The organism is Pseudomonas sp. PD9R (assembly GCF_019200975.1).
Lineage (GTDB): Bacteria > Pseudomonadota > Gammaproteobacteria > Pseudomonadales > Pseudomonadaceae > Aquipseudomonas.
This window is the reverse complement of record NZ_JAHTMR010000006.1, coordinates 113,327-169,941: the sequence shown is the minus strand read 5'-3', so window position 1 is coordinate 169,941 and position 56,615 is coordinate 113,327. Positions and strand designations below refer to the sequence as shown.

Here is a 56,615-nt window from a genome sequence, read left to right as displayed (position 1 = left end):
CTCGCCGGTATCCACCCACTTGCCAAGGTTGCGCTTGCCGCCACCACCGGAGGTCTTTGGCTTTTTCGGTTTTTTCGGTTTCTTGATTACCTGACCGCTGGCATCCGTGTCCGGCACGCGGTGCTCAGGTTCGAAGTCAGGCTCGTTCTGACGCTTGAGCGTCTGACGGGTCAATGTCTCGATGGCCGACAGAAGATTCACTTCATCAGCACAAACCAGGGAAATTGCCTCGCCGGTAGAGCCCGCGCGCCCGGTACGACCGATGCGATGGATGTAATCCTCTGCCACGATCGGCAAATCGAAATTGACCACCAACGGCAGGTCTTCGATGTCCAGCCCACGGGCGGCAACATCAGTGGCCACCAGGATCTGCACTTCACTGAGTTTGAAACGGTCCAGCGCACGCTGACGGGTCGCCTGCGGTTTGTCGCCATGGATGCCGTCGGCATTGATGCCCAGACCCTGGAGTTTTTCCACCAGTGCGTCCACGCCGTTGCGGGTTTTGGCGAACACCAGCACCTGCTTCCATTTGCCCTTGCGCATCAAGTGCACGAACAGTTCCGGCTTGCGCTTCTTGTCCACCGTTACCACCCATTGCTTGACGGTGTTGGCAGCGACGTTGCGCGGGCTGACTTCGACGGTCAACGGGTCGTTGAGCATTTGCCCGGCCAGCAGGCGGATGTCATCAGAGAAGGTCGCGGAGAACAGCAGCGTCTGACGTTTCTTCGGCAGCGCACGGTAAATGTTCGCCAGCTCTTCGGAAAAACCCAGGTCGAGCATGCGGTCGGCTTCGTCCAGCACCAGGGTTTGCAGCTGGTTGAACTTCAGCGCGTTCTGGCGGAACAGGTCGAGCAAACGGCCCGGGGTCGCCACCAGCAGATCGACACCGCTGCGCAATTTCATCATTTGCGGGTTGATGCTGACGCCGCCATAAACCGCGTAGGTGCGCAATGGCAGGTTTTCGGCGTACTGGCGCACGGCTTCGTGAACCTGTTCGGCCAGTTCGCGGGTCGGCACCAGAATCAGCGCACGCACCGAGTTGGCGGTGACTTTCGGTCCTTCCATGGCCAGCAATTGCAGCAGTGGCAGCGCGAAACCGGCGGTCTTGCCGGTGCCGGTCTGGGCGGCAGCCATCAGGTCGCGACCGGCCAGCACCGCCGGAATGGCTTGCGCCTGAACCGGCGTCGGAGTCTGGTAGCCGAGCGTCTCAAGGGAGCGCAGCAAGGGTTCGATCAGGCCAAGGGTGGCGAAAGTCATGGGAATACCGTAGGGAAATTCAGCGCGATTGTGCAAAACGAGTGTGCAAAACAAGATGCAATGGCGCGCAGTTTACCCTAATTCACACGGGATTCTGTTGGCACTGACTTGACCACCGGCCGTTCTGGCTTGCGGCGCCATTGCGGCAAGCCGATCAGTACCACGGCGCTGATGATCACCAACATGGCCAGTGCTTCCTCGATGCCAATCGTCTCGCCAACAAACACGATGCCCAGCAGCACCGCCACCGCCGGGTTGACGTAGGCATAACTGGTGGCCGCTGCCGGCCGCACATGCTTCAGCAGGTACATGTAAGCGTTGAACGCGATGATCGAACCGAACACGGTCAAGTACGCCAGTGCGGCCCAGCCTTCAATCGGCGGCATCTTTTCCAGGTGTTCGCCGCTGACTGCGCTGCCAATCAGCAACACCACGCCACCCACCAGCATTTCCACGGCACTGGCCATTGCGCCTTGGGGCAACGGCAAGTGTTTGCTCCACACCGAGCCGAAGGCCCAAGTGGCGGCGGCAAATATCAGCAACGCAGCGCCCAGCGGACTCGATTGCAGGTTGGAACCGAGGTTGAGCATGCCAATGCCGATCAGCCCGAGTGCAATCCCGGCCCATTCGAGACGGGTATTACGTGCGCCCCAGAAATATCCGAAGAGCAAGGTAAACAGCGGCACCGTCGCCACCGCCAGCGCGGCAACGCCAGAGGCCACTCCGGTGTGCTCGGCCACACTAACCGCGCCGTTGCCGCACGCCAGCAGCAACACGCCGATGATCCCGGCGGCTTTCCATTGCGCCCACGTCGGTGCCGGTGCCCCGCGCCAGCGCAGGAAGGCGTACATCAATGAACCGGCGATCACGAAGCGAATACCCGCGAGCAGCAGTGGCGGCCAGTACTCCACGCCGATGCGGATCACCAGGTAGGTCGAGCCCCAAATCACGTACAAGGCGAAAAAGGCAGCGATCAACGGTAAGGGAAAGCGACGAAGGCCAGACATCGGGGCAGCTCACAGGCAAGACAAGTGAACGGCTATTCTAGAAAGGCTGACACCGGAAAATAAGTTACAAAACCTGTTTAAAGCGGCCGTACACTTTTCAAGACACGGAGTTCAACGCTATAAACCGTGCTTTCGAAAGTCGCTCATTTTTCATGACTGCATGACTGCATGACTGCATGACTGTAGGAGCTGTCGAGTGAAACGAGGCTGCGATCTTTTGACTTTGATCTTAAAAATCAAAAGATCGCAGCCTCGTTTCACTCGGCAGCTCCTACAGACCTACAGACCTACAGACCTACAGACCTACAGGTTGCCGCTAGAACCCGCGATGGCGCTTGAGATGCTCATTGACCTTCGCCGCCGGCACTTTTTGCAACTTGCACAGCAAATCATGAGACAGCTCGCGCAAGCCATGCTTCTGACGCAACTCTTCAGCCAGGTGAGTCGTCAGGTTGGCAGCCATTTCGGCATCGGCCATGGCCCGGTGAGCCTTGCCGGTATGGGGCAGGTTGGCGAAGGTGGTGAGGGTGCCGAGTTTGTGGTTCGGCGCGGCAGGCATCAGGCGTCGTGCCAGCAGCAGCGAGCAGGCAAAATTCTGCAAGCGTGTGCGTTTGATCCGCCCCAGCTCGAAGTCCCAGAATTTCTGGTCGAACGCCGCGTTATGCGCCAGTAACGGTGTGGTGCCGACGAATTCGTTGACCTCGTTCATCACCGTTTCAGCCGAGGGCGCGGTGCGCAGCATGGCGTTGCTGATGCCGGTGAGTTGTTCGATGAAGGCCGGGACGCGTACGCCGGCATTCATCAGGCTCTGGTAACGCTCGACGATGCGCCCCTGTTCGAGGATCACCACGGCAATTTCCGTGGCCCTGCAGCTGCTGCTCGGCGAGATCCCGGTGGTTTCAAAGTCGATGACTGCTATGCGTTCCAAACCTGTTTCAACTCCGTAAAAATCAATTCTTGAGCAGCAACGCGCCTTCGATCGGCACGTAGCGGCTGGCGGCGCGGATCAGCGAGTTGGCGGTCAGCCCCGGTACGCCGTAGGCCACCGCCTGCACGCCGTGCTTGCTGATGATGCGCTCCAGCAGCATGTCGAAATCACCGTCGCCGGAGGCCAGCACCACTTCGTCGACATGGTCGGCAGCGTCCATGATGTCGAGGGTGATGCCCACGTCCCAGTCGCCCTTGGCCGAGCCGTCGCTGCGCTGGATGTAAGGCTTGAGCTTCACGGTGAAACCGAGGTTGCGCAGGATCTGCTGGAACTGCTGCTGTTTGCTGTCGCCACGATCGATGGCGTAGGCGTAGGCCTCGACGATCTGCCCCTGTTTGCTGATTTCAGCCCACAGCGCGGCATAGTTGAAGTGGCAACCGTAAGCCTGACGCACGGTGTAATAGAGGTTCTGGACATCGGCGAACACTGCGATTTTTTTCACCGGACACCCTCATCAGCACACAGGCAGGATCAGGCACCAGGCCCGAAAAGTCGCCCAGTATGCCAGCCTGAAGGAGGGTTCCGCGAAAAATCGGCTACGTGGCAAGGGAGCAAGCTCCCTTGCCACGGATGTATCAGACGAAGGAGTCGTCGTCGCCGCCGAAGAGCCATGAGCTGTCATCGTTGTAGTCGGTGTCGGTAAAACCGCCCTGATCATTGCCGTAGGAATCATTACCGGCCATGCGCTGGTCATCGCCCCAGCCATTGTTACCCTGGTCGTTGACCTGGGCCGGCTCTTCCTTGATCACTTCGACGATTTCTTGCGGTTGCTGATTGTGATGAAACAGGCTGCTGATGCCTTGCGCCAGCATTACGCCACCCGCTACGCCAGCTGCGGTTTTCAGCGCGCCGCCGAGAAAGCTGCTGCCCGCTGCCGGAGCCGGGGCCGTTTGTTGTGGTGCGTAATTCTGCTGTGGCGGGGCAGCGTAGTTCTGCTGTGGTGGTTGCGAATTGAACGATGATCGCCCCGGCTCACGCCAGCCGCCACCGCTCGACGCCGGCGCGCTTTGACTGGGTGCAGGCTGTGGATCACGACTGCTGCCACCGAAAATGCTCGACAGGAATCCGCCGCTGCTCGGCGCCGGAGCAGCCGTCTGCGCCTTGGCCTGTTGCAGTTCGGCCTGCAACTGCTGAACTTGCTGGGTCAGCTGTTTGTTCTGTTCGTCGAGGCTCTTGATTGCCGCCTCTTGCACCAGAATCGCCTGGGTCATGAAATAACCTGCCGCCGGTTGGCGCGTCAGGTGTTCCTTGATCCGCGCCTCGGCCTGGGCGTCGCGCGGGGCTGAGTCCGTTTCGGCCTGTTGCAGCCGGGAAAACAGTCCATCGATCAGGGTTTGCTCTTCGCTGTTCATGGCGACCTCGTAGATTGCCGGGAAAATCGTTGCCTTCGTCCACTGAGGATAAGGTGCTCGACCTTAATGGAGGCTGAAACAAGTTGTTTCAATGACCTTTACCGAACGTTTACGTTTGCTTGTGTCGGTATAGGTTCGGTTACAGTGTGTCACTGCTTATGACCAGCGATACCGACTGATGAATCCGTTCGATGTACTGCGTGACTCCCTGTATTTCTTCAAGCGCAATCTGGGCCAGATCGTGCAGCTGTGCCTGCCGCTGGTGATCGTCGAAGCCCTGTTGCAACAAGTGGTCGACCACACCACCGAACCGGACAGTTTCCCCGGCATCAGTGTGATCGTCGGCTTGCTGGTTTATCCGCTGTACACCGCCGCGCTGATTCTGTTTCTTGATTCCCGCAGTCGTGGCGAATCGCCGAGCAACCGAGAGCTGCTGTCGCGGGCTGCCTACCTCTGGCCGCGCTTCGCCCTGCTGACCGCCCTGAACACCTTGTTGATCCTGCTCGGTTTGTCGCTGTATTTCCTGCCGGGCATCTACCTGATGGTGACCCTGGCATTCGGCGAGTACCTGCTGGTGCTGCGCGGCCTGGCCCCACTAGCGGCGATGAAGGAAAGCCTGCGCCTGACCCGCGGTCATTTCATGCGCATTCTGGTGTGCATTCTGTGTGTGATGGGGCCGTTGTGGCTGCTCAAGGGGGCAACGCTGGCGGTGTACCCCGAGCCGCAGAACCCAGTGATCTCGGTATTGATCGACAGTGCGCACAGCTTCCTGCAACTGTTCACCAGCGTGGTGTTGTTCCGCCTGTTCATGCTGATCGGCGATGCACCGGCAAAAATCGATGGGGCACGCTAACCGTGTGCGACCGTCCGTCAGTCGGGTATGCTCAGGGTCATTTTTCGTAACGCTATAAGCCGAGACATGACCCGATTACTGCGCTACGCCTTGCTGGGATTGTTGATCGTGATCGGCCTGACAGGCGCGATGATCTACAGCCTGACCTGGCACCCCGAAGCCAAAGAAGCGCTGCCCGTCAGTTGCACCGCTCAGGCACCGTCATTGGTCCCAGGCCAGGCACTGAAGGTGATGACCTGGAACGTCCAGTACCTGGCGGGCAAGCGCTATGTGTTTTGGGATGACCTGGCCACCGGCTCCGACGAATCCCCCACCCCCGAAGACATGGCTTTCAGCCTCGATGAAGTGGCGCGGGTGATTCGCGACGAGCAACCGGACATCGTGCTGCTGCAGGAACTCAATAGCGACGCCAAGGCCAGCCACTACCAGAACCAGCTCAAACTGCTGCAAGAACGGGTCGCCGACCTGTATCCGTGCAGTGCCCAAGCCTTCGACTGGAAAGCCGACTTCGTACCTGATCCGCACATCTTCGGCAGCGTTGGCCGGCAACTGGCAACCCTGAGCCGCTACGAAATCGAACACGCCGAGCGCCTGCAACTGCCGGTCGAACAGGTCAACCTGATCAGCCGCCAGTTCAAACCGAAAAACGCTTTGTTGATCACCTACCTGCCGTTGAGCGACGGCGGCCAGATGGCCGTGCTCAACACCCACCTCGACCGCGCGACTCAACCGGACGATACCCTGCAAGCGCAAATTTCGGCGGTGGCCAAAACCCTAGACAAGTTCGAAAGCCGTGGCACGCCGTGGCTGATCGGCGGCGACTTCAATCTGTTGCCGTTAGGGCAATACCAGCGCCTGCCCAGCGAGCAACGCACCCCTTACTCCGCCGACAGCGCACTGCATGTGCTGTGGGACAAATATCCGATGATCCCCAGCAACAACGAAGCCGGCGGCATCGACCGTGCGCGTTGGTTGACCCATTACCCGAACGATCCGGGCGTGAATGGTCCGGACCGGACGGTGGATTACCTGTTTTACAGCCCACGGATCAAACGGGTTGAGGCGATGGTGCGGCAGGACGATACGTTGCGCATCTCCGATCACCTTCCCGTGATCGCCCGATTCCTGCTCCCCGCCGCGCCATAGAATGTAGGAGCTGCCGCAGGCTGCGATCTTTTGATCCTGATTTTTCAAGATCAAAAGATCGCAGCCTGCGGCAACTCCTACAGGGGTTATTTATCGACCATCATCACTTGCGCGGTTTGATCCGCGCGGTTGCTTCGGCCACTAGCGGATCATCCGGCCAGTAATGCTTTGGATAACGCCCCTTCAAATCCTTCTTCACCTCGGCGTAGGTGCTGCGCCAGAAGTTCGCCAGATCCTGGGTCACCTGCACGGGCCGCCGCGCCGGTGACAACAGATGCAACTTGACCACTTGCCGGCCGCCGGCAATGCGCGGGGTCTCGGCCAGGCCAAACAGTTCCTGCAAACGCACCGCCAGAATCGGTGGCTGCTCACTGTAATCCAGACGAATCGATGACCCCGACGGCACGCTCAAATGATGCGGAGCCCACTCATCGAGCCGCTGCGGTAGCGGCCACGGCAGCAGGTTATGGACGATGCTCGACAGGTCGAGATTGGCGAAATGGCTGAGCCGCGAGACTTTGCCCAGATACGGCATCAGCCAGTCTTCAAGGTTTTTCAGCAACGCGACGTCGCTGACATCCGGCCATTCGCTTTCGCCCTTGCCGCCCAGATCCAGCTGACGCAACAACGCGACCCGTGCCTGCCACTGACGCAGTTCCGGCGTCCACGGCAACAGCTCGAGACCTTTGCGCCGTACCAGATTGACCAGCGCCTGACTGCGGGCCGTTTCATCCAGCCCGGTCAGCGGTTCGCGGCTGAGGATCAGCTCGCCGACCTTGCGCTGTCGCTCGGCACGCAATACGCCTTCGCGCTCGTCCCAATCCAGTTGATCGACGCAGCGCACCTGTTCGGCCAACACTGAATCAAACAACGCCGGATCGAAATCCGCCGCCAGATAAATTCGTTCTTCACGCTGGCCCTGACGACTGCCGAGATCGGCAATCACCAACCACGCTTGTTTCATCAGGCTGTCCGCTTCGGCGAACAGGGCCGCGCGACCATTAGCCAGGCGGTACTCGGCACCACCGGCCCGGCGTTGCTGGGCGACGCGGTCGGGATACGCCAATGCCAGCAGTGCGCCCAGCCAGCGAGGGTGATCAGGATCACCGACCGGCTCTGACGCTTTGCCACGCAGGTAACCACGATATTGCCGCGCCAGTTGCCGGGCACGCTGCACTCCGCCCTGCGCACCGCGAGCGGCCCGCTCTTCGCCGGACAACAGCACCAGCCGGCTGTGCAAATCCGCCCCGGCACCGCGCAGGATATCGCGCTCACCGAGCAACGCCGCGACATCGCAAGCCATGTCCGCCAGGCCGAGCGCCTGCCCGCGCAGCAGCAAATGAGCGATCCGCGGATGCGCCGGCAATTCGGCCATGGCCTGACCATGTCGGGTCAACGCGTCACCCTCCAACGCGCCCAGACGTTCGAGCAGATCCTGCGCCTGTGCATAGGCTGCGGCGGGTGGCACATCGAGCCAGACCAGTTGCCCGGGCGTCACCCCCCAACGACCAAGTTGCAAGGCTAAACCGGCGAGGTCTGCCGAGAGAATTTCCGCACTGCCATAAGCGGCCAATTGCTCGTGCTGATCCTGCGACCACAGGCGATAACACACGCCGGGTTCCAATCGCCCGGCCCGGCCTGCGCGCTGAGTGGCACTGGCCTTGGAAATGCGCTGGGTGTCGAGGCGGGTCATGCCGCTGCCGGGGTCGAAACGCGGCACCCGCGCCAACCCGGCATCGATCACCACGCGCACACCGTCGATGGTCAGACTGGTTTCGGCGATGTTGGTGGCCAGCACCACTTTGCGTTTGCCTGTTGGTGCCGGGTCAATCGCGGCACGCTGCGCGGCCAGGTCAAGTTCACCGTGCAACGGGCAGAGCAACACCTGCGTGTTATCCCCCAGTGCATCGGCCAGTTGTTGATGGACGCGACGGATTTCCGCCTGCCCCGGCAAGAACACCAGCACGCTGCCGGTTTCATCGTTCAAGGCTTCAAGAATGGTTTGCACCAGACGCGGTTCGATGAACTCGCCTGCCTGGAACGGCCGGCCCCAGCGCATCGCCACCGGGTACATGCGACCTTCGCTGCGCAGGATCGGCGCATCGTCGAGCAACCCGGCCAGGCGTTCGCCTTCCAGGGTTGCCGACATCAACAGGATTTTCAGCGGTTGATCGTCGCGGAACAGTTCCCGGCCATTCAGGCTCAGGGCCAGCGCCAGATCGGCGTCGAGGCTGCGTTCGTGGAACTCGTCGAAGATCAGCAAACCCACGCCGTCCAGCGCAGGATCGTCCTGCAAGCGCCGGGTGAGAATGCCTTCGGTGACCACTTCGATGCGGGTATTGGGACCGACCTTGCTGTCGAGCCGAATGCGATAACCCACGGTTTCACCGACTTTCTCGCCCAGTTCACTGGCCAGACGCTCCGCCGCCGCCCGCGCCGCCAACCGGCGGGGTTCGAGCATCAGGATGGTCTGCCCGGCCAGCCAGGGCTCGTTGAGCAGGGCCAGTGGTACGCGGGTGGTTTTACCGGCACCGGGCGGTGCTTCGAGCACGGCTTCGTGGCGTGTAGCGAGGGCTTCACGCAGGGCAGGTAAAACTTCATCAATCGGCAAAGAAATCATGCTGGCTCCCAAACAGAGGGCCGAGTATAACGGCGAACTGCTTGGCGTTTATCACGGTCCTAATTCATATCGATGACGCTTCGTTTTTAGATGACCCAGGAGATTTCATATGCGTGCTCCCTTTCGCCTGATTGGCGGTGTACTGGTCGCAACCCTGCTGACCCAAGTGACAGCCTGCGGCTCGATCTTCTACCCCGATCGCCGTGGTCAAATCGACGGCAAGATCGACCCGGCCATCGCCGTGCTTGATGCCGTGGGCCTGCTGTTCTACATCATCCCCGGCCTGATCGCGTTTGCCGTGGACTTCGCCACCGGCGCGATTTACTTCGAGCCGGGCAAGACCGCCCAGGTCGATCCGGAACAACTCAAGGAAGCCATCGGCGCCGACGGCAAGGTCGATAACCTCAAGTTGCAGACTATTCTGGAGCGTGAAACGGGCCGCCGTTTGCCGCTGGATGATCCGCGCCTGATCCAGCACAAGGGCAGCACCCAGCAACTGGCCATGTTCGGCCTGCAACCCGCCGCGTAATCGGTGCACTTAAAGGAATAGCCGCACATATGACCTCCAGCTCCGAACACGCCCGCCTGTTGCGGCTGGCCACCCGCGCCTCGGTGGCGGTGGCTTGCACACTGATCATCGCCAAAGCCATTGCCTGGTGGCTGAGCGGTTCAGTGAGCATGCTCGCCGGGCTGACGGACTCGGCACTCGACGGCGTCACCTCGTTGCTCAACCTGCTGGCCGTGCACTACGCCCTGCGTCCCGCCGATGATGATCATCGTTACGGGCATGGCAAGGCCGAATCGCTGGCCGGCATGGCGCAGGCGCTGTTCATTGGCGGCAGTGCGGTGCTGATTGCGTTGCAGGCGTTCGACCGGCTCAAGCATCCAGAACCGGTGGGCGCACCGTGGATCAGTATTGGGGTGATTGTGTTCTCCCTCGCGCTGACCCTGGCGTTGCTGATGTTGCAGCATCGGGTGGTCAAGGCCACCGGTTCCAACGCGGTACGCGCCGACTCCCTGCACTACCGCTCGGACATGCTGCTCAACGGCAGCATACTGGTGGCGCTGGTGCTGGCGGGTTTTGGCTGGAATCAGGTGGACGCCTGGTTTGGCTTGGGGATTTCCGCGTACATCCTCTGGAGCGCGGTACAGATCGCCCGTGAGAGTTTTACAGTATTGATGGATGAGGAACTGCCGCCGGATATCAGTCAGCACATGCTGGAATTGGCGTGCAGCGTACCGGGGGTGTTGGGTGCGCATGACCTGCGCACGCGGATTTCCGGCAACCAATGGTTTGTGCAGTTGCACCTGGAATTACCGGGGGAATTGACCCTGTCAGTCGCCCATGGCATCAGCGATCAAGCCGCCGATGCGATCCACACCGCTTACCCGCGAGCCGAAGTGCTGGTGCACGCTGACCCGCAGGAAGTGGTGAAGGCTGCCCGAGCGGCTCAGTCACTGACCTGATAACCGCGACTGCTCAGGCAGTTGCCTTGGGCCTGACGATAGGCTTGCACAACCGACGGATCTGGCTGATAAGTCGCGGTTCGCGGATCCAGGCCACTCTGCTGCACCGCGTACTGATAGCACTCGTAGCCATCCCGACTGACTTGCTCCTGCGACTGGCCGTTGGCCGGATACGCGACCACGTCATAACTGTTACTGGCAGGTTGTGGTGGCTGTTGTGGCTGCGGTTGCAGGTTGCCAACCGGAGGCTCTACCACGACGTAATCCTGGGTGCTCTCCTGATAGGCGTAATACGAACCCGCCGCGAGGAACAGCACCGACCCGCCGATCAAGACCTGCTCGGCGTAATCCGGCAAGTAGCCGACCCGGATCCCGCGCGGCGGTTCTACCACCACATAGCGTGGGCCTAACGGGCGATACCAGTAGCCACCGGAGTAGAAGTAATCCATGCCACGGTAAGGCACGCGGTATTCATGATCCGGGAAACGATCAATCACGTGTCCTGGACGATACTGCGGGCCGGGGCCCCAACCGTTGCCGTGCCCATTCGGCCGACCCTGACCTTGACCTTGACCTTGGCCTTGCCATTGATTGTTACTCGACGGTGAGCCCACGTAACCGTTCCAGTGCTGGTTGTTATCGTTACGTCGCGGAACGTCCTGATAGTACCCGCGCTGCGGCTGCTGGGTCTGATGCACGGCATCGGGCCGTGGCTGGATTGGCAGATCGTTGGCTGGTAATTGCGGTGACGGCGGAGGCGATCGGACCTGACTGTTGAAATCGGGCGGCGGACGTTTCTGCCATTGGCCGTTATTTGAATTCTGGCCGTTGTTTTGCGGATACGGCTGATTCTGTTGCTGACCATTTTGCGGGTGCGGTTGATTGTTGCCGCCATGGCCCTGATTGTTGCCCTGATGACCGCCCTCTCCGTGCTGCCCGCCTTCGGGACCACGGTTCTGCGGCTCATCGGCAAGCGAAAGCGCAGTGACACTGACACACAGCAAACCAACACCGGCCAAACGCCAGATGCGCGACTTCATGCTTTTCCTCACTGCGGGTTAGGGCCTGTACGTAAGACTGGAAATCCACAGGCCGGTTCTGCAACAGGTTATCAGTCGCGAAACTTATTTATTGAGCGGCAAATAATGAAAGGGCGCAAAAAATCGCGGGCAAGAAAAAGGGGAGACCCGTCGGCCTCCCCTTGAGAACTTCGTCCGTGCTCGACGCTTTTGACGTCGGCTCACCTCACGCCGTCTTCTGGACAGTGTGTAGCTCGGGGGCCGGCACATCCCCTGTGGGGGTAGCGGCCGCGACAGGCCTGATTGGGCGAGTCGCACTGGACTGTTTGTCCGAGCAGTGATTCTGGTGATAAGAATAGGCTCGGAGCGCCGGCAGCGGATTGCGAAGATTGCTGAAATAAACATCACTTGCGCAATTTTTAACCCTGGATAGATAATCTGTCGCAATAGTTATGACAAAGGCCTGATTGATGAGCAAACTCGACCGATACGACCTGAGCATTTTGGCTGAATTGCAGCGTGATGCACGCATCTCCAATCAAGAGCTGGCCGAGCGTATCGGCCTGTCGCCTTCGCCTTGCTCACGACGGGTCAAGCAACTGGAAGACGACGGCTACATCACCCGCCAGGTCGCCCTGCTCGACCGCAAGATGCTGGGCCTGAGCCTGACAGCGTATGTGCTGATCGGCATGGATCGTCACACGCCAGAGCGCTTCGAGAACTTCGAAGCAGCCATCCGCACCTTGCCGCAAGTACTGGAATGCAGTTTGGTGACGGGGATGGATGCCGACTATCAGCTAAAGGTCGTCGTGCCGGACATGGACCATTATCAGAAACTGCTGCTGGGGCACCTGACACGGATTGAGGGCGTGACCAGTGTAAGGTCGAGTTTTGTGCTGAATCAGGTACTCAACAGCACCGAGTTGCCGTTGACCCACCTGCGCAGCTGATCTGCTTCTGCATGAACTGCCGCTCATGCGTCTGCTCATCTGATTTTCTGTAGGAGCTGTCGAGTGCAACGAGGCTACGATCTTTTGATCTTGTTTCTTAAAATCAAACGATCGCAGCCTCGTTGCACTCGACAGCGCCTACCAGCGCCTACATGAGCCGACGCAGGTCAATGTTGCCCGAGGGCCCCTTGGCGTATACTCGCCCCGCCCTTTTAGCCTCGCCCCCGCTGGAGATGTTCGATGGATCCTGCCGTTTTCGAAGAGTGGATGATGACCGGCCTGGTCACGATCCTGATCATATTCATGGGTTTCATCGTCTGGGATCTGGCGAAAAAATCCAAGGCTGGCAAATTCGGCACGTTCATTCTGTTCTTTGTGCTGGGCCTGGGGATTCTCGCGTTCATCATCAAAAGCGTAGTGATTGCGTACATCGAAAACGGCTCATAAACGCGCCGGTACTTCCTTCCACTGGCCCTGATCGAGCCCTTCGATCGACCAGTCACCGATTCTGACCCGCACCAGTCGCAGGGTCGGCAACCCGACCGCCGCCGTCATGCGTCGTACTTGCCGATTACGGCCTTCGCGAATCACCAGTTCCAGCCAACTCGTCGGCACACTTTTGCGAAAACGCACCGGCGGATTGCGCGGCCATAACTCGGGCTCATCCAGTTGCCGCGCCTCGGCGGGCAAGGTCATGCCGTCGTTCAGTTCCACGCCATCGCGCAAACGCTGCAACTGCTCGGCGCTCGGCTCGCCTTCGACTTGCACCCAATAGGTCTTCGCCAGTTTGTGTTTCGGGTCGGCGATTCGCGCTTGAAGCTGGCCGTCGTTGGTCAGCAATAGCAAACCTTCGCTGTCGCGATCCAGTCGTCCGGCCGGGTAAATCCCCGGAATCTCGATGAAATCCTTGAGCGTCGACCGCCCTTCGCCGTCGCTGAATTGCGTCAGCACATCGAATGGTTTGTTGAACAGGATCAGCTTCGGCTCGGTCGGTGGCGCTTTGGCGACACGGCGCGGGGCTGAAGTGGCTGGCGCAGGTTTCGCGCCTGGACGGCGGGAAACGGGACGTTGAGGACGGGACATGGGAAAAGGAACATCTAACGGTCAGGGCTGCTAATGCTAGTAGCCCGACCGTTAAATAACCATCGGCAAATCAGCGGAACGGCGGCTCGTCGAAGCTGCGCAGTTTGCGCGAGTGCAGCGAATTGAGTTCGGTGCGCAGCAGATCCACTGCCTCGATACCGATCTTCAAGTGCTGGCTGACCGCGCGTTCATAGAAGGCGTTGGCAGAACCCGGCAGTTTGATTTCGCTGTGCAGCGGCTTGTCGGACACGCAGAGCAACGTGCCGTACGGCACCCGCAAACGGTAACCCTGGGCAGCGATGGTGCCGCTTTCCATGTCCACGGCCACAGCGCGGGACAGGTTGATCAACGGTCGTTCCTGAGCCCAGCGTAGCTCCCAGTTACGGTCGTCGTAGGTCAGCACGGTGCCGGTGCGCAGGCGTTTTTTCAGCTCGTCACCCTTCTCGCCGGTGATATTGGCCGCCGCTTGCTGCAAGGCCATCTGCACTTCGGCCAGGGCCGGAATCGGGATGTTGGGCGGCACCACCCGGTCGAGAATCCCGTCGCGGCGCATGTAAGCGTGGGCCAGCACATAGTCGCCGATAGTCTGCGACTGACGCAGGCCGCCGCAGTGGCCGATCATCAGCCAGCAATGCGGACGCAGTACGGCGAGGTGGTCGGTGATGTTCTTGGCGTTGGACGGGCCGACACCGATGTTCACCAACGTGACGCCGTGACCGTCGGTGGCAATCAGGTGATAGGCCGGCATCTGGTAACGGTGCCAGACCACACCAGCGGCGATTGCCGAGGCTTCACCGTGATCCATGCTCTTTTCGATGATTACGTTGCCCGGCAACACCATGCGCACAAAACGCGGGTCGCTGCGCAACTGCTCCAGGCCATGCACGATGAACTGGTCGACATAACGGTGGTAGTTGGTCAGCAGAATCCACGGCTGCACATGCCGCCAGTCGCTACCGGTGTAATGCACCAAGCGGCGCAGGGAGAAATCCACTCGCGCGGCGTCGAACAACGCCAGCGGCAGCGGATCGGTGTTTTCCCAGTCGTACAAACCATCGGCAATGCCGTCCGTCGCCGCCGACAGGTCGGTACTCGGAAATACCCGCGCCAGCACGGCAGCGGTCACGCCGGAGCCGGCCAGTTCATCGCCCTGCTCAACCACGTACGGATAAGGAATGTTCTGCTGGCTGACACCGACTTCGACGGTCACGGTGAAGTCATGCATCAACGGCACCAGCTGTTCCAGCAGGTACTTACGAAACGCGGACGGATGGGTGACGGTGACGCTGTAGGTGCCCGGCAACTGAACCTTGGCGTAGGCGCGCGTGGTCTGCGGGACTTCGCCCTGGCAGAGGTAGGTCAGACGCAGTTCGGGATAACGAAACATCGCCCGCTGCTCGGCGTCTGGCTCGACACGATCCTTGAGGTAACGCTTGAGCGCCTGACTCAGCGCGGTGGTTGCACGATTGTGCAAGAGCGCAAGCCGGTCAACGGCTTGCTCGGCGGTTTGAACGACAATAAAAGCTTCGGTCACGATCAGCATCCTGTGTTCTGACTTGCAGAGCTTCATCTTGCCTGCATCGTCGCGTCACGGGAACAGCGAAAAAGATCGCAGCCTTCGGCAGCTCCTACATTGGCTAGTCGTAAACCTTTAGGAGCTGCCGGAGACGGCGATCTTTTAGCACTTCAAAATGCTTGAGGGGTTGAGCGCGCGACAATCGCTTCGACATCCAGCCCACGCGGCAGCGCGCCATACACCCGCCCCGCCGAACCAAGACGACTGGCAATAAACGCATCGCTCACTACCGAATTCCCCGCCTCCAGCAGCAACTTCGCCTGCAATCCCAAGGCAATGTCTTCGGTCAACTGCCGGGCGCGGTATTGAATGTCGCCGGTGTCCTTGAAGGCCGTCTGCAGCTGACTGATGTGCGCGGCCAGGCGTTTGTCGCCATGACCATCGCCCAACTCGCTGAACAAGGCATCCAGCACGCCTGGCTCTTTCGACAGGGCACGTAGTACGTCGAGGCATTGCACATTACCGGAACCTTCCCACGTCGAATTGACCGGTGCCTCACGGTAGAGACGCGGCAGGATGCTGTCTTCGACGTAACCGGCCCCGCCCATGCACTCGGCGGCTTCGTTGATCATCGCCGGCGCGCGTTTGCAGATCCAGTACTTGCCCACGGCCGTCACCAGCCGGGCGAATTTCGCCTCCTGCGAGTCGTCCAGATGATCCAGCGCTTGCCCCATGCGCAAGCTCAAGGCCAAGGCGGCTTCGCTTTCCAGCGCCAGATCCGCCAACACGTTTTGCATCAACGGCTGTTCGCTGAGCAGCTTGCCGCCGACCGACCGGTGAGCACAGTGATGGCTGGCCTGGGTCAGTGCCTGACGCATCAGCGAACTCGAACCGACCATGCAATCGAAGCGGGTCATCGCCACCATTTCGATGATGGTCGGAACACCTCGGCCTTCTTCGCCGACCATCCACGCCAGCGCGCCGCGAAATTCCACTTCGCTGGAGGCATTGGAGCAATTGCCGAGTTTGTTTTTCAGACGCTGGATGTAGAACTGATTGCGCGTGTCATCCGGGCGATGGCGCGGCAGCAGGAAGCAGGTCAAACCCTTGTCCGTTTGCGCCAGCGTCAGGAAGGCATCGCACATCGGTGCCGAACAGAACCATTTATGCCCCACTAATTCGTATGCCTGGCCGGGACCGCTGGCCCCCACCGGATACGCCTTGGTGGTGTTGGCGCGCACGTCGGTGCCGCCCTGCTTCTCGGTCATGGCCATGCCGATGGTGACGCCGGCCTTGTGGGCCATGCCGACATTGCGCGGATCGTATTCGGTGGCGAGGATTTTCGGCAGCCAGTGTTTGGCCAGGTCCGGCTGCAGGCGCAGTGCCGGCACGCTGGCAAACGTCATGGTCAGCGGGCAGCCGCTGCCCGCTTCGGCCTGGCTGTGCAAGTAAGTCATCGAAGCCCGGGCAACGTGAGCGCCGTCCTGCGGGTGAGCCCACGGCAGCGAGGTCAAACCGTGCTCGATCGCCGTGCGCATCAGCTCGTGATAGGCCGGATGAAATTCCACCAGGTCAATGCGGTGGCCATAGCGATCATGACTGCTGAAAACCGGCTTGTTCTGATTGGCCAGAAACCCCGCTTCCATCAGCGGTCCGCCGGCCAAAGCGCCGTACGCATCGATCCGCGACTCGGCCCAACCGGCCCCGAAACGCCGCGACCATTCCTGCAACGGCAAGTCGATGCGATACAGGTTGGTGCCGTCCAGGGATGGAGGCTGGTTGGTGACTTCGTGGGTTTCGGCGAACTGATGCAGGTTCATGACGGGGCTCCTTTGGTCAGCCAAGGGATTTCAGTTAATCACCGCCCCCCGGCCGAACAAAGTGTCATATCTGCCTAACTGCCGGCGCTTTCGCCCTGCTGCGGGCAGAGTACCCGGCGATAGAGCGCCGCCTGCAAATCTTCGAATTTCACCGGCTTGCTCAGGTAGTCGATCAGTGAGCCGGTCGGGCAACGTTCTCGGTCCACACCTTGGGCAATCATGAACACTGGCAAGTCGGCGCAGCCCGGCAAGGCGCGGATCTGGCAGCAGACCGACACGCCATCCATCGTCGGCAACTGACAATCGAGCAGTACCGCGTCGAAAGTTTCACGTTGCAGAACATCCAGCGCGGTGATGCCACTGTCCGCCGTGCGAACCCGAAAACCGAGCTTGAGCAACATGCCGCGCATCACTAACTGATTGACGTTGTTGTCGTCCACCAGCAACACGGTGCAGTCCTGCGGCAGCCGCAGGCGCGGGAAGTCTCGCGCCATCAATGGCACTGTCGAACGTTCCACCGCCGGCACTTCAAATTCGACGTCGAGCTGGAAACGACTGCCACTCCCGGGCTCGGAGCGGTGCGTCAGTCGCCCGCCGAGCAATTCCACAAGTTGTCGGCAAATGGCCAGGCCGATGCCCAGACCGCCGTATTCGCGGGTCATCGAACCGTCGAGCTGGAAGAAGCGCTGATACAGGGTCGCCTCCCCCAAGTCAGTGAAACCGATACCCGTGTCGATCACCGCGATAGTCAACGCCAGCCGATCGGGTTTGACGGTTTTACCCGACACCCGCAGCGCCAGCCCCCCTACCTTGGTGAACTTGATGGCGTTATCCAGCAAGCATTCCAGGCATTGCGCCAGCTTGGCGCTGTCACCGTGCAGGCGATCCGGCACATTCGGTGCGACGTCGACTTTGAAATCCAGCGACTTGCCCGACGCGTTGCCGTCGAACTGCACGCGCAACGTCTCGACCACACCGCGCAGGCTGAAGGTTGCCGGATAGGCCTTGAGCTTGCCGGCCTGCAACTCGGTCAGGGTCAGAATACCGTTGACCATACGCATCATTTCCCGTGCCGAGCCCGCAGCGGTCTGCTGGTACTGCTCCAGCTCCGGGTCCATCTCGACGGTTTGCATCAGCTCCAGCGAACCGATCACCCCGTTCATGGGCGTACGCAATTCGTGGGTCAAGGTGGCGAGGAATTCGTCCTTGAGCTTGTTACTGTGTGCCAGTTGCTGGTTGAGCACTTCGAGCTTTTGCCCGGCGTCGAGCAGGGTTTGCGCTTGCTGCTCGCGCATGGCGTTGATGCGGTCGGCCAGGGCCAAAGACAGCAGCGCCACTTCGATGGCCGAGCCGATCTGGCTGGAATACATGGTCAGGAACACGTTCGGCAGGTAACCCAACACCATCAGGGTGTTAATGATGCCGCCGAGCAAAAACGCCGACCAGGCGATGATGAAATACCGCGCCACCCGCAGGCCGCGCAGCCAGGCGAAAATCCCGGCGGCAAAAATCACCACTGTGAAGGTCAGCGCCAGCGCCGTCGCCAGGCGCAAGGCCAGGGCGTAACTGGTCATCAAGGACAAGCCAACCACCAGTGCGCTGAACGCTACCAACGCCAGCAACAAACGATCGAGCCAGCGACTGTGAGTGGCTGTCTGCAAGAAACTGCGGGCGAACTGACTGCCGAACAGCCCGGCGCAGCCGATGAAAAACGGCGTCGCGGCATTGGCCCACCAGGGATTGTCCGGCCAGAAATACTGCACGGCCGCGCCGTTCACCGACAGCTGATACAAGCCGAACGAAGCGATGTAGACGATGTAATAGAGGTAACTGGTGTCGCGCACACTGAGGTAGATGAACAGGTTGTAGACCAGCATCCCCAGCAGCACGCCGTAAATCAGCCCCAGCACGTAAAGTCGAACGGGCTGCTCTTCCAGGTACGCGGTACTCGACCACAATGTCACCGGTGCCTGGATCGAGCCTTCGCTTTGCAAACGCAGGTACACGGTTTGTGTTTGGTCCGGGGTGAAATTCAGACTGAACAGGTAATTGTTCTGGCGGATCTCACGACTGGCGAAGGGCAAGGCATCGCCGGTCTGCCGAACCAATTGGTAGTTTCCAGTAGCGTCGGACAGGTAGAGATCAAGGTGATCGAGGGGCGGATAGGCCAGTTCCAGCAGCCAGGTCCGTTGCGCCGACGGATCGGTCGGGCGGTAATGCAGGTCGATTTTCAGCCAGAATACCGAACGTGAATACCCGGCGTTGAGGGTGGCTTTGTCGTGAGGTTTGAAGTTGCCGGCCGCCGCTTGCGCACGCACATCCGCGATGGTCGCCTGACCACCTGCGTCTTCAAAGACCTGCAGGGATCGGCCCAGGGGAAGGCTTTGAGTGGACTCATCGAATTCGACGGCGCTCGCGAAAAAGGGCAAGCACAACATCAACATCAGCAAATAGCGCATTTATGCCCCAGCGTGGCCTGTCCGGTTCTGTCAGGAAGCCCCCCCATTCCTTTTGAGTAGACGTAAAACCGGTGTTACCTGTTATTGGTTTGGATCCACTCTAGCATAGCCGTTGATGGCCATTGAGCACTACAGAAATTTTTCCTACAAAGGCTCTAGCACGGGCGTTCCAGCGAAGATTATTGAGATAGAGCTGTTGACTCGGTCAGAAAGATTCAAAAGACCGCAGCCTTCGGCAGCTCCTGCGGGATTGCAGTATGTAGGAGCTGCCGAAGGCTGCGATCTTTTGATCATTTTCAACCGCTGCAACGGGTGTGCATGCGCACCCGAAAAAAGATGTTTGGTGGTAAGCTCGCGCACCATGAATATCTACAGCTCTCGCCCCGTTGTCCTCTGTCTCTCCGGCCACGACCCAAGTGGTGGCGCCGGCTTGCAGGCAGATATCGAAGCCCTGCTCGCTCAGGGTTGCCATGCGGCTCCGGCCGTCACCGCCCTGACCGTGCAAGACACCGTCAATGTCACTGACTTCCGCGTCCTCGACCGTGAGTGGGTGCTGGCCCAGGCCAATGCCGTGCTCAACGACTCCGAAGTCGCAGCGGTCAAACTGGGCATGCTCGGCTCCCTGGAAATGGTCGACACTGTCGTCGAACTGCTTTCGGCGCACCCGCATTTGCCAGTGGTCTGCGACCCGGTACTGCGCGCCGGCGGCGGCGGACGCCTGGGCAAGGACGAAGTCGGCTACGCCATGCGCGAACGCCTGCTGCCCCTGTCGATCATCGCCACCCCCAACCTTCCCGAAGCCCGCATCCTCGCCGAACTGCCAGACGGCACCGCGGACGAGTGCGCTGAAAAACTCCTGCCATTCGTCAAACACCTGCTGATTACCGGCGGCCATGGCGATGAAACCGAAATCCACAATCGCCTCTACAGCCGCGACGGCCACCGCGAAACCTTCACCTGCCAGCGCTTGCCCGGCAGTTATCACGGTTCCGGCTGCACCTTGGCCAGCGCCCTCGCCGGCCGTCTGGCCCAGGGTGAAAACCTCGCCAGCGCCGTACAGACTGCACTTAACTACACGTGGCGCACCCTGCGCGATGCCGAGCAGTTGGGCAAAGGCCAATTCGTGCCGCGTCGCCTGCCGCTGGATTTCTGTTCGTAACGTCATGGGGGCTGTCTGATGAAACTACGTGGCCTGTACGCCATCACCGACAGCCAACTGCTGGCTGGCAAATTTCTTTCGTACGTGGAGGCGGCGCTGGAAGGCGGCGTCACCCTGCTGCAATACCGCGACAAGAGCAGCGACGAGGCCCGTCGATTGCGTGAAGCCGAGGCTCTGCGAGATCTGTGCGAACGCTACAAAACCCAGCTGATCATCAATGATGACGCCGAACTGGCCGCGCGCCTGAACGTCGGCGTGCACCTGGGGCAGACCGATGGCCCGCTGACCCCGGCCCGCTCGCTGCTCGGTCGTCAGGCGATCATCGGTTCGACTTGCCACGCGCAACTCGAACTCGCCGAACAGGCCGCCAAGGAAGGCGCCAGTTATGTCGCGTTCGGCCGCTTCTTCAATTCCAACACCAAGCCCGGCGCGCCGACCTGTAGCCTCGACCTGCTCGATCAGGCCCGCAAGCAACTGCACTTGCCGATCTGCGCCATCGGCGGCATCACCCTGGAAAACGCCGCCCCGCTGGTGGCCCATGGCGTCGATCTGCTAGCGGTGGTGCATGGCCTGTTTGGTGCCGAGAGCACGGCTGAAGTGACACGCCGCGCCCGCGCCTTCAATGAACTGCTTTCTATTAAGTAGCTTAAAATCTGATTTGAGAGTCCGAACATGTCTCGTTCCGAAACCCTGTTTGCCAATGCCCAGAAACACATTCCCGGTGGCGTGAACTCGCCGGTTCGCGCGTTCAAGAGCGTCGGCGGCACGCCGTTGTTCTTCAAGCACGCCGAAGGCGCCTACGTCACTGACGAAGACGACAAACGTTATGTGGATTACGTCGGTTCCTGGGGCCCGATGATTCTCGGCCACAGCCATCCGGACGTGCTGGATGCAGTGCGCAAGCAGCTTGAGCATGGCCTGTCCTACGGCGCGCCGACCGAGATGGAAACCCAGATGGCCGATCTGGTTTGCTCGCTGGTGCCGTCGATGGAAATGGTACGCATGGTCAGCTCCGGCACCGAAGCGACCATGAGCGCTATCCGCCTGGCCCGTGGTTTCACTGGCCGCGACAGCATCATCAAGTTCGAAGGCTGCTACCACGGTCACTCCGACAGCCTGTTGGTCAAGGCCGGTTCCGGCGCCTTGACCCAAGGTGTACCGAGCTCGGCGGGCGTACCGGCGGCCTTCGCCAAACACACCCTGACCCTGCCGTTCAACGACATCGACGCCGTTGAAACCATGCTCGCCGAAGTCGGCCAGGACGTGGCTTGCATCATCGTCGAGCCGGTGGCCGGCAATATGAACTGCGTGCCGCCAGCCCCCGGTTTCCTCGAAGGCTTGCGCACTTTGTGTGACAAGCACGGCGTGGTGCTGATTTTTGACGAAGTGATGACTGGTTTCCGCGTTGCCCTCGGCGGCGCCCAGGCTCACTACGGAGTAACGCCGGACCTGACCACTTTCGGCAAGATCATCGGTGGCGGCATGCCGGTCGGCTGCTTCGGCGGCAAACGCGAAATCATGTCGCGCATCGCTCCGCTGGGCCCGGTGTACCAGGCTGGCACATTGTCGGGTAACCCGCTGGCGATGGCGGCCGGCCTGACGACCCTGCGCCTGATCAGCCGTCCTGGCTTCCACGCCGAACTGACCGACTACACCACTCGCCTGCTCGACGGCTTGCAACAGTGCGCTGATGCGGCGGGCATTCCGTTCGTGACTACTCAGGCTGGCGGCATGTTCGGCCTGTACTTCAGCGGCGCCGACGACATCGTGACCTTCGATGACGTGATGGCCAGCGACGCAGGCCTGTTCGGCCGCTTCTTCCACTTGATGCTGGAAGGCGGTGTGTACCTCGCACCGAGTGCATTCGAAGCCGGCTTCACCTCGATCGCCCACGGCGAAGCCGAACTGAAACTGACTCTGGACGCCGCCGAGCGCGCTTTCGCTGCGCTGAAATAACGCTGTTGACGCTGACGTTGGCCATTGCTGGCGTCAGCTTTCACCTACATTCCCACGCTTTTTCCTACTCATCTGCCAATAATCCCCAGCAAAGTGGGCGATATATTTCCCGCGCAGCAGAAAAACGAGTAAAGACTTTGTAAGGTTGGCCCTGCTTATTTCATAATGCGCGCTTATTGGATCCCCTCGATGGGTCCGCGCGCCCTCCAGAGGTAAGTCGATTCCCATGAACCGCACCGGCCGCGCCCTTTCACTGGGCTGCCTGTTGCTCCTTCAGCCGCTGCTCGCGCTCGCACAAGCAGGCGGTAACTCGTTGTTAATCCCAGCGATGGGTCGCTGCACCCTCAATACCCAGCCGCAAGACCTGGCACAGGCGCTCGCCGCCTGCCAGAAAGCGTCTGATGAAGGGGATGCCCAAGCGCAATACGAGTTGGGTGAGTTCTACTACGAAGGCAAAAACGCGCCGCGCGACCTCAATCAAGCCCTGAGCTACTTCGAAAAGGCCTCGCTGCAAGGCCACGCACAGGCGCAATTCAAACTCGGCACCATGTTCTTCCACGGCGAAGGCGTGCCGGCCAATAACATTCAGGCGTATATCCTGCTGAAAATGGCGGCGGTCAATGGCGCTGAAGATGCGCTGGATACCGCTGACGAAGTCACTGAAAAGATGCCCCGCCAGGAACTGGAAGTCGCCACCCAGGTGCTTGGGCAAATCTTCCGCAAATACCTGATGGAATTGCAGAGCGCCGATGGGCGTACGCCGTTTTCGCCACTGCCCTGAAGCAACACGGCCACCTGTGGCGAGGGAGCTTGCTCCCGCTCGGCTGCGAAGCAGTCGTAAAGTCAGCCATTGCGGTAGGTCAGAAATACGGCGCGCGTAGAGTTTAGGGACGCTTCGCGCCCCAGCGCGAACAAGCTCCCTCGCCACAGAAAGCCTCTCACCTCAAAAATTTACTTTTTACTTCTCAGGCATCGGCATCGGAAATGGCATGACATTGCCGACCGCGCCGCGGGCTTCGCTGATTTTCGGTGTACCGAGCCGCTCGACTTCATCGATGCGCACGATCGAATGCATCGGCACAAAACTGCGCACCACGCCTTCGAACTGAGCCTTGAGCTTCTCTTCGCTCGGATCGACGACCACTTGCGTGCGCTCGCCAAAGACGAACTCTTCCACTTCCAGAAAGCCCCACAGATCACTCTGATAGATCTGCTTGGCGTACATTTCGAACACCTGGCCCTGGTTGAGGAAAATCACCTTGTAGATTGGAGCTTCACGTTTGGTCATGGTGGGCGAGCAACACATCGGGGGATAAAAATGAGGGCGCGAACTATAGCATAGCCGCCGGACGCGCAACGGTAGGAACCTGGGTACATGTTCCCTATAATGCGCGGTTCTTTGAATCACGTGATGACTCTTTCCATGGCCAAGAAGCTTTACATCGAAACCCACGGTTGTCAGATGAACGAGTACGACAGCTCGCGCATGGTCGATCTGCTGGGCGAACATCAGGCCCTGGAAGTCACTGCTCGCGCTGAAGACGCCGACGTAATCCTGCTCAACACCTGCTCGATCCGCGAACGTGCGCAGGACCGCGTCTACTCGCAACTCGGCCGCTGGCGCGAACTGAAACTGGCCAACCCGGACATGGTGATCGCCGTCGGCGGTTGCGTGGCCAGCCAGGAAGGCGCGGCGATTCGCGATCGCGCACCGTACGTCGACGTGGTATTCGGCCCGCAGACCTTGCACCGCCTGCCGGAAATGATTGACGCCGCGCGCCTCACCAAGCTGCCGCAAGTTGACGTCTCATTCCCGGAAATCGAAAAGTTCGACCACTTGCCCGAGCCGCGCATCGACGGTCCGAGTGCCTATGTGTCGGTGATGGAAGGTTGCAGCAAGTACTGCACATTCTGCGTGGTGCCGTACACCCGCGGCGAAGAAGTCAGCCGCCCATTCGACGACGTGCTTGCCGAGATCATTCACCTGGCCGAAAACGGTGTGCGCGAAGTGACCTTGCTGGGGCAGAACGTCAACGGCTATCGCGGCACGACACACGACGGTCGCCTGGCAGACCTGGCCGAACTGATCCGCGTGGTCGCCGCCGTCGACGGCATCGACCGCATCCGCTACACCACCTCGCACCCGCTGGAGTTCTCCGACAGTCTGATCCAGGCTCATGCCGATGTGCCGGAACTGGTGAAACACTTGCACCTGCCGGTGCAATCGGGCTCGGACCGCATCCTTGCGGCGATGAAGCGCAACCACACCGCGCTGGAATACAAATCCAAACTGCGCAAGCTGCGGGCCGCCGTGCCGGGCATTTGCATCAGTTCGGACTTCATCGTCGGTTTCCCCGGTGAAACCGAGAAAGACTTCGAACAGACCATGAAACTGATCCAGGACGTCGGTTTCGACTTCTCCTACTCGTTCGTCTACAGCCAACGCCCCGGCACACCGGCCGCCGATCTGGCCGATGAAACACCGGAAGAGCTGAAAAAAGAGCGCCTGAACGCCCTGCAACATCGCCTGAACCAGCAGGGTTTCGAGATCAGCCGACAAATGGTCGGTTCGATCCAGCGGATTCTTGTAACCGATTATTCGAAAAAGGACCCCGGCGAGCTGCAAGGCCGGACCGAAAATAACCGTATCGTCAATTTCCGTTGCGACAATCCGACGTTGATCGGCCAGTTTGCCGACGTGCACATCGACGCCGCACAGCCGCATTCGCTGCGGGGCTCGCTGATCTAACAAGCGCCGCAAAACCTGTAGGAGCGAGGCTTGCCCGCGAAGGTCACGCCGCAGTCTGATAGATAGACCGCGTTATCGTTCTTCGCGGGCAAGCCTCGCTCCTACAAACTTTGGTCTGTATAAGAGCTTTCGCACCCAGGCCACTGGCGCTATCCTTGATTTCATCACTATTGCCCCAGGGCGGCTAAATACGACCTTGAACGCACCCATCGAACCACATCGTTTTATCCTCGAGCCTTTTGAAGCTCGACGCTTCGCCAATCTGTGCGGGCAATTCGACGAGCACCTGCGCTTGATCGAACAGCGCCTGACCATCGAAATCCGCAACCGCGGAAACCAGTTCGAGCTGATCGGCGAGCCCAAACACACCACCTCTGCGGAAAACCTCCTGCGCCGTCTGTACCGGGAAACCAAAGGTACGGAACTGTCGCCGGACATGGTTCACCTGTTCCTGCAGGAATCGGCCGTCGAAGAACTGGACAACCATTCCCCCGCCGAAGCCTCCGTTGCCCTGCGCACCAAGAAAGGCATGATTCGCCCTCGTGGCTTGAATCAAGTGCGCTACGTGAAGGAAATCCTCGGCAACGACATCAACTTCGGCATCGGCCCGGCCGGTACTGGCAAGACCTATCTCGCGGTTGCCTGCGCGGTGGATGCGCTGGAACGCGAGCAGATTCGCCGCATCCTGCTGGTACGCCCAGCAGTCGAGGCCGGTGAAAAACTCGGTTTCCTTCCGGGCGATTTGTCGCAAAAAATCGACCCGTACCTGCGCCCGCTGTACGACGCACTCTACGAAATGCTCGGCTTCGAATACGTTGCCAAGCTGATTGAACGACAGGTCATCGAAGTCGCGCCGCTGGCCTACATGCGCGGTCGCACGCTGAACAACAGCTTCATCATCCTCGACGAAAGCCAGAACACCACGGTCGAACAAATGAAGATGTTCCTGACCCGAATCGGCTTCGGCTCTACCGCCGTCATCACCGGTGACATTACCCAGGTCGACCTGCCGAAAGGCACCAAGTCCGGGTTGCATCACGTGATTGAAGTCTTGAAGGACGTGCCAGGTATCAGCTTCACCCATTTCCTGGCCAAGGACGTTGTGCGTCATCCGCTGGTGCAGCGCATTGTTGAAGCCTATGAACGCTTCGAGAACCGCGCGACCGATGAAGCGCCAAAGGACAGCCGCCGCGATGCTTGAGCTTGATCTCCAACTGGCTACCCAAGCGCCTGCCCCCAGCGAAGCCGAGTTCCGCCAATGGTGCGAACTGGCCCTGCGCCAGCGCACCGCCGACTCCGAGATGACCATTCGCCTGGTCGACGAAGCCGAAGGCCGCGAGCTGAATCACACCTGGCGGCAAAAGGATTACGCCACTAACGTCTTGTCATTCCCTGCCGACGTGCCGGACGAATTTCTCGATATCCCGCTGCTGGGCGATCTGGTGATCTGCGTGGCCGTGGTCGAGCGCGAAGCCGTCGAGCAAGGCAAAGAACTCAAGGCCCACTGGGCTCATCTGGTGATTCACGGTTGCTTGCATCTACTGGGTTACGACCATATAGATGACGAGGAAGCCGAAGAAATGGAAGCACTGGAACGAACGTTGCTTGCAGAATTGGGCTATCCCGATCCGTACGCGGACGACGAAACCGAAACATCCCCTACTGTTACAACAAAGGATTCAGAGTAATCGCTATGAGCGAAGATCGATCGAGCAACGGGCAGAAGTCATGGCTGGGTAAGCTCACCCAGGCTTTTGCCCACGAGCCGAAGAACCGCCAGGAGCTGCTTGAGCTGCTGCGCGACGCACACCAAAACAAATTGCTGGACAGCGAAGCGCTGGCCATCGTCGAAGGTGCCATCCAGGTCGCTGACCTGCAAGTACGGGACATCATGGTCCCGCGCTCGCAGATGATCAGCATCAAGGCGACCCAGACACCCCGCGAGTTCTTGCCTGCGGTGGTCGACTCGGCTCACTCGCGTTACCCGGTCATCGGCGAAAGCCACGATGACGTAATGGGCGTCTTGCTGGCCAAGGACTTGCTGCCGTTGATCCTCAAGGAGAACGGCGACAGCTTCAACATCAAGGATCTGCTGCGCCCGGCGACTTTCGTACCGGAGTCCAAGCGCCTGAACGTGTTGTTGCGCGAGTTCCGCGCCAACCACAACCACATGGCCATCGTGATCGACGAATACGGCGGCGTGGCGGGCCTGGTGACCATTGAAGACGTGCTGGAGCAAATCGTCGGCGACATCGAAGACGAACATGACGTCGAAGAAGACAGCTACATCAAACCGCTGCCCAGCGGTGACTTCCTGATCAAGGCCCTGACGCCGATCGAGAACTTCAACGAGTTCTTCGACAGCGAGTTTTCCGATGACGAGTTCGATACCGTCGGCGGCCTGGTGATGAGTGCGTTCGGGCACTTGCCAAAACGCAACGAAATCACTGAAATCGGCGCCTATCGCTTCCGCATCCTCAATGCCGACAGCCGTCGTATTCACTTGCTGCGCCTGACACCTATCGCCCGGTAATTCTAAGGATTGAAATGCATCGTATGACCCGCCCCGGCTGGCCCGGTAACCTGCTGGCCGTGGCGGCCGGTGCAATCACCACCCTGGCCCTGGCGCCGTTCGATATCTGGCCGCTGGCATTGCTGGCGGTCGGGCTTTTCTATGCCGGCTTGCGTGAACTGAGCCCCCGTCAGGCCTTGGGCCGTGGCTGGTGTTTCGGCTTCGGTCTGTTCGGTGCCGGCACCAGTTGGATCTACTACAGCATTCACCATTTCGGCGGTGCCTCGGTGTTGCTGGCCGGTTTCCTGATGCTGATATTCACGGCCGCGATAGCCTGGTTTTTCGCCCTGCCCGCCTGGCTCTGGGCACGCTGGCTGCGACGCAACGAAGCGCCGCTGGCCGATGCCTTGGCGTTCGCGGCGTTGTGGGTCGGTCAGGAAGCATTCCGCGGCTGGTTCCTCACCGGTTTCCCGTGGCTTTATTCCGGTTACAGCCAACTCGACGGTCCATTGACCGGGCTCGCCCCTGTCGGCGGGATGTGGCTGATTTCCTTTACGCTGGCGCTGACCGCCGCGCTGATCTACAACGGCATGCGCCTGGTCCGCACGGGGCGTAAAGGTTTTATCGCGATCGGCGCACTGCTGCTGGTCGGTCCTTGGGTGGCCGGCATGGTGCTCAAGCATCACGCCTGGACCAGCCCGTCGGGCGCACCGCTGAGTGTCGCGGCAATTCAAGGCAATATCGAACAAAGCATGAAGTGGGACCCGGCGCAGCTCAATGCGCAACTGGCGCTGTACCGCGACATGAGCTTCAGCTCCAAGCGCGTCGACCTGCTGGTCTGGCCGGAAACTGCAGTCCCGGTGCTCAAGGAGTCCGCCGAGGGCTACCTGAACATGATGGGCAACTTCGCCGCCGAACGTAAAACTGCACTGATTACCGGCGTGCCGATTCGCCAGGAAGTCCGTCACGAGAAGCGCTTCTTCAACGGTATCACCGTGGTCGGCGAAGGCGATGGCACTTATCTCAAGCAGAAGCTGGTGCCGTTTGGTGAGTACGTTCCGCTGCAAGATTTACTGCGCGGGCTGATCGCTTTCTTCGACTTGCCGATGTCGGATTTTGCCCGCGGCCCCGCCGATCAGCCGATGTTGCAAGCCAAGGGTTACCAGATTGCACCGTTCATCTGCTATGAAGTGGTGTACCCGGAATTCGCCGCCGGCCTCGCCGCACAAAGCGACCTGCTGCTGACCATCAGCAATGACACCTGGTTCGGCACCTCCATCGGCCCGCTGCAACACGTGCAGATGGCGCAGATGCGGGCACTGGAGGCCGGGCGCTGGATGATCCGCGCCACCAACAACGGCGTGACCGGCTTGATCAACCCGTTTGGCCAGATCACCACCCAGATCCCGCAGTTCGAACGCGGCATCCTGTACGGCGAAGTGGTGCCGATGCACAACCTGACGCCTTACCTGCAATGGCGTTCGTGGCCGTTGATCATTGTTTGTGTGCTGTTGTTTGGCTGGGCGTTGATTGCCAGCCGGATGGCCAAGACAGTCTGAAATTTTGTGGTGCCTGCAAAAGATCGCAGCCTCGTTTCACTCGACAGCTCCTACAGAGTACGCAATCTCCTGCAGGAGCTGTCGAGTGAAACGAGGCTGCGATCTTTTGACTTTCAACGGTAGAAAAGCCAATACCCAATCTGCCCTACCGCTTCATTCAACAACTGTCCGCTCTGCCAGATGGACTTGAACTCCGGCATCCATCCGCCCAATGGCCGGGCATTGTCCCCGCGTAGAAATCCGACTGGCGCGGGCACTACGTCAAAGCCTGCCTTTCGGAAACTCCAGACTGCACGAGGCATATGCGCAGCCTGAGTGACCACTACCACGCGCTTGATGCCTTCAGGCAGCAACACTTCGGCGCTGAATTGCGCGTTCTCCCAGGTCGTACGGCTGCGCCCTTCCTGCCAGCGCACGGTCACGCCGAAATCATCGTGCAGTGAGTCGGCCATCATTTTGGCCTCGCTTGGCGGCGTACCGAAATGCAGCCCGCCACTGGTCAACACCGGCAAGCCCGAGGCCTTGGCCAGACGTGCGGCATAACGTTCGCGCCCCAGACCAATGCCGGTTGGCTGATCGCTACCCCACGCCGGGTCGCCCCGCTCGCGCCCAGAACCCAGCACCACAATCGCATCCGCGTGCTGAGCCAGCGTTGCCCATTCGTCGAATGCCAGCGGGGGCTCACGCTCAAGCAGTTCGGCGCTCCATTGCACCACGATCGGCAGGCTCATCAGCCAGAAGCCGCCCAGTCCCAGCGCAAAGCACACGCCGGCGAGCCTCGGCCTTGAGCGGCGAAACCACCAGGCAAACGCCAGCAACAGCAGCAAGATGCCCGGCGGCAAGAGAAGTTGTTTCACAAAATAACGAAAAGGCATCGAGCATCTCCTTGAAGATGCCCGAAGCCTAAGTGGGTTGACGCAGCGCGACAATAAATACGGAAGGACTATGCTTCAAAAAACCCTGGAGCATGGCTCTGTGCCTTACTTGAATTGCAAAGACCGGACCTTTACCGCGTCTTTGCCAGGTATTTTGTCCTTGAGCCAGATGATCTTGGCTGAACGTGGTGCGTCGAGTTGCTTCACTGCCTCGGACAAGCATCCGTGTGTCTCACGCTCACTGCGATCCAGGTACGCCTTGACCAGGGCAAACTCTGCGGGGCTAAGGCCGCGCAACTCCAGCTCCAGTGGACGCTCATCACGCAACCGGCCTGCGGTTTTTGCCGCTTCCAGGGCCATTCCAAGACGATCTATCAGTCTTTCGTACAACTCCGGCTTTGAAGCTTTTTGCTGTGAATCAACCATCCCTCACCTCATTGGAAGATAAGACCTACTCCCCAGTTAGAGCTTAGCTTCCATGAACAAACCGGCTGGACGCCGCGACCAACGGCCCTCGCAGCGGTTTTTGCGAGACGCGCGACAGTAATCAGGGTTTCCCTCGATAGAGTGCGGTCATGTATGCTACGGCGCTTCCTGTAACTCCACTTCCAGCTACTCTGGGCAGCGAAACGCCGAATTGGCGTACCCATCGTCCAGCGTCGCTTTGAAGAGGATTAGGCCACCCCTATTCAGTTCAAAAGTAGCCATGCACGAACAATATCAGCCCCGTGAAATCGAAGCCGCCGCCCAGTCGTTCTGGGACGAGCAAAAGTCCTTTGAAGTCAGTGAACAGCCAGGCAAGGAGACCTTCTACTGCCTGTCGATGTTCCCTTACCCCAGCGGCAAGCTACACATGGGGCACGTGCGCAACTACACCATCGGCGACGTGATCTCCCGCTATCAGCGCATGCAAGGCAAGAACGTCCTGCAACCCATGGGTTGGGACGCTTTCGGCATGCCGGCGGAAAACGCCGCGATGAAGAACAACGTAGCGCCCGCCAAGTGGACCTACGAAAACATCGCATATATGAAAACCCAGCTGCGTAGCCTGGGCCTGGCGGTAGACTGGTCGCGCGAAGTGACCACCTGCAAGCCGGATTACTACCGTTGGGAACAATGGCTGTTCACTCGCCTGTTCGAAAAAGGTGTGATCTACAAAAAAAGCGGCACCGTGAACTGGGACCCGGTCGACCAGACCGTTCTGGCCAACGAACAAGTGATCGACGGTCGCGGCTGGCGTTCCGGCGCGCTGATCGAAAAGCGCGAAATTCCGATGTACTACTTCAAGATCACCGCTTACGCGGATGAGCTGCTGGAGAGTCTCGATGATCTGCCGGGCTGGCCTGAACAGGTCAAGACCATGCAGCGCAACTGGATCGGCAAATCCCGCGGCATGGAAGTTCAGTTCCCCTATAACGTCGATTCCATCGGCGAAACCGGCGCGCTGAAAGTCTTCACCACCCGTCCGGACACCCTGATGGGCGCAACCTACGTTGCCGTGGCTGCCGAGCATCATCTGGCGGCGTTGGCTGCCCAGAACAACCCTGAGCTGCAAGCGTTCATCGCTGAATGCAAAGGCGGCAGCGTTGCCGAAGCCGACGTCGCTACCCAAGAGAAAAAAGGCCTGCCAACCGGCCTGTTCGTCGAGCACCCGCTGACAGGTGAAAAACTGCCGGTGTGGGTCGCCAACTACGTGCTGATGCATTACGGCGATGGCGCGGTCATGGCCGTTCCGGCTCACGACGAACGCGACTTCGAATTCGCCCACAAGTACAACCTGCCGGTCAAATCCGTGGTGCGCACTAGTTCCGGCGACACAAACCCTGCACCGTGGCAGGACGCCTACGGCGAGCACGGTTCGCTGATCAATTCCGGCGAGTTCGACGGCCTCGACTTCGCAGGCGCTTTCGACGCCATCGAAGTCGCACTGATCAAGAAAAACCTTGGCGCCTCGCGCACCCAGTTCCGCCTGCGCGACTGGGGCATCAGCCGTCAGCGCTACTGGGGCTGCCCGATCCCGATCATCCACTGCAATACTTGCGGTGATGTGCCGGTGCCGGAAGACCAACTGCCTGTGGTGTTGCCGGAAGACGTCGTACCCGATGGCGCCGGTTCGCCGCTGGCACGCATGCCAGAGTTCTACGAGTGCAGCTGCCCGAAATGCGGTCAGCCTGCCAAGCGTGAAACCGACACCATGGACACCTTCGTCGAGTCCTCGTGGTATTACGCCCGCTACGCCTCGCCGCACTATGAAGGCGGCCTGGTTGAAAAGTCCGCGGCAGACCACTGGCTGCCGGTGGATCAGTACATCGGCGGTATCGAACACGCGATTCTTCACCTGTTGTACGCGCGTTTCTTCCACAAGCTGATGCGTGACGAAGGCCTTGTCAGCTCCAACGAGCCGTTCAAGAACCTGCTGACCCAAGGCATGGTAATCGCCGAGACTTACTATCGTCGCGAAGCCAACGGCGCTTACACCTGGTTCAACCCGGCGGACGTCGAACTTGAGCGCGACAGCAAGGCCAAGGTCATTAGTGCCAAGCTGATCGCAGACGGCTTGCCGGTGGAAATCGGCGGCACCGAGAAGATGGCCAAGTCGAAGAACAACGGCGTCGACCCTCAGTCGATGATCGACCAGTTCGGCGCAGACACCTGCCGCCTGTTCATGATGTTTGCCTCGCCACCCGACATGAGCGCGGAATGGTCCGACTCCGGCGTAGAAGGTTCGCACCGTTTCCTCAAGCGCGTCTGGCGCCTGGCTCAGGCCCACGTCACTCAGGGTCTGCCGGGCAAACTGGACATCGCCGGCCTGAACGACGAGCAGAAAGCCGTTCGTCGCTCGATCCACCTGGCCATCAAGCAAGCCAGCCACGACGTTGGCCAGAACCACAAATTCAACACGGCCATCGCTCAGGTGATGACGCTGATGAACGTGCTGGAAAAAGCCGCGCAGGGCACCGGACAGGATCGTGCGCTGGTTCACGAAGGCCTCGAAGCTGTGACGCTGCTGCTGGCTCCAATCACACCGCACATCAGCCACGAACTGTGGAATCAACTGGGCCACGCCGAGCCTGTGATTGACGCCGGCTGGCCACAGGTGGATGACAGCGCACTGGTACAGGACAGCCTGCAACTCGTCATTCAAGTGAATGGCAAACTGCGCGGCCATATCGAAATGCCGGCCAGCGCCAGCCGTGAAGAAGTCGAAGCCGCCGCACGGGCCAACGAGAACGTGCTGCGTTTTGTCGACGGTCTGACCATTCGTAAAGTGATCGTGGTGCCCGGGAAACTGGTCAACATCGTCGCCAGCTAACTGGATCAGGCGTCAGGTCATGCCTGGCGCCGCGTAAAGCCTTTCGGGCCGCATCATCGGCCCACATGGTTTCAAGGGGAGCAACACAATGATCAAACGCAATTTGCTGGTGATGGGCCTCGCGGTCCTGCTGAGCGCCTGCGGTTTCCAGCTGCGCGGCACCGGCGGTACAGAACTTTCGATCAAGGAACTCGACCTGAGCGCACGCAACGCCTACGGCGAAACCGTGACGCAACTGCGTCAGGTGCTGGAAGGCAGCGGCGTCAAGGTCTACACCGGTGCACCGTACAAACTGGTGCTGACCGATGAACAGGAAAGCCAGCGCATCCTCAGCTACGCGGGTGCTGGCCGCACTGGCGAGTACCAGGTGACCACCGTCCTCAACTACGACATCCTCAGCGAGGGCAACCTGCCACTGCTGAGCGACAAGCTCGAAGTCCAGAAGATCTTCATGCACGACGGCAACAACCTGGTGGGTTCCGATCAGGAAGCCGTCACTGCCCGGACCGAAACCCGTCGCGAGCTGGTTCAGCGCATGATGCTGCGCCTGCAACAACTGACACCTGCACAACTGGACCAGTTGCAGCAAACAGCCCAGGCCAAAGCCAAGGCTGAAGCGGCGGCCCTTGAAGCGGCGCAAAAGGCTGAAGCGGCTACTCCGCGTCAGTCGCCTATCGAACTGCCGCGGCAGTAAGACTTTCGGGGCGCTCAGGCGCCCCGTTTGCCCTCTCTTATGAAACTTGCCCCCGCCCAACTCGCTAAACACCTGCAAGGCGCCCTCGCGCCGGTCTACGTCATCAGTGGCGACGATCCGTTGCTGTGTCAGGAAGCCGCCGATGCCATCCGTGCCGCCGCTCGCCAACAGGGTTTCGATGAACGTCAGGTGTTTGCCGCCGATGCCAGTTTCGACTGGGGTACGCTGCTGCAAGCGGGCGCCAGCATGTCGCTGTTTGCCGAAAAGCGTCTCTTGGAATTGCGCCTGCCTTCCGGCAAACCCGGTGACAAAGGCGCTGCTGCATTCATCGAGTACTGCTCGCGACCGGCCGAAGACACCGTCTTGTTGATCAGCCTGCCGAAACTTGATGGCAGCGCGCAGAAAACCAAGTGGGGCAAGGCGCTGGTCGAAGGCCAGCAAACCCAGTTCGTGCAGATCTGGCCGGTGGATGCCAACCAGCTGCCGAGCTGGATTCGTCAGCGCTTGTCCCAGGCCGGGCTGTCCGCCAGCCAGGACGCGGTCGAGCTGATCGCTGCACGGGTTGAGGGCAACTTGCTGGCCGCCGCCCAGGAAATCGAAAAGCTCAAGCTGATGGCCGAAAGCGGCCAGATCACCGTCGAAACCGTGCAAGCCGCGGTAGCCGATAGTGCGCGCTTCGATGTCTTCGGATTGACCGACGCGATTCTCAACGGCGAGGCAGCCCATGCCCTGCGCATGCTCGAAGGGCTGCGCGGTGAAGGGGTCGAACCACCGGTGATTCTCTGGGCGCTGGCGCGTGAGCTACGCCTGCTGGCTAACATTTCCCTGCAATACAGCCAGGGCACGCCGCTGGACAAAGCCTTCAGCCAGGCCAAGCCGCCCGTTTGGGACAAGCGCAAACCGCTGATGAGCAAAGCCCTGCAACGCTACTCGGCGCAGCGCTGGGCTCAGTTGTTGCTCGAAGCACAGCGCATCGATGCGCAAATCAAAGGCCAGGCTGCCGGTTCGCCGTGGATGAGTTTGAGTCGGTTGTCGTTGTTGATGGCAGGGCAAAGATTGTCGTTGCCCGCCGAATAAGATCAAAAGAAAAATCAAAAGATCGCAGCCTTCGGCAGCGCGTACACGGGATCATGTAGGCGCTGCCGAAGGCTGCGATCTTTTGATCTTGATTTGCCCTATAGACACAACCCCAACTTCGGCCGATGATTTGCCCCGCAAAAACCACTCACTTGCGAGATTCCATCATGAGCAAAAAGCCATCTAAACATGGCCCCAACAAGGCCAAATCCATCATCGCCCAGCCACTGTTCCGTAGCCGTCAGGAACGAGCCGGCAAGGGCAAAGGCAGCTACCGCCGCGAAGCCTTCCAGTCTAATAGCTGGGAGGCTTCTTACTTTCTGGCAGCCTGAAAGGCATGCATCCGCTCAACATGTTAAGGTCTGCACCTGATCCGTTTTTCCTGGACCCGTGCATGCCCCTTTGTCTTTCCCGTCGTTGGCACCTGCGCCAATTGATTGCTGCTTCCAGCCTCATTTTGCTAGTCGCCTGCGCGGAAAAACCCACCGCCGCCGACGCCCAGCCGCTTCAGTCCCTCCCCGTCGCCACCGCCCCTGCGGTCATCCCACCCGTGGTTCCAAGCGACGAAAACCTCGATATCCAGCCGACCCAGACGTTCGCCGAATGGCAAGCGGGTTTCCGTAAGGACGCGCTGGCCGCCGGTATCCGTGCCGATCTGTTCGACCGCGCGTTCGCCAACGTCAGCTTCGACCCCAGCGTCATTCGTGCCGATCGTAGCCAACCGGAATTCTCCCGCCCGGTGTGGGAATACCTCGACGGTGCCCTGTCGCCACTGCGGGTACGCAAAGGCCAGGCCTTGGTCAGCCAATATGACGGCATCCTGCAAAGTATCGAGCAACGCTACGGCGTCGATCGTCAGGCACTGGTCGCCGTGTGGGGCATGGAGAGCAACTTTGGCCAGTTCCAGGGCAGCAAGTCGGTAATCAACTCGCTGGCAACCCTGGCCTACGAAGGCCGACGCCCGGGCTTCGCCCACGCGCAATTGATCGCTGCCCTGCAGATCCTGCAGCAAGGTGATATCGAACCCGAGAAGATGCTCGGTTCCTGGGCCGGCGCCATGGGCCAGACCCAGTTCATCCCGACCACCTATAACACCCACGCCGTCGACTTCGATGGTGACGGCCGCCGCGATATCTGGGGCAGCGCGTCTGACGCCCTGGCCTCGACCGCGCACTACCTGCAAAGCTCCGGCTGGCAGAAAGGTCAGCCGTGGGGCTTCGAAGTGCAATTGCCGAGCGGTTTCAACTACGTGTTGGCCGACGGCACGATCCGCAAAAGCGTCGCTGAATGGCGGCAATTGGGCGTCACCTTGCCCAATGCCGGCCAGGTTCCGGCAGGGTCCGAACAGTTGTCGGCGGCGTTGCTGCTGCCGGCCGGTTATCGTGGCCCGGCATTCCTGGTGCTGGATAACTTCCGCGCGATCCTCAAGTACAACAACTCGTCGTCCTACGCGCTGGCGGTGAGCCTGTTGTCCGAGCGCTTCAATGGCGCCGGCCTGATCAGTGGAACCTGGCCGAAAGATGACTTGCCGTTGGGCCGAACCGAGCGGATCGAACTGCAAAACCTGCTGAGCGCGCAGAACTACGACGCGGGCACCGCCGACGGCATTATCGGCGCCAATACGCGCAAGGCGATCCGCAGCGCCCAGCAGTCGTTTGGCTGGCCGGCGGATGGTTATCCTACGCACAAGTTGCTGGAAGGGTTGCGAAGCCGCTAAAAGCAAAAAATCGCAGCCTGCGGCAGCTCCTTACAGAGGATTGCGTATTCCTGTAGGAGCTGCCGCAGGCTGCGATCTTTTTTTTGCAGCGCGTTATTGCCTGAACACCACATCCTGTTCCAACACCAACTCCTTGTTCCCCGCATCCAGTCGCACCAGCGCCCCCATTGGCAACGTCAGGTTCGGATCACAATGCCCACTACGCCACCCGGACAATACCGGGATCCGCAACGGCCCGAATGTCTGCTTGAGCAAACGCTCCAGCGCAGGCGCATCAACCCCCGCCACATCCCCGACCAGAACCCCGCGCAGCTTGTGCAGTGTCCCGGCCAGCCGTAGATGGGTCAGTAACCGGTCGATGCGATACAACGGCTCGTTGATATCCTCGATAAACAGAATGACGCCCTCTGCATCGATCTCATAAGGCGTGCCCATGGTTGCGGCGATGATCGACAGATTGCCCCCCAGCAAACGCCCATGAGCGATGCCAGGCTCGATTGTGGTCAATGGATAGGCCACCGGGTGCGCCAGCACGCTGCCCGCCTTCAGCTGTCCGCGCAGCATGTTGAAGAACGAAGACTCTGTGGGTTGCTGACGACTGCCCAGCAGGTCAGCGTTGAGCAGCGGACCGTGGAACGTCACGAAACCCGCATAGCGACTGATCGCCAGATGCAGTGCAGTGATGTCGCTGTAACCGATGAAGGGCTTGGCGTTGTTTCGCAATAACTCGAAATCGATACGGTCAAGCAAACGCGGCGTGCCGTAGCCGCCGCGCAGACAGATGATGGCGTCGACCTCACTGTCGGCGAACGCTGCATGTAAATCATCGAGGCGTACATCATCACTGCCGGCCAGATAACCCTCTTTCTCGTAGACGCCGGGAAACACCTTCAGCCCATAGCCTCGGGCGCGCATCCACCGCACGGCTTTATGGGTGTCCAGCGTGGCGGGACCGGCAGGCGCTATGACGCCAATCAGGCCTTCCGACGCCAAGGCCGGAACCGGCGCATTCGGACAAAGTGTATGGATTGGTTGAACAGTCATCCATGAATCTCCCTGCGTAAAATCTTCTACACACAGTAGTCAGGAACGGGGACAAACAGAAGAGGGTTTGTTGCCCCGCGAGTTGCAGGAAAAAGCCGCGATTGCCGTGGGCAACGCAAAAAAACGCCCGCCAGACTGAAAAGCCTGGCGGGCGTCTTTTATTTCTAGCTGCAAATCAGGACGACATCAACTCGGCCTTGACCAGTTTCGCCTGCTCGTCGGCGTGGTACGACGAGCGCACCAATGGACCGGAAGCGACGTTCTTGAAGCCCATCTTGTAGCCTTCTTCGGCGAACCAGGCGAAGGTATCCGGGTGTACGAAACGCTGAACCGGCAAGTGGCTGCGGGATGGTTGCAGGTACTGACCCAGAGTCAGCATATCGATGTCGTGTTCGCGCATACGCTTCATGACTTCGATGACTTCCTCGTCGGTCTCGCCCAGGCCGAGCATCAGGCCGGATTTGGTCGGAATGTGCGGCATCATCTGCTTGAAACGTTGCAGCAGGGTCAGCGACCACTGGTAGTCCGAACCCGGACGAGCAGCCTTGTACAGGCGCGGCACGGTTTCCAGGTTGTGGTTGAACACATCCGGCGGCTCGGCGGCGGTGATTTCCAGGGCGACGTCCATGCGGCCACGGTAGTCCGGAACCAGGGTTTCGAGCTGCACGTTCGGCGACAGCTTGCGGATTTCACGGATGCAGTCGGCAAAGTGCTGGGCACCGCCGTCACGCAGGTCGTCGCGGTCAACCGAGGTGATCACAACGTACTTGAGTTTCAGGTCGGCAATGGCAATGGCCAGGCTTTCCGGCTCGTTGACGTCCAATGGTTTCGGACGACCATGGCCAACGTCGCAGAACGGGCAACGACGGGTGCAGATGTCACCCATGATCATGAAGGTCGCGGTGCCACCGGAGAAGCACTCGCCCAGGTTCGGGCAAGAGGCTTCTTCGCAGACACTGTGCAGCTTGTGTTTGCGCAACAGGGCCTTGATGCGGTCGACTTCCGGAGAGACCGGAATTCGTACACGAATCCAGTCGGGCTTTTTCGGCAGTTCAGTGGTCGGAATGATCTTTACCGGGATGCGTGCAACCTTTTCGGCGCCGCGCAGCTTAACGCCGGCTTCAACCTTGGCACGCGGGGCCGGACGCTCGGTGACATCCAGCGTCGGGATCATGGTTTGCACTGCATCAGTAGTCATATCAGTCGATTCCGCCCGTTAGGGTCGTCTGCTCAGCATAGTCGAGGTGTTTGACGAGCTGCGCGCGCAGCCGGGCACTTACCTCGGCAAATTCAATCGATCCTGCGTGATCGCTCAGCTGGGTCATCGCCAGCCCGGCGTAGCCGCAGGGATTAATCCGTCGAAACGGTTCCAGGTCCATGTCCACGTTCAAGGCCAGGCCATGAAAGGAACAACCGTGGCGGATCCGCAGACCCAGGGATGCGATTTTCGCACCGTCGACATAGACGCCCGGTGCATCAGGCTTCGCTGCAGCGGTCACGCCGTAACTGGCTAGCAGCTCGATCAGGCACGACTCCATGCGGGTCACCAGATCACGTACGCCGAAACCCAGTTTGCGCACGTCCAGCAACAGGTAGACCACCAATTGCCCGGGGCCGTGATACGTCACCTGGCCACCGCGATCGACCTGCACCACCGGAATATCTCCCGGAAGCAGCAGATGCTCGGCCTTGCCGGCCTGTCCCTGAGTGAACACTGGCGGGTGCTCGACCAGCCAGATTTCATCGGCGGCATCACTGCCGCGTTCGTTGGTGAAGCGCTGCATGGCATGCCAGACCGGCTCGTAAGCCATCTGGCCGAGCTCGCGAAAGCCCAGCGTGCCAGACATCACAGCACCATGTGCACGAAGCCGGTAGCCCGCAGTTCGCTGTTGATGTTGTACAGCTGGTCCTGGTCGGTGGCGACGATGTGCAATTGAATCGTGGTGTATTTGCCGTTGGTGCTTTGGCGTTCATCGACACGCTCATCGTTGATCTTTGCGTGTTTCTTGACGATGTCGATGATTTTGTCCTTGTTGCCGACGCCCGTATCGCTGATCACCTTAATCGGATAATCAACCTGGGGAAATTCGATCTTTGGCGCCTTTACTTCGGTATCGGTCATGGCGTAACGGCCTCGTAAGCGTAAGCCGTGGCGACGGGCATGGCCGCGCGCTGGATCAGCGCGGGGCCATGCAGGTGCACACTAAATTCAGTTGAACAGGCTGTAGAAGAATAGACGGATGCTATCCCACATGCGGCGGAAGATACCACCTTCCTCAACAGCGTCCAGAGCGATCAGATCAGCGCTGTGCACGACCTTGTCGTCCAGTTTCACTTCGACTTTACCGATCACGTCGCCCTTGGCGATTGGCGCGACCAGTTGCGGGTTCATGGTCATGCTGGCAGCGAGCTTTTTCAGCTGGCCTTTTGGCAGGGTCATGGTCAGGTCTTCAGCCAGACCGGCCTTGACCTGATTGGTGGCGCCTTTCCAGACAGGTGCCTGAGCCAGCTCGGCGCCTTTCTGGTAGAAGGTCTGGGTTTCAAAGAAACGGAAACCGTAAGTCAGCAGCTTCTGGGTCTCGGCGGCGCGGGCCACTTCGCTGTTGGTGCCGAACACCACGGCGATCAGACGCATGCCATCACGCACGGCCGAAGACACCATGCAGTAACCCGCTTCGTCGGTGTGACCGGTTTTCAGACCGTCAACGGTCTTGTCGCGCCACAGCAGCAGGTTACGGTTGGGTTGCTTGATGCCGTTCCAGAAGAACTCTTTCTGCGAGTAGATCGCGTAGTGAGCCGGGTCTTCGTGGATGATCGCGCGAGCCAGCACGGCCATGTCGTGAGCCGTCGAGTAGTGCTCAGGGTTCGGCAAACCGGTCGGGTTCATGAAGTGGGTGTTGGACATGCCCAGGTCGCCAACGGTTTTGTTCATCAGGTCGGCGAACGCGTCTTCGCTACCGGCGATGTGCTCGGAGAGCGCAACACTGGCGTCGTTACCCGACTGAATGATGATGCCGTGCAGCAAGTCGCTGACAGTGACCTGCGAGCCGACCTTGATGAACATCCGCGAACCGCCGGTACGCCAGGCGTTTTCGCTGACGGTCACCGGATCGTTTTCGCCGATCTGGCCACGACGGATTTCCAGGGTCGCAATGTACGCGGTCATCAGCTTGGTCAGGCTGGCTGGCGGCAGACGCTGGTCACCGTTGTTTTCGACCAGCACGTTGCCGCTGCTGGCGTCCATGAGCACGTAGGCCTTGGCGGCCAGTTGCGGTGGCGACGGCATCATCTCGACCGCGAAGGCGGCTGGCGAGAGGAGCAGCGGGACTAGAAGGCACAGGCGTTTGGCAAAGGTGGTGATGTTCATCCGTCTCTCGAAATCGCTAATGGAAACTGCCCTGGCGGGCAAAACTAATCAAATAACCTTCTAACGGGTTATCGCGTGTTCAGTTGCTCACTCAAGTCACCCTTGCCGGGCTTTTGTTCTTCGAAGAGCCAACAACCTGGTTCACCCCCCAATCGCTGGTGAACCGTCAATCAAGTTCTACGTTATTACTCTGTGACCACACTCGGCGAACCCAGGTTGGCCATGCGCACGCTGTTTTGTACTTGCTGGATTTCACCCTGAGAACCGATTGGCCCCAGGCGAACCCGATGCAGCGTCTGTTGATTGCGTACGATCGAACTGATGAACACCGGAGTGCTCACCATCCCGCTGAGCTTCGACCTCAGGAGTTCTGCAGCGTCCGGGTTGGCGAATGCGCCCACCTGCAGATACTGGCCAGAGGCTGGTGCAGAAGCGTTTTTTTTTGCATCGAGCTGCACGGGCACAACGGCGGCAGCGTGTTGCTGCGGTGGTGGTGTCCATTGTTCGACGGTGCCGGCCGAAGCCGTGATTACCGGGGCGCTATTCTGCGCGACTTGCGGCTCGTTGAGCATCAAAGGTGCCGGGCGGCCTTTCGCGGCCCAATATTGTTGCGGGTCGATGCCTTCAACCTTGACCCGCGCGGTACCGATTTCGGCATAGCCGAGCTTTTTCGCGGCAGCGTAGGACAAGTCGATGATCCGGTCCGAATAGAACGGCCCACGGTCATTGACCCGCAGGATCACACTCTTGTTATTGTCCAGGTTGGTCACCCGAACGTAACTTGGCAGTGGCAAGGTCTTGTGCGCGGCGCTCATGCCATACAGGTCATAAACTTCGCCGTTGGCGGTGTTCTGACCGTGAAACTTGGTGCCGTACCAGGACGCCGTGCCCGAGGCGACGTACGTCTTGGACTCTTGCAGCGGGAAATAGGTTTTGCCCAGCACGGTGTACGGGTTGGCCTTGTACGGGCCGGAGTGCAAGGTCGGCGTAGCATCCGGAATACGCGATACGTCGACGTCCCACCACGGCGCGCCATCCTTGTGCGCCCGGTTGATGTCCAGCCCCGGCGCCGAACGCACGGCATTGGAAGACGTCTGGGTAGGCGCGCGACTGGTCGAGCAACTGGCGACCAGCACAGCCAGCGCGGCAAATGCCATCAGCTTCAGGGGTTTATTCATAGGCAATGCCCGCATTACTTGACGCCCCGTGCTTGGACCAGCTGTTCAGACAGTTGATGTACAGCCATGGCGTACATCACGCTGCGGTTATAACGCGTGATTGCGTAAAAATTCTTCAGGCCCATCCAGTACTCGGGGCCATTGTCGCCTTCCAGGCGGAACGCGGTAACCGGCATATCATCGCGCAGCGCATCATGACTTGACCAGCCCAGCGCCCGCAACTCTCCGACGGTTTTAGTCGGTTCAATGCCGGTGGTCAAACCTTCATCCGCCTGATCGCCCCGCACATCGGCGCGGCTGACCACGGGTTCACCCGCGACCCAGCCATGTCGCTTGAAGTAACTGGCGACGCTGCCGATGGCATCGTCCGGGTTGGTCCAGATATTGATGTGGCCGTCACCGTCGAAATCCACCGCGTAGGCGCGAAAGCTGCTCGGCATGAACTGCGGCAAACCCATGGCCCCGGCGTACGAGCCTTTGAGGGTCAACGGATCGACCTGTTCTTCACGTGCCAGCAGCAGGAATTCACGCAGCTCCTTGCGGAAAAATTCGGCACGGGGAGGATAGTCGAAACCCAGGGTCGACAAAGCATCAATTACCCGGAAATTACCGGTATTACGTCCGAAAAACGTCTCAACGCCGATGATCGACACGATGACCTGAGCCGGCACGCCGTATTCCTGTTCTGCACGAGCCAATACCGCCTCATGCTGACGCCAGAAGTCCACACCGCGGGCGATACGCGCATCGGTGATGAACATCGGGCGATATTCGCTCCACTGCTTGACCCGTTCGGCGGGTTTCGAAATCGCGTCCAGAATCGACTGTTTGCGCTCGGCTTCGCGGAACACACCCATCAGTTGTTCACCGGCAAAACCATAATCACGGGTCATTTCACCGACGAACTCGGCCACCTGAGGTGAGCCTTCGTAATCGCCTGCCAACGCTTCCTGCGCACTGCCAAGGATGCTTACCAGGCCGACCCATTGCGCGTTTCGAGTCGCCCAGCCACGCATTACTTGCATTGAAATCTTCACCTTATTCAAACCTGTGCGATCCACTTACGATGGGTATGGATCGACATCAAAACCCCAAACGCTGACAGCAGCGTCACCAGCGAAGTTCCTCCGTAGCTAATGAACGGCAACGGCACCCCCACCACCGGCAACAGGCCACTGACCATACCGATGTTCACAAAAACGTATACAAAAAACGTCATGGTCAGGCTGCCGGCCAGCAATTTGCCAAACAAAGTCTGGGCCTGGGCGGTGATCACCAGCCCGCGACCGATCAACAGCAGGTAAATCAGCAACAGAGCGCAGATACCCACCAGGCCGAATTCTTCGCCCATGACCGCAATAATGAAGTCGGTGTGGCTTTCCGGGAGGAAGTCCAGGTGCGACTGGGTGCCCAGCAACCAGCCCTTGCCGAACACGCCGCCGGAACCGATGGCGGCTTTTGACTGGATGATGTTCCAACCGGTGCCCAGCGGATCGCTTTCCGGGTCGAGGAAGGTCAGGATCCGCTGCTTCTGGTAGTCGTGCATGATGAAGAACCACATCGCCACGGCCACGGGAATGGCGGCGGCCAGCACGCTGAGAATCCAGCGCCAGCGCAGCCCACCCATGAACAGCACGAACGCGCCGCCGGCCAGAATCAGCAGCGAGGTGCCGAGGTCCGGTTGCCGCACGATCAGGATGAACGGCAAACCGATCAGAAACAGACTGACACCCACATGCTTGAGCTGCGGCGGCAACGTGCGTTTGGACAAGTACCAGGCGATGGTCGCCGGCATCAGGATCTTCATGAATTCCGAAGGCTGGAAGCGGATCACCCCCGGAATGTTGATCCAGCGTGTGGCGCCCATGGCGTTGTGGCCCATCACGTCCACCACCACCAGCAACAACACGCCAAGCACATAGCCGACGGGCACCCAGCGCGCCATGAAACGTGGCTCGAACTGGGCAATCACGATCATCGACACCAGGCCGATGCCGAACGAAGTTGCCTGTTTGGCCAGCAAATCCCAACTTTTGCCACTGGCCGAATACAGCACGAACAGGCTGCCAGCGGCGAGGGTCAGCAACAGGATCAGCAGAGGGCCGTCGATGTGCAGGCGTTGCAGCAGCGTCGCGCGACGACGCATCACATCCTCGCTAGAGAGCATGCGATCAAAGTTATTCATCACGGGCAGTAGCCTCTGCGCTGTTAGGGCTGGCGTATTCGGCCTTGAGATGGCCGCTCTCATCCAGCAGCCAGGCGTCCATGACTTGACGGACCACCGGCGCGGCGACGCCGGAGCCGGACTCACCGTTTTCGACCATCACCGACACGACAATTTTCGGGTCATCGGCCGGCGCGAAGCCGACGAACAAGGCGTGGTCCCGGTGGCGTTCCTGAACCTTGGAGCGGTCGTATTTCTCACCCTGCTTGATCGCGACCACCTGGGCCGTACCACTCTTGCCGGCAATCCGATATTGCGCACCGATCGAGGCTTTGCGCGCCGTACCACGGGCACCGTGCATGACTTGCTGCATGCCGTGGTTGACCTTGTTCCAGTCGGACGGGTCACGCAGGATGATGTCCGGCATCGGATTCGGGTCCACAGGCTTCTCGCCTTCGATGGTCTTGGCCAGGTGCGGGCGATTCCAGATGCCTTTGTTGGCCACCAGCGCCGTAGCCTGTGCCAGTTGCAATGGAGTCGACTGCATGTAGCCCTGGCCGATCCCCAGAATCAGTGTTTCGCCAGGGAACCATGCCTGACGACGCGTCGCACGCTTCCACTCGCGAGACGGCATCAGCCCTGGCGACTCTTCAAACATGTCCAGCGAGACCTTCTGGCCGATACCGAATTTGCCCAGGTACGTCGACAACCGATCGATCCCCAGCTTATGGGCCAGGTCATAAAAGTAAGTGTCGTTGGAGCGCATGATCGCCGTATCGAGATCGACGTAGCCGTCGCCGGTGCGGTTCCAGTTGCGATACTTGTGATCGTAATTGGGCAGCATGTAGTAACCGGGGTCGAACACCCGAGTCGACGCGGTCACCACACCAGAGTCCAGGCCCGCAATCGCCACCGCCGGTTTGATCGTCGAGCCCGGAGGATACAGACCGCGCAGCACGCGGTTGAACAGCGGCCGATCGATCGAATCTCGCAGCTCGGAATAAGCCTTGAAGCTGATGCCGGTGACAAACAGGTTCGGGTCGAAACTCGGCTGGCTGACCATCGCCAGCACTTCACCGGTTTTCGGGTCCAGCGCCACTACCGCGCCACGTCGACCACCGAGCGCAGTTTCAGCGGCTTCCTGCAACTTGATGTCCAGGCTCAGGACGATGTCCTTGCCGGGAATCGGATCGGTACGCTTGAGCACGCGCAACACGCGGCCCCGAGCGTTGGTTTCGACTTCCTCGTAACCCACCTGGCCGTGCAGTTCCGGCTCGTAAAAGCGCTCGATGCCGGTTTTGCCGATTTGATGGGTGCCGCTGTAACTCACCGGGTCCAGAGACTTCAGTTCTTTTTCGTTGATCCGCCCCATGTAACCCACCGAGTGCGCAAAGTGCGCACCCTGGGGATAGTGACGAACCAGCTGCGCGACCACTTCTACCCCTGGCAGGCGGAACTGGTTTACGGCGATCCGCGCGATCTGCTCTTCGGTCAACTCGAACATGATCGGCACCGGCTCGAACGGTCGACGCCCCTGACGCATGCGCTTCTCGAAAATCACCCGGTCCTCGGGTGTCAGCTCCAACACCTGGACGATCACATCCAGCACTTGCGGCCAATCACCAGAGCGCTCGCGGGTCATGCTCAGGCTGAAGCTAGGCCGGTTATCGGCAATAACCACACCGTTGCGGTCGTAAATCAACCCACGGGGCGGCGGAATCGGCTGCACATGGACGCGGTTGTTTTCCGACAGGGTCGAGTGGTACTCGTACTGGATCACCTGCAGGAAATACAGCCGTGCGATCAACACGCCGATCAGCGTCACGACCGCAATTGCCCCGAACACGACGCGGCCACGCACCAGACGGGCGTCTTTTTCGTGGTCCTTGATGCGGATCGGCTGAGTCATTCGGGCAGAACTACTTGTGGTAAGGGTGGCCGGACAAAACAGTCCAGGCACGATACAGCTGTTCGCCGATCAGGATGCGCACCAGCGGGTGCGGCAACGTCAACGGCGAGAGTGACCAGCGTTGATCAGCTCGGGCACACACTTCCGGCGCCAGCCCTTCGGGGCCGCCGACCATGAAATTGACCGTGCGCGAATCCAGCCGCCAACGATCCAGTTCGACCGCCAGTTGCTCGGTGCTCCAGGGCTTGCCGTGGACTTCGAGGGTGACAACGCGCTCGTTCGGCCCAACCTTGGCCAGCATGGCTTCGCCTTCCTGACGGATGAAGCGCGCCACGTCGGCGTTCTTGCCACGGGTGTTGAGCGGTATTTCCACCAGTTCCAGCGCCAGCTCGGACGGAAGACGCTTTGCATATTCATGCCAGCCTTCTTCCACCCACTTGGGCATGCGTGAACCGACGGCGATCAGTCGCAGTCGCACAGCCGTTCCTTATTCCTGGTCTTTGTTGAGCTTGGTGAAATGCTCGTGACCAACTTCAGGGCTGTGGTGTTTGCCATCGGCGGCACGGCTCTGCTCGGCACCTTTCCACAGGCGCTCCAGGTCGTAGAACTGACGGGCGTTGGAAGTCATCATGTGGACGATCACGTCGTCCATGTCCAGCAGAACCCAGTCGCTGTCGCCCTTGCCTTCTTCACCCAATGGCTTGATGCCCAGGGCCTTGACCGCTTCGCGGACCTTGTCCAGCATCGCGCCGATCTGGCGGTTGGAAGTACCGGTGGCGATGATCATGAAGTCAGTGATGCTCTGCTTGTCGCGAACGTCGATGACCAGCACGTCCTGAGCCTTGACGTCTTCCAGGGCTGCTACGGCGATCTTGACCAGATCGTCGCCTTTAGGCGGCTCGGCAGCGAGGACTTTCTCTGGCAGCGGAGCGCTCTTGAACGTGCCTTTGCGCTTTACTTTGTTTACGTCGTTGTTCGTCATAAAAAACTCGTTTTGCTCGTATGTTCGGGCGCTTCAATACACGTTGTTGCTACGTGCCTTGAGGCACTCCTATTCAGTTCGACGCACGGTAAAGTCCGTGCGCATCGATGTAGGCCAGGACCGCGTCGGGCACCAGGAAACGTACCGACTTACCGCTGGCCAGCAGTTGACGGATCTGGGTGGCGGATACCGCGAGCGGCGTCTGCCAGACGAATGCAATCTGTCCGCTCGGCCCTTTGAGGGCCAGCGGGTCGCTCACCGAGCGCGCTGCCAGCAGGTTGCGCAAGGCATCCGGCGGTTCGCTGTCGGCATCCGGGCGTTGCAGCACCAGGATGTGGCAATGCTGGAGCAACTCTTCCCAGCGGTGCCAAGTAGGCAGGCCGCAAAATGCGTCCCAACCCAAAAGCAGAAAAACCTGGTCATCCACGGCCAGTTCGCCACGCATCAGTTCCAGGGTATCGATGGTGTAGGACGGTTTGTCCCGCTGCAATTCGCGGGCGTCCACCACCAACGGTGCCACACCGGCCACCGCGCACTCGACCATCGCCAGACGGTTCTTCGCCGACACCTGCGGCGTATTGCGATGAGGCGGTCTGGCACTGGGTGTCAGACGCAACTCATCAAGTGCCAGCGATTCGGCGACTTCCAGTGCACCGCGCAAATGGCCGATGTGCACCGGGTCAAAGGTACCGCCCAGCACACCAATGCGGCGAGATACGGGCGCGCTGGCGATTACCGGGGCTGACGGGTCGAAGTCGCCCAAGTCAGGCCGGCTCCTGTCCGCGCAACTGGCCATCACCGACCACGATGTACTTCTCGCAGGTCAAACCTTCGAGGCCGACCGGGCCGCGGGCGTGCAGCTTATCAGTAGAAATGCCGATCTCGGCACCCAATCCGTATTCGAAGCCATCGGCGAAGCACGTCGGCGTGTTGATCATCACCGACGACGAGTCGACTTCAGCCACGAAACGCCGGGTGTCGCCCTGGTGTTCGCTGACAATCGAATCGGTGTGGTGAGAGCCGTAATGGTTGATGTGTTCGATGGCTTGTTCCAGCCCGTCGACCACGCGGATCGACAAGATCGGCGCCAGGTACTCGGTGTTCCAGTCTTCTTCAGTGGCTGGCACTGCATCGATGATTGCCCGGGTACGCTCACAACCACGCAGTTCAACGCCTTTTTCGCGGAACTGAGCAGCCATGGCTGGCAGGAAATCTTTGGCAACGGTTTGGTCGACCAGCAGCGTCTCCATCGCCCCGCAGATGCCATAACGGTAAGTCTTGGCGTTGAATGCAATGCGCTGGGCTTTGAGCAGATCGGCGTGGGCACTGACATAAACGTGGCAGATGCCGTCCAGGTGCTTGATCACCGGCACGCGGGCATCGCGACTGACCCGCTCGATCAGGCCACGGCCGCCACGCGGCACGATGACGTCAACGTATTCCGGCATGGTGATCAATGCGCCAACAGCGGCACGGTCAGTGGTTTCGACCACTTGCACCACGGCGGCAGGCAGATCGGCCTCGGCCAGGCCGCGCTGGATGCAGGCGGCAATGGCACGGTTGGAATGAATGGCTTCGGAGCCGCCACGCAAAATGGTCGCATTGCCAGACTTCAGGCACAGGCTGGCGGCGTCGATAGTCACATTCGGCCGCGACTCGTAAATAATCCCGATCACGCCCAGCGGCACCCGCATCTTGCCGACCTGGATACCCGACGGGCGATAGCTCATGTCGCGGATCGCGCCGACGGGGTCCGGCAGTGCCGCCACCTGACGAAGGCCGACGATCATGCCGTCGATACGAGCCGGGGTCAGCGCGAGACGTTCGAGCAATGCTGGCTCCAGACCATTGGCGCGGCCAGCCGCCAGGTCGAGCTCATTGGCAGCGGTCAGCTCGGCGCGTGCAGCGTCCAGCGCATTGGCAGCAGCCTGCAAGGCGCGGTTTTTCTGCGCAGTGCTGGCACGGCCGATGACGCGGGAAGCCTCGCGGGCAGCGCGGCCCAGGCGGGTCATGTAGTCGAGAACGGACTCAGTCATGGTCTGGCGTGGTCTTTTCTAAGGTCTTGGTAAAGAGTAAAGCGGCAGATTATAGCTGTCGCGTCCCCCGACTAACAGCGGTGACGGGCGGATGGTCGAAATGGAGGGCAATTTGCCGACGTTCAGCCGGGATTAAGCTGCAAATTGTTATCATCGCGACTCAATCAGCCCTGATAAACGCCGTTCATCATGTCTAACCTGACTGTTCATGCGTCCGCTGAAAGCCCGCCAAAAGGCCTTCCGGACGCGTTTTTCGACCGCGACGCCCAAGTTCTGGCCCGGGATTTACTCGGCAAAGTAATCCGTCATCGCGTCGGCGACCTGTGGCTCAGCGCGCGAATTATCGAAACCGAAGCCTATTACTGCGCAGAAAAAGGCAGTCACGCCTCCCTCGGCTACACAGAAAAGCGTAAGGCTTTGTTTCTGGATGGTGGGCACATCTATATGTATTACGCGCGGGGTGGTGATTCCTTGAACTTCAGCGCTCAGGGTGCGGGCAACGCCGTCCTGATCAAATCCGCTTACCCGTGGGTCGACGATTTGAGCGGCCCGGCGAGCCTGGCGCAAATGCTGCTGAACAATCCCGACGCCCACGGCCGCCCTCGCCCATCGCAAAAGCTCTGCGCCGGGCAAACATTGCTGTGCAAGTCTCTTGGCCTGAAGGTGCCAGTGTGGGATGCCAAGCGCTTCGACCATGAAGTGCTGCTGGTGGAAGACGTCGGCCAGACACCCGCCCACGTTATTCAGGCCACTCGCCTGGGCATCCCCAACGGGCGCGACGAACACTTGATGTACCGCTTTGTTGATGGTGCCTACGCGGCCTATTGCACGCGGAACCCGCTGCGACGGGGGCAGGTCGAAGGTCGCGACTATTATTTGCTGTAAACACAATCCGTGTAGGAGCTGCCGCAGGCTGCGATCTATTGACTTTGGTTTTTAAAGACAAGAGCAAAAGATCCCAGCCTGCGGCAGCTCCTACAGAGGTTTATAGCGCTGTGCCGATTGATTGATCATTCAATGGAGTTGTTTTTATGGGCCCATGGCTCGATAGCGTGACCGCCTGGTTGACGGTCAACCCGCAATGGCTGGCGGCGGCGGTGTTCATAGTGGCCTTTGTGGAGTGCCTGGCGATTGCCGGATTGATCGTGCCCGGCACGGTTTTGCTGTTCGCTGTGGCGGTACTGGCCGGCAGTGGTGCGCTGTCGTTGAGTGAAACGCTGTTGCTCGGCTTTGTGGCCGGCGTTCTGGGCGATGTCGTTTCGTATTTCCTGGGGCGCCATTTCCATCAGAACATCCGGCGCCTGCCAGGGCTGCGCCATCACCCGGAGTGGATTGCCGGGGCCGAGTCGTATTTCCAGCGCTACGGTATTGCCAGCCTGCTGGTCGGGCGCTTCATCGGGCCTTTGCGGCCGATGTTACCGATGGTCGCTGGCATGTTCGACATGCCATTTCCACGCTTCTTCGCCGTCAGCCTGCTGGCTGGCGCGGGATGGTCGGTTGCCTATCTATTACCAGGCTGGGCCACCGGCGCGGCAATTCGCCTGCCGTTGCCCGAGGGGTTCTGGCCCGAGGCGGGGATCGTCGTCGGCAGTATCGCGGTGATGGTGGGACTGAGCGCAACCAGCAGCCTGCGCCGCCATCGCAAGGCTACGATATTCATCGCGGGGATGAGTTTGCTGATTCTGGCGGGACTGTTTATTGGTTATCCGCATCTGACCGCTCTCGATCAGGGTGTGATGACCCTGATACAAGAACACCGCAGCCCGATGCTCGATGAAGTAGCCGTTGTCTTCACGCTGATCGGTGAGTTCCGCAACATGCTGGTATTCAGCGCCTTGCTGGTCGGGCTGCTGCTTGTCACCCGACAATGGCGCCAGGCCATTTTCGCCGGCAGCACTCTACTTTGCACGGCGCTGGGCAACACCGTGACCAAACACTTTTTTGCCCGCATGCGTCCGGAAATATTGAGCGATCCTCTGACCAGTTACAGCATGCCCAGCGGCCATGCGTCGGGTTCCTTTGCGCTATTCCTGACCCTCGCCGTGCTGGCCGGCCGCGGACAGCCGCCACGGATGCGCCTGACCTGGTTGTTGGTCGGCTGCCTGCCGGCGCTGGCAATCTCCCTCTCCCGCGTATACCTGGGTGCGCATTGGCCGACGGATGTAATGGCCGGCGCAATGCTGGCGGCATGTGTCTGCGCAGCGAGCCTTTGGTTGTGTCAGCGCCAGACATCGCTCAACGCCATGCCAGCAAAAGTCTGGTGGCTGGTATTGCCGGCGTTGGTGGCGTTGTTTGGGTTTTTCGTGCTGCGGCATTTGCCGCACACGATGTTGCGGTATGCGTATTGAAGATCAAAAGATCGCAGCCTGCGGCAACTCCATAGGCTGCGATCTTTTAGCCGTCAGGCAAATAACTCACCCTGCAACTCATCCAGCAACGCCTGAATCGCATCCAGCCGTTGCTGTGGATCATCGAGTTGCAGCAAGTCAATCTTGTCTACTTCCGCAAACGGCAACAGATACGCCAGCTGATTGGCCAGCGACTGTTGCCCGGTCGCTTCGGTGCCCATGTTCAGCGCTTCAACCATCGGGTGTTCCGCCAAGGCATTGAGCAAAGCCACCAGATCGGCGTCCTCATCCTGTAGCGGTTGTTCTGGCTCGTCTTCCAGCCACTCGACTTCCGCGAGAATCAACTGGTCGCGCTGCACGTCAGTGCTCAAGACATTAAACCGCCGTCCTCCTTCGACCCGAATGCCCAGCAAGCCGTTTTCCTGCGTCTTGAAATCAGTGATCCGCGCCTCGCACCCGACCAACGCGTAACCTGCCGGGGCGATGCCGACTTCTTCGCCGTCGAGAATGCACACCACGCCGAAGCCGCCGTCCTGTTTCATGCAGCGACCGATCATGTCCAGGTAACGCGCCTCGAAAATCTGCAAGTCGAGGATGCAGCCAGGGAACAGCACCGTATTCAGCGGAAAAAGCGGCAGACTCATAGACATTTCCTTTACACCACCATCGACACCGCCAGCGGCAGGAAAACTGCCGTGGCCACGCCCATCAAACTCATCGCCAGCGCCGCAAAGGCGCCGCACTCTTCATTTTCCTGCATCGCCACTGCCGTGCCGACCGCATGGGCGGTCATGCCCAGTGCCATGCCGCGCGCCTCGGGACTGTGAACACCGAGCCGGGTCAACAGGCTCGGACCGAAGATCGCCCCGATCACACCCGTAATCAACACGAATACCGCAGCCAGCGCCGCGACGCCACCAATCTGCTCGGCCACCAACATCGCAATCGGCGAGGTTACCGACTTCGGCGCCATGGTCATCAGAATCATGTGCTCGGCGCCGAACCACCACCCCAGCAGCACGCCCATACCCGTGGCCACCACCCCGCCTATCACCAGCGTAGTAAATATCGGCCAGAACAACTGCCGAATCCGCCGCAGGTTGAGATAAAGCGGCACCGCCAGTGCGACTGTCGCCGGGCCCAGGAGGATGCTCAGGATCTCGGTGCTCTTGCGATACTCGGCATAGGTCAGCCCGCAACCCAGCAACACACCAATCACTAGCAACATGGAGACCAGCACCGGCTGCAAAAAGATCCAGCGGGTTTTCTCGAACGCCGCCAACACCAGCTGATAGGCACCAAGGGTAATACCGATGCCAAACAATGGATGATGAATCACGGAGGTCCACGCGCCCTGCCAGTCGAGGATCATTGGCCGTCCTCGGGATGATGCGTGTGACGCTTGATCAGGCGCTGCATCAGCACACCCGCGAACGCCATGGACAGCAGCAACGACAACACCAGCGAGCCGGTGATGGCCCAGAAATCCGCAGCAATGTCTTTGGCATAAACCATCACCCCCACGGCCGGCGGCACCAACAGCAAGGGTAGGTAACGCAGCAGGCTGCTGGCCGCCAGGTTCAGCGGCTCACCAACCTGGCCGCGACTGATCAAAAACACCAGCAACAGCAGCAGGCCGACAATCGGCCCCGGCAGGATCGGCAAAAACAAATGGTTGATCGCGGTGCCGAGCAATTGGAACAGCACCAGCCAGGTCAGGCCACGTAACAGCATCTTTCATCTCCCGCAAAACCCGTCACCCGCAATGGCGGGCCGGGCATTATAAGCATGCTGCCCTATACACCGGCATTCGCCAAAAGCATGGTCAGTTGACCTGAGCAATTTGCCATGTTGATCTAAAGTGGTAATCCGGGAGGTCAAATCCCCCCACCTCAAAACTATAAAACCGATGAACCCAAGGAGAGTCTCAATGCCCTATGTTCCAGTTGCAGAGCTCAATGATTATGTCGGCAAGGAACTCGGACGTTCCGAATGGCTCACCATCGATCAGGAGCGCATCAACCTGTTCGCCGAAGCCACAGGGGATTATCAGTTCATCCACGTCGACCCGGTCAAAGCCGCGCAAACGCCTTTCGGCAGCACCATCGCCCACGGTTTCCTGTCGCTGTCGCTCATTCCGAAACTGATGGAAGACATCCTCGTCATGCCCGAAGGCTTGAAGATGGTGGTCAATTATGGCCTCGATAGCGTGCGCTTCATTCAGCCGGTCAAAGTCAATTCGAAAGTGCGCCTCAAGGTCGATCTGACCGAAGTCACCGAGAAGAAACCCGGCCAATGGCTGCTCAAGGCCACTGCCACACTGGAAATCGAAGGGTCGGACAAACCGGCGTACATCGCCGAACCGTTGTCACTCTGCTTCGTCTGATACCCGCCCGATTGCGAAACAGCTCATGCTGTTTCGCACCTGCTTATTTTCTTCCAGCTATATAAGGACACATAGCTGCGGCATACTCGGTCGCCTAATTGCCCGGATCCCGCTATGCGCTCACTTGCACTCCTTGCCTTGACCCTGATGCTCACCGCTTGCGGCGACGGCGAATCGCCGCTGCCCCCTGACGCCCGCCTGCCGGATGGCGGACGCTACCGTGGTGATCTGGTCAATGGACTGTTGCAAGGCCAGGGCCGCATCGATTACCCGAACGGCAGCTGGTATGCCGGTCAATTCGACAAAGGCCAATGGCATGGCCAGGGCGAATGGCACGGCAGTAACGGCGAAGTCTATCGCGGGCCTTTCAATCAGGGGCTGTTCGATGGCCAGGGCAGCCTTACCACCAACGGCAGCAGCTATACCGGTGGTTTCAAACTCGGTCGCCGCGATGGCGAAGGCACGCTCAAAGAAAACGGCATGACCTACCGCGGCGAATTCAAGGCCGATCAATATTCAGGGCTCGGCCGTCTGGAACTCGAAGACGGCAGCGCCTATCAAGGCCAGTTCGCCCATGGCAAGCCTAATGGCGAAGGCCAGCGCAGCGACGGCAACGGCAATCAGTTCACCGGGCACTTCGTCGACGGTCAACTGGAAGGCAACGGGACATTCAACAGTGCCGATGGCGACATCTATGTCGGCGGTTTCAAGAACAACCAACTGCACGGCAAGGGTCGCTACGAAAATGCCGACGGCGATGTCTGGCTCGGTCAATTCAAGGAAGGCTCGCTGAACGGCAAGGGCGAATTGATCGGCGCCGACGGCAGCCATTACATCGGCCAATTCAGCGACTGGCGCTTCGCCGGCCAAGGGCGCTTGAACCTGGCTGACGGCAGTTTCTACATCGGCCAATTCGACAGCGACAGCTATTCCGGTCGCGGCACCCTGGTGTTGACTGACGGCACAGTGCAAAGCGGTACGTGGGTCAACGGCCAGCGCGTGCGCGACGCCGATGGCAAGTTGCTGCCTGACCCCCTCGAACTTGGCTTGCTGGCCCAAGGCCGCTTGCTGGAGGACGCGCTGAGCAACGTCCCCGCCTCGACTCCGGCGGTGGAGCTGTACACCTTGACCCTTGGCGGCGACGGCAAGCAGAGCGTGTTCTTGCGCGAATCCGACTACGTCGCCAACATGCTAACCAGCCGCTTCGGCGCCTTTGGTCAGATCCGCCTGGTGAACCATCGCGACCACCTCGCCGACCGACCAATGGCCACCCGGGAAAACCTGCGTCGCGCAGCCCTGACCCTGGCCGAGCGCAGCGGTCCGGAAGACCTGATCTTCATCTACCTGACCAGCCATGGCACCAGCGAACACGAACTGGTGCTCGACCAGCCGCGCATGGAACTGGCCGATCTGCCGGCCGACGAACTGGCCGCCGTTCTTGCCCCACTGAAAAACCGCGACAAAATCATCGTGATTTCGTCCTGCTACTCCGGCGGCTTCATCCCCGCCCTCAAGGACGAACGCACCCTGATCATGACCGCCTCGCGGGCCGACCGTGTGTCCTTCGGCTGTTCGGAAGAAGCCAACTTCACCTACTTCGGCGACGCTCTGTTCGCTCAGGCCCTGAACCAGACCGATGATCTGGAGCAAGCCTTCAAGCTGGCCAAGGCCACCGTCGCCGAACGTGAACTGGCGGATGGCTTCGAAGCCTCCGAGCCACAGATCTGGGCACCGAAAACCGTCCTCTCGCACTGGCAATTGTTGCGCAAACAACAGGCACGCAAAGCACTACAAAGTGTCTCCATTGACAGCAAGGATGCAAAGAGCAACTAAGCTGATGAGTATCAAGGGAGAAACACTATGTACTTGACGCCACAGCACGTACTGCTTGCCGGAGCCACCGGTTTGACCGGTGAACATCTGCTCGACCGTTTGCTCAATGAGCCAACGATTACGCGGGTTCTGGCACCCTCACGCCGGCCACTGGTCAAGCATCCCCACCTCGAAAACCCGGTCGGCGACCCGACGGTATTTCTGCCGCAGTTGAACGGCC

Annotated in this window: 55 protein-coding genes (2 of these 55 running past the window's edge); 25 read left to right on the top strand and 30 right to left on the bottom strand. The window is 59.9% G+C overall.

From position 1 onward, the window contains the following. The 5 genes from KUF73_RS14560 to KUF73_RS14540 form a co-directional block, all read right to left on the bottom strand. Window positions 1–1,257 carry the 5' portion of a DEAD/DEAH box helicase gene (locus KUF73_RS14560; protein WP_218438698.1) on the bottom strand. Its footprint begins 81 nt before the window's first position, so only the first 1,257 of its 1,338 coding nucleotides appear in the window; it begins with the start codon at window positions 1,255–1,257; its stop codon lies off the left edge, out of view. 77 nt (window positions 1,258–1,334) lie between these two features. Beyond that, a complete protein-coding gene (yedA, locus tag KUF73_RS14555) occupies window positions 1,335–2,264 on the bottom strand; it encodes a drug/metabolite exporter YedA (RefSeq protein ID WP_218438697.1) in 930 nt (309 codons plus the stop codon). A 316-nt stretch (window positions 2,265–2,580) separates the two neighbouring features. After that, window positions 2,581–3,192 carry a PolC-type DNA polymerase III gene (locus KUF73_RS14550; RefSeq protein WP_218438696.1) on the bottom strand — a complete coding sequence of 204 codons (612 nt, stop codon included), beginning with the start codon at window positions 3,190–3,192 and terminating at the stop codon, window positions 2,581–2,583. Between the two features lie 22 nt (window positions 3,193–3,214). Further along, the gene (locus KUF73_RS14545; protein ID WP_096514962.1) at window positions 3,215–3,694 is read right to left on the bottom strand and encodes an NYN domain-containing protein; all 480 of its coding nucleotides are present in this window, start codon (window positions 3,692–3,694) and stop codon (window positions 3,215–3,217) included. A gap of 133 nt (window positions 3,695–3,827) precedes the next feature. Then, window positions 3,828–4,604 carry a DUF2076 domain-containing protein gene (locus KUF73_RS14540; protein ID WP_218438691.1) on the bottom strand — a complete coding sequence of 259 codons (777 nt, stop codon included), beginning with the start codon at window positions 4,602–4,604 and terminating at the stop codon, window positions 3,828–3,830. A gap of 178 nt (window positions 4,605–4,782) precedes the next feature. Here KUF73_RS14540 and KUF73_RS14535 point away from each other — a divergent pair, with 178 nt between their 5' ends. Then, entirely contained in the window at window positions 4,783–5,457 is a 675-nt protein-coding gene (locus KUF73_RS14535) for a YciC family protein (protein ID WP_218438690.1), read from the top strand. A 66-nt stretch (window positions 5,458–5,523) separates the two neighbouring features. Then, window positions 5,524–6,603 carry an endonuclease/exonuclease/phosphatase family protein gene (locus tag KUF73_RS14530; protein WP_218438689.1) on the top strand — a complete coding sequence of 360 codons (1,080 nt, stop codon included), beginning with the start codon at window positions 5,524–5,526 and terminating at the stop codon, window positions 6,601–6,603. Between the two features lie 103 nt (window positions 6,604–6,706). Here KUF73_RS14530 and hrpB read toward each other — a convergent pair whose 3' ends face one another. Further along, entirely contained in the window at window positions 6,707–9,223 is a 2,517-nt protein-coding gene (gene hrpB, locus KUF73_RS14525) for an ATP-dependent helicase HrpB (protein ID WP_218438688.1), read from the bottom strand. Between the two features lie 109 nt (window positions 9,224–9,332). Here hrpB and KUF73_RS14520 point away from each other — a divergent pair, with 109 nt between their 5' ends. Both KUF73_RS14520 and KUF73_RS14515 read left to right on the top strand, forming a co-directional pair. After that, window positions 9,333–9,752 (top strand): RNA-binding protein, encoded by a 420-nt coding sequence (locus tag KUF73_RS14520; protein ID WP_218438687.1) that lies wholly within the window; start codon window positions 9,333–9,335, stop codon window positions 9,750–9,752. A gap of 29 nt (window positions 9,753–9,781) precedes the next feature. Then, the gene (locus KUF73_RS14515; protein WP_218438686.1) at window positions 9,782–10,690 is read left to right on the top strand and encodes a cation diffusion facilitator family transporter; all 909 of its coding nucleotides are present in this window, start codon (window positions 9,782–9,784) and stop codon (window positions 10,688–10,690) included. Here KUF73_RS14515 and KUF73_RS14510 read toward each other — a convergent pair. Then, complete coding sequence (locus KUF73_RS14510; protein ID WP_218438685.1) at window positions 10,675–11,730, bottom strand: DUF6515 family protein; 1,056 nt, start codon at window positions 11,728–11,730, stop codon at window positions 10,675–10,677. The genes KUF73_RS14515 and KUF73_RS14510 overlap by 16 nt on opposite strands. Before the next feature lie 449 nt (window positions 11,731–12,179). Between KUF73_RS14510 and KUF73_RS14505 the strand changes: the two genes are divergently transcribed. Continuing rightward, entirely contained in the window at window positions 12,180–12,659 is a 480-nt protein-coding gene (locus tag KUF73_RS14505) for an Lrp/AsnC family transcriptional regulator (protein ID WP_007894448.1), read from the top strand. A 240-nt stretch (window positions 12,660–12,899) separates the two neighbouring features. Then, window positions 12,900–13,106, top strand: coding sequence for a DUF2788 domain-containing protein (locus tag KUF73_RS14500; RefSeq protein ID WP_059402078.1), 207 nt, complete (start codon window positions 12,900–12,902; stop codon window positions 13,104–13,106). On the opposite strand, the gene KUF73_RS14495 is transcribed toward KUF73_RS14500, so the two are convergent. From KUF73_RS14495 to KUF73_RS14480, 4 genes are all read right to left on the bottom strand, one after another. After that, on the bottom strand, window positions 13,101–13,742 hold the full coding sequence (locus tag KUF73_RS14495; protein ID WP_256345646.1) for a pseudouridine synthase: 642 nt from the start codon (window positions 13,740–13,742) through the stop codon (window positions 13,101–13,103). The two genes, KUF73_RS14500 and KUF73_RS14495, sit on opposite strands and share 6 nt — an antisense overlap. A 70-nt stretch (window positions 13,743–13,812) precedes the next feature. Beyond that, window positions 13,813–15,312 carry an AMP nucleosidase gene (gene amn, locus KUF73_RS14490; RefSeq protein WP_218438684.1) on the bottom strand — a complete coding sequence of 500 codons (1,500 nt, stop codon included), beginning with the start codon at window positions 15,310–15,312 and terminating at the stop codon, window positions 13,813–13,815. A 116-nt stretch (window positions 15,313–15,428) separates the two neighbouring features. After that, a complete protein-coding gene (locus tag KUF73_RS14485) occupies window positions 15,429–17,078 on the bottom strand; it encodes an acyl-CoA dehydrogenase family protein (RefSeq protein WP_218438683.1) in 1,650 nt (549 codons plus the stop codon). 74 nt (window positions 17,079–17,152) lie between these two features. Then, entirely contained in the window at window positions 17,153–19,537 is a 2,385-nt protein-coding gene (locus KUF73_RS14480; protein ID WP_218438681.1) for a hybrid sensor histidine kinase/response regulator, read from the bottom strand. Between the two features lie 361 nt (window positions 19,538–19,898). On the opposite strand from KUF73_RS14480, the gene KUF73_RS14475 reads away from it, so the two are divergent. The 4 genes from KUF73_RS14475 to KUF73_RS14460 all read left to right on the top strand — a co-directional run bounded on the left by KUF73_RS14475 (window position 19,899) and on the right by KUF73_RS14460 (window position 23,433). Next, entirely contained in the window at window positions 19,899–20,696 is a 798-nt protein-coding gene (locus tag KUF73_RS14475) for a hydroxymethylpyrimidine/phosphomethylpyrimidine kinase (RefSeq protein WP_218438680.1), read from the top strand. 18 nt (window positions 20,697–20,714) lie between these two features. Continuing rightward, window positions 20,715–21,341 carry a thiamine phosphate synthase gene (thiE, locus tag KUF73_RS14470; RefSeq protein ID WP_218438679.1) on the top strand — a complete coding sequence of 209 codons (627 nt, stop codon included), beginning with the start codon at window positions 20,715–20,717 and terminating at the stop codon, window positions 21,339–21,341. Between the two features lie 27 nt (window positions 21,342–21,368). Beyond that, entirely contained in the window at window positions 21,369–22,652 is a 1,284-nt protein-coding gene (gene hemL, locus KUF73_RS14465; RefSeq protein ID WP_218438678.1) for a glutamate-1-semialdehyde 2,1-aminomutase, read from the top strand. Between the two features lie 226 nt (window positions 22,653–22,878). Further along, complete coding sequence (locus KUF73_RS14460) at window positions 22,879–23,433, top strand: tetratricopeptide repeat protein (protein WP_128606001.1); 555 nt, start codon at window positions 22,879–22,881, stop codon at window positions 23,431–23,433. Window positions 23,434–23,610: 177 nt separating this feature from the next. On the opposite strand, the gene KUF73_RS14455 is transcribed toward KUF73_RS14460, so the two are convergent. After that, entirely contained in the window at window positions 23,611–23,940 is a 330-nt protein-coding gene (locus KUF73_RS14455) for a DUF1820 family protein (protein WP_003185742.1), read from the bottom strand. A 135-nt stretch (window positions 23,941–24,075) separates the two neighbouring features. On the opposite strand from KUF73_RS14455, the gene miaB reads away from it, so the two are divergent. The 5 genes from miaB (at window position 24,076) to lnt (ending at window position 29,472) form a co-directional block, all read left to right on the top strand. Next, a complete protein-coding gene (gene miaB / locus KUF73_RS14450) occupies window positions 24,076–25,401 on the top strand; it encodes a tRNA (N6-isopentenyl adenosine(37)-C2)-methylthiotransferase MiaB (protein WP_218438676.1) in 1,326 nt (441 codons plus the stop codon). Window positions 25,402–25,597: 196 nt separating this feature from the next. Next, window positions 25,598–26,602, top strand: coding sequence for a PhoH family protein (locus KUF73_RS14445; protein WP_218438672.1), 1,005 nt, complete (start codon window positions 25,598–25,600; stop codon window positions 26,600–26,602). Beyond that, a complete protein-coding gene (ybeY, locus tag KUF73_RS14440) occupies window positions 26,595–27,089 on the top strand; it encodes an rRNA maturation RNase YbeY (protein ID WP_218438671.1) in 495 nt (164 codons plus the stop codon). The genes KUF73_RS14445 and ybeY overlap by 8 nt, the downstream gene beginning before the upstream one ends. A 5-nt stretch (window positions 27,090–27,094) precedes the next feature. After that, on the top strand, window positions 27,095–27,934 hold the full coding sequence (locus KUF73_RS14435) for an HlyC/CorC family transporter (RefSeq protein ID WP_007909641.1): 840 nt from the start codon (window positions 27,095–27,097) through the stop codon (window positions 27,932–27,934). A 14-nt stretch (window positions 27,935–27,948) separates the two neighbouring features. Continuing rightward, a complete protein-coding gene (lnt, locus tag KUF73_RS14430) occupies window positions 27,949–29,472 on the top strand; it encodes an apolipoprotein N-acyltransferase (protein ID WP_218438666.1) in 1,524 nt (507 codons plus the stop codon). Between the two features lie 113 nt (window positions 29,473–29,585). Here the strand turns inward: lnt and KUF73_RS14425 are convergent, their stop codons facing one another. After that, window positions 29,586–30,347 carry a YdcF family protein gene (locus KUF73_RS14425; RefSeq protein ID WP_218438665.1) on the bottom strand — a complete coding sequence of 254 codons (762 nt, stop codon included), beginning with the start codon at window positions 30,345–30,347 and terminating at the stop codon, window positions 29,586–29,588. A 105-nt stretch (window positions 30,348–30,452) separates the two neighbouring features. Next, window positions 30,453–30,773, bottom strand: a complete 321-nt coding sequence (locus KUF73_RS14420) for a hypothetical protein (protein ID WP_218438664.1) — start codon at window positions 30,771–30,773, stop codon at window positions 30,453–30,455. A 280-nt stretch (window positions 30,774–31,053) separates the two neighbouring features. Between KUF73_RS14420 and leuS the strand changes: the two genes are divergently transcribed. The 5 genes from leuS to KUF73_RS14395 all read left to right on the top strand — a co-directional run bounded on the left by leuS (window position 31,054) and on the right by KUF73_RS14395 (window position 37,148). Next, on the top strand, window positions 31,054–33,660 hold the full coding sequence (leuS, locus tag KUF73_RS14415; protein ID WP_218438663.1) for a leucine--tRNA ligase: 2,607 nt from the start codon (window positions 31,054–31,056) through the stop codon (window positions 33,658–33,660). Window positions 33,661–33,748: 88 nt separating this feature from the next. Continuing rightward, window positions 33,749–34,354 (top strand): LPS assembly lipoprotein LptE, encoded by a 606-nt coding sequence (lptE, locus tag KUF73_RS14410; protein WP_218438662.1) that lies wholly within the window; start codon window positions 33,749–33,751, stop codon window positions 34,352–34,354. Between the two features lie 39 nt (window positions 34,355–34,393). Continuing rightward, window positions 34,394–35,431 (top strand): DNA polymerase III subunit delta, encoded by a 1,038-nt coding sequence (gene holA / locus KUF73_RS14405; protein WP_218438661.1) that lies wholly within the window; start codon window positions 34,394–34,396, stop codon window positions 35,429–35,431. A 167-nt stretch (window positions 35,432–35,598) separates the two neighbouring features. Next, a complete protein-coding gene (arfA, locus tag KUF73_RS14400) occupies window positions 35,599–35,763 on the top strand; it encodes an alternative ribosome rescue factor ArfA (RefSeq protein WP_003176285.1) in 165 nt (54 codons plus the stop codon). A gap of 62 nt (window positions 35,764–35,825) precedes the next feature. After that, window positions 35,826–37,148 carry a lytic murein transglycosylase gene (locus KUF73_RS14395; protein WP_218438660.1) on the top strand — a complete coding sequence of 441 codons (1,323 nt, stop codon included), beginning with the start codon at window positions 35,826–35,828 and terminating at the stop codon, window positions 37,146–37,148. A gap of 93 nt (window positions 37,149–37,241) precedes the next feature. On the opposite strand, the gene KUF73_RS14390 is transcribed toward KUF73_RS14395, so the two are convergent. From KUF73_RS14390 to KUF73_RS14330, 13 genes are all read right to left on the bottom strand, one after another. Next, window positions 37,242–38,192 (bottom strand): LD-carboxypeptidase, encoded by a 951-nt coding sequence (locus KUF73_RS14390; RefSeq protein WP_218438659.1) that lies wholly within the window; start codon window positions 38,190–38,192, stop codon window positions 37,242–37,244. A 175-nt stretch (window positions 38,193–38,367) separates the two neighbouring features. Beyond that, a complete protein-coding gene (lipA, locus tag KUF73_RS14385; RefSeq protein WP_007946663.1) occupies window positions 38,368–39,390 on the bottom strand; it encodes a lipoyl synthase in 1,023 nt (340 codons plus the stop codon). 1 nt (window position 39,391) lies between these two features. Beyond that, complete coding sequence (gene lipB, locus KUF73_RS14380) at window positions 39,392–40,039, bottom strand: lipoyl(octanoyl) transferase LipB (RefSeq protein ID WP_218438658.1); 648 nt, start codon at window positions 40,037–40,039, stop codon at window positions 39,392–39,394. Continuing rightward, window positions 40,039–40,314, bottom strand: a complete 276-nt coding sequence (locus KUF73_RS14375; protein WP_218438657.1) for a DUF493 domain-containing protein — start codon at window positions 40,312–40,314, stop codon at window positions 40,039–40,041. The genes lipB and KUF73_RS14375 overlap by 1 nt, the downstream gene beginning before the upstream one ends. A gap of 87 nt (window positions 40,315–40,401) precedes the next feature. Next, a complete protein-coding gene (locus KUF73_RS14370) occupies window positions 40,402–41,559 on the bottom strand; it encodes a D-alanyl-D-alanine carboxypeptidase family protein (protein ID WP_218438656.1) in 1,158 nt (385 codons plus the stop codon). 185 nt (window positions 41,560–41,744) lie between these two features. Then, complete coding sequence (locus tag KUF73_RS14365) at window positions 41,745–42,752, bottom strand: septal ring lytic transglycosylase RlpA family protein (RefSeq protein ID WP_218438655.1); 1,008 nt, start codon at window positions 42,750–42,752, stop codon at window positions 41,745–41,747. After that, window positions 42,752–43,762 carry a lytic murein transglycosylase B gene (gene mltB, locus KUF73_RS14360; RefSeq protein ID WP_218438654.1) on the bottom strand — a complete coding sequence of 337 codons (1,011 nt, stop codon included), beginning with the start codon at window positions 43,760–43,762 and terminating at the stop codon, window positions 42,752–42,754. The genes KUF73_RS14365 and mltB overlap by 1 nt, the downstream gene beginning before the upstream one ends. Before the next feature lie 17 nt (window positions 43,763–43,779). After that, complete coding sequence (gene rodA, locus KUF73_RS14355) at window positions 43,780–44,883, bottom strand: rod shape-determining protein RodA (RefSeq protein ID WP_218438908.1); 1,104 nt, start codon at window positions 44,881–44,883, stop codon at window positions 43,780–43,782. A 31-nt stretch (window positions 44,884–44,914) separates the two neighbouring features. After that, window positions 44,915–46,810, bottom strand: a complete 1,896-nt coding sequence (gene mrdA / locus KUF73_RS14350; protein WP_218438653.1) for a penicillin-binding protein 2 — start codon at window positions 46,808–46,810, stop codon at window positions 44,915–44,917. 10 nt (window positions 46,811–46,820) lie between these two features. Continuing rightward, window positions 46,821–47,288 (bottom strand): 23S rRNA (pseudouridine(1915)-N(3))-methyltransferase RlmH, encoded by a 468-nt coding sequence (gene rlmH / locus KUF73_RS14345; protein WP_007937439.1) that lies wholly within the window; start codon window positions 47,286–47,288, stop codon window positions 46,821–46,823. A 9-nt stretch (window positions 47,289–47,297) separates the two neighbouring features. Next, window positions 47,298–47,792 carry a ribosome silencing factor gene (gene rsfS / locus KUF73_RS14340; protein WP_218438652.1) on the bottom strand — a complete coding sequence of 165 codons (495 nt, stop codon included), beginning with the start codon at window positions 47,790–47,792 and terminating at the stop codon, window positions 47,298–47,300. Between the two features lie 73 nt (window positions 47,793–47,865). Then, complete coding sequence (gene nadD / locus KUF73_RS14335; RefSeq protein ID WP_256345645.1) at window positions 47,866–48,588, bottom strand: nicotinate-nucleotide adenylyltransferase; 723 nt, start codon at window positions 48,586–48,588, stop codon at window positions 47,866–47,868. After that, complete coding sequence (locus KUF73_RS14330) at window positions 48,557–49,828, bottom strand: glutamate-5-semialdehyde dehydrogenase (RefSeq protein WP_218438648.1); 1,272 nt, start codon at window positions 49,826–49,828, stop codon at window positions 48,557–48,559. The genes nadD and KUF73_RS14330 overlap by 32 nt, the downstream gene beginning before the upstream one ends. A 189-nt stretch (window positions 49,829–50,017) precedes the next feature. On the opposite strand from KUF73_RS14330, the gene KUF73_RS14325 reads away from it, so the two are divergent. Continuing rightward, the gene (locus tag KUF73_RS14325) at window positions 50,018–50,713 is read left to right on the top strand and encodes a DNA-3-methyladenine glycosylase (protein WP_218438643.1); all 696 of its coding nucleotides are present in this window, start codon (window positions 50,018–50,020) and stop codon (window positions 50,711–50,713) included. 146 nt (window positions 50,714–50,859) lie between these two features. After that, on the top strand, window positions 50,860–52,176 hold the full coding sequence (locus tag KUF73_RS14320; protein WP_218438642.1) for a bifunctional DedA family/phosphatase PAP2 family protein: 1,317 nt from the start codon (window positions 50,860–50,862) through the stop codon (window positions 52,174–52,176). A gap of 53 nt (window positions 52,177–52,229) precedes the next feature. Here KUF73_RS14320 and KUF73_RS14315 read toward each other — a convergent pair whose 3' ends face one another. The 3 genes from KUF73_RS14315 to KUF73_RS14305 are packed head-to-tail and all read right to left on the bottom strand — an operon-like array spanning window position 52,230 to window position 53,910. Next, on the bottom strand, window positions 52,230–52,820 hold the full coding sequence (locus tag KUF73_RS14315; protein WP_218438641.1) for an LON peptidase substrate-binding domain-containing protein: 591 nt from the start codon (window positions 52,818–52,820) through the stop codon (window positions 52,230–52,232). A gap of 11 nt (window positions 52,821–52,831) precedes the next feature. After that, window positions 52,832–53,548, bottom strand: a complete 717-nt coding sequence (locus tag KUF73_RS14310; protein WP_218438640.1) for an LrgB family protein — start codon at window positions 53,546–53,548, stop codon at window positions 52,832–52,834. Beyond that, entirely contained in the window at window positions 53,545–53,910 is a 366-nt protein-coding gene (locus KUF73_RS14305) for a CidA/LrgA family protein (protein ID WP_218438639.1), read from the bottom strand. Before KUF73_RS14305 ends, KUF73_RS14310 begins: the two co-directional genes overlap by 4 nt. Window positions 53,911–54,106: 196 nt before the next feature. Here KUF73_RS14305 and KUF73_RS14300 point away from each other — a divergent pair, with 196 nt between their 5' ends. From KUF73_RS14300 to KUF73_RS14290, 3 genes are all read left to right on the top strand, one after another. Beyond that, window positions 54,107–54,562, top strand: coding sequence for a MaoC family dehydratase (locus KUF73_RS14300; protein ID WP_103403429.1), 456 nt, complete (start codon window positions 54,107–54,109; stop codon window positions 54,560–54,562). A gap of 114 nt (window positions 54,563–54,676) precedes the next feature. After that, entirely contained in the window at window positions 54,677–56,395 is a 1,719-nt protein-coding gene (locus tag KUF73_RS14295) for a C13 family peptidase (protein WP_218438638.1), read from the top strand. 27 nt (window positions 56,396–56,422) lie between these two features. Next, window positions 56,423–56,615: the 5' end (the start) of an oxidoreductase gene (locus KUF73_RS14290; protein ID WP_218438637.1), read on the top strand. 449 nt of this gene lie beyond the right edge of the window; the window shows 193 of its 642 coding nt (coding positions 1–193); the start codon lies at window positions 56,423–56,425; the stop codon falls past the right edge of the window.

Coding starts and splice junctions, on each gene's coding strand:
- yedA (WP_218438697.1), bottom strand. CDS start 2,264: ATGTCTGGCCTTCGTCGCTTTCCCTTACCGTTGATCGCTGCCTTTTTC.
- KUF73_RS14540 (WP_218438691.1), bottom strand. CDS start 4,604: ATGAACAGCGAAGAGCAAACCCTGATCGATGGACTGTTTTCCCGGCTG.
- KUF73_RS14535 (WP_218438690.1), top strand. CDS start 4,783: ATGAATCCGTTCGATGTACTGCGTGACTCCCTGTATTTCTTCAAGCGC.
- KUF73_RS14530 (WP_218438689.1), top strand. CDS start 5,524: ATGACCCGATTACTGCGCTACGCCTTGCTGGGATTGTTGATCGTGATC.
- hrpB (WP_218438688.1), bottom strand. CDS start 9,223: ATGATTTCTTTGCCGATTGATGAAGTTTTACCTGCCCTGCGTGAAGCC.
- KUF73_RS14520 (WP_218438687.1), top strand. CDS start 9,333: ATGCGTGCTCCCTTTCGCCTGATTGGCGGTGTACTGGTCGCAACCCTG.
- KUF73_RS14515 (WP_218438686.1), top strand. CDS start 9,782: ATGACCTCCAGCTCCGAACACGCCCGCCTGTTGCGGCTGGCCACCCGC.
- KUF73_RS14510 (WP_218438685.1), bottom strand. CDS start 11,730: ATGAAGTCGCGCATCTGGCGTTTGGCCGGTGTTGGTTTGCTGTGTGTC.
- KUF73_RS14505 (WP_007894448.1), top strand. CDS start 12,180: ATGAGCAAACTCGACCGATACGACCTGAGCATTTTGGCTGAATTGCAG.
- KUF73_RS14500 (WP_059402078.1), top strand. CDS start 12,900: ATGGATCCTGCCGTTTTCGAAGAGTGGATGATGACCGGCCTGGTCACG.
- KUF73_RS14495 (WP_256345646.1), bottom strand. CDS start 13,742: ATGTCCCGTCCTCAACGTCCCGTTTCCCGCCGTCCAGGCGCGAAACCT.
- amn (WP_218438684.1), bottom strand. CDS start 15,312: ATGAAGCTCTGCAAGTCAGAACACAGGATGCTGATCGTGACCGAAGCT.
- KUF73_RS14485 (WP_218438683.1), bottom strand. CDS start 17,078: ATGAACCTGCATCAGTTCGCCGAAACCCACGAAGTCACCAACCAGCCT.
- KUF73_RS14480 (WP_218438681.1), bottom strand. CDS start 19,537: ATGCGCTATTTGCTGATGTTGATGTTGTGCTTGCCCTTTTTCGCGAGC.
- KUF73_RS14475 (WP_218438680.1), top strand. CDS start 19,899: ATGAATATCTACAGCTCTCGCCCCGTTGTCCTCTGTCTCTCCGGCCAC.
- thiE (WP_218438679.1), top strand. CDS start 20,715: ATGAAACTACGTGGCCTGTACGCCATCACCGACAGCCAACTGCTGGCT.
- hemL (WP_218438678.1), top strand. CDS start 21,369: ATGTCTCGTTCCGAAACCCTGTTTGCCAATGCCCAGAAACACATTCCC.
- KUF73_RS14460 (WP_128606001.1), top strand. CDS start 22,879: ATGAACCGCACCGGCCGCGCCCTTTCACTGGGCTGCCTGTTGCTCCTT.
- KUF73_RS14455 (WP_003185742.1), bottom strand. CDS start 23,940: ATGACCAAACGTGAAGCTCCAATCTACAAGGTGATTTTCCTCAACCAG.
- miaB (WP_218438676.1), top strand. CDS start 24,076: ATGGCCAAGAAGCTTTACATCGAAACCCACGGTTGTCAGATGAACGAG.
- ybeY (WP_218438671.1), top strand. CDS start 26,595: ATGCTTGAGCTTGATCTCCAACTGGCTACCCAAGCGCCTGCCCCCAGC.
- KUF73_RS14435 (WP_007909641.1), top strand. CDS start 27,095: ATGAGCGAAGATCGATCGAGCAACGGGCAGAAGTCATGGCTGGGTAAG.
- lnt (WP_218438666.1), top strand. CDS start 27,949: ATGCATCGTATGACCCGCCCCGGCTGGCCCGGTAACCTGCTGGCCGTG.
- KUF73_RS14425 (WP_218438665.1), bottom strand. CDS start 30,347: ATGCCTTTTCGTTATTTTGTGAAACAACTTCTCTTGCCGCCGGGCATC.
- KUF73_RS14420 (WP_218438664.1), bottom strand. CDS start 30,773: ATGGTTGATTCACAGCAAAAAGCTTCAAAGCCGGAGTTGTACGAAAGA.
- leuS (WP_218438663.1), top strand. CDS start 31,054: ATGCACGAACAATATCAGCCCCGTGAAATCGAAGCCGCCGCCCAGTCG.
- lptE (WP_218438662.1), top strand. CDS start 33,749: ATGATCAAACGCAATTTGCTGGTGATGGGCCTCGCGGTCCTGCTGAGC.
- holA (WP_218438661.1), top strand. CDS start 34,394: ATGAAACTTGCCCCCGCCCAACTCGCTAAACACCTGCAAGGCGCCCTC.
- arfA (WP_003176285.1), top strand. CDS start 35,599: ATGAGCAAAAAGCCATCTAAACATGGCCCCAACAAGGCCAAATCCATC.
- KUF73_RS14395 (WP_218438660.1), top strand. CDS start 35,826: ATGCCCCTTTGTCTTTCCCGTCGTTGGCACCTGCGCCAATTGATTGCT.
- KUF73_RS14390 (WP_218438659.1), bottom strand. CDS start 38,192: ATGACTGTTCAACCAATCCATACACTTTGTCCGAATGCGCCGGTTCCG.
- lipA (WP_007946663.1), bottom strand. CDS start 39,390: ATGACTACTGATGCAGTGCAAACCATGATCCCGACGCTGGATGTCACC.
- lipB (WP_218438658.1), bottom strand. CDS start 40,039: ATGTCTGGCACGCTGGGCTTTCGCGAGCTCGGCCAGATGGCTTACGAG.
- KUF73_RS14375 (WP_218438657.1), bottom strand. CDS start 40,314: ATGACCGATACCGAAGTAAAGGCGCCAAAGATCGAATTTCCCCAGGTT.
- KUF73_RS14370 (WP_218438656.1), bottom strand. CDS start 41,559: ATGAACATCACCACCTTTGCCAAACGCCTGTGCCTTCTAGTCCCGCTG.
- KUF73_RS14365 (WP_218438655.1), bottom strand. CDS start 42,752: ATGCGGGCATTGCCTATGAATAAACCCCTGAAGCTGATGGCATTTGCC.
- mltB (WP_218438654.1), bottom strand. CDS start 43,762: ATGCAAGTAATGCGTGGCTGGGCGACTCGAAACGCGCAATGGGTCGGC.
- rodA (WP_218438908.1), bottom strand. CDS start 44,883: ATGCGTCGTCGCGCGACGCTGCTGCAACGCCTGCACATCGACGGCCCT.
- mrdA (WP_218438653.1), bottom strand. CDS start 46,810: ATGACTCAGCCGATCCGCATCAAGGACCACGAAAAAGACGCCCGTCTG.
- rsfS (WP_218438652.1), bottom strand. CDS start 47,792: ATGACGAACAACGACGTAAACAAAGTAAAGCGCAAAGGCACGTTCAAG.
- nadD (WP_256345645.1), bottom strand. CDS start 48,588: ATGGCCAGTTGCGCGGACAGGAGCCGGCCTGACTTGGGCGACTTCGAC.
- KUF73_RS14330 (WP_218438648.1), bottom strand. CDS start 49,828: ATGACTGAGTCCGTTCTCGACTACATGACCCGCCTGGGCCGCGCTGCC.
- KUF73_RS14325 (WP_218438643.1), top strand. CDS start 50,018: ATGTCTAACCTGACTGTTCATGCGTCCGCTGAAAGCCCGCCAAAAGGC.
- KUF73_RS14320 (WP_218438642.1), top strand. CDS start 50,860: ATGGGCCCATGGCTCGATAGCGTGACCGCCTGGTTGACGGTCAACCCG.
- KUF73_RS14315 (WP_218438641.1), bottom strand. CDS start 52,820: ATGAGTCTGCCGCTTTTTCCGCTGAATACGGTGCTGTTCCCTGGCTGC.
- KUF73_RS14310 (WP_218438640.1), bottom strand. CDS start 53,548: ATGATCCTCGACTGGCAGGGCGCGTGGACCTCCGTGATTCATCATCCA.
- KUF73_RS14305 (WP_218438639.1), bottom strand. CDS start 53,910: ATGCTGTTACGTGGCCTGACCTGGCTGGTGCTGTTCCAATTGCTCGGC.
- KUF73_RS14300 (WP_103403429.1), top strand. CDS start 54,107: ATGCCCTATGTTCCAGTTGCAGAGCTCAATGATTATGTCGGCAAGGAA.
- KUF73_RS14295 (WP_218438638.1), top strand. CDS start 54,677: ATGCGCTCACTTGCACTCCTTGCCTTGACCCTGATGCTCACCGCTTGC.